This window comes from Mycobacterium sp. (genome assembly GCF_035314905.1).
GTDB lineage: Bacteria > Actinomycetota > Actinomycetes > Mycobacteriales > Mycobacteriaceae > Mycobacterium.
Map to the genome: position 1 here is coordinate 1 of NZ_DATFYW010000142.1, position 45,447 is coordinate 45,447.

Sequence of the window (45,447 nt, forward strand, 5' to 3'; positions counted from 1 at the left end):
TGCTGCCACAACCCGTGCAGACCCCGCTTCCGATCTGGATGGGCTATCAGGGGCCGAAGGGGGCGCGGCGTGCCGGGCTGCTTGGCGCGGGGCTGCTCTCCGCCGACGCCCGCAACTGGCCGTCCTACCGCGACGGGCTGCAGGCAGGTGGCCACTCCCTGGACCGGGCGCGGATGGCCGGCTGGATCAACACGTGGGTCACCGACGACCCCGGGGCTGACTGGCCAACGGTGTCGGTCCACATGTCGCACCAGTTCAACACCTATGCATCGCACGGCGTCGAAGGCACAGGCAATCCGGCGCCCCCACCCGTTGATCCCGAACAGATCCGTCGGGGCAGCCCAGACAGCCTGCTCGGCTACTTCTGGTGCGAGCGGCCCGACACCGTGGCACAGAAGATCACCGCATACACCCAGGGCGCACCAGTCGAGACGGTGCTGATCTTCGCCTCGCTTGCCGGAATGCCCGAACCGATGGTGATGCGCCACATCCGCACGATCTGCACCGAGTTGGCACCGCTGCTGGCCGACATATGGCATCCGTACCCGACGGGTGCCGGGTGAGCTGCGCGACCAGGACGTCGAGGCGTCGTTGGCCTGCGGGATTCTGCGCATCTACGTGCCGAAAGCGCATAACGCGGCCAGATCCAGCAGGATCGCGATCTCCGAGTCCCCGAACGGTTCCGACGCCGGCAAGGCCAGCAGCGAAGGTAAACCTCAACTACAGCTTGACCCCAACGTATCGGTCATTCTGCTAGGCAGCCGCAACGTTGAGGAGTAAGTTCACCCAACGATGCTGAACGGCAAACGACACAGGGGCGGATGCGGCATGACCGGTGCTAACCAAAAACGTCGGGGTCGCATGTGGCGACTGACGGTCGCCTCCATTGCGGCGGCGCTGCTGGCCGGGGCGGTGGCTCTGGTCGGTGGGCCGGCTCCGGCCGGGGCGTTCTCCCGGCCGGGCCTTCCGGTCGAGTACATCCAGGTGCCCTCGCCATCAATGGGCCGCAACATCAAGGTCCAGTTCCAGGGCGGCGGTCACCATGTGGTGTTTCTGCTCGACGGGCTGCGCGCGCAGGACGACTACAACGGCTGGGACATCAACACCCCGGCGTTCGAGTGGTACTACCAGTCCGGGTTGTCCATCGCGATGCCGGTCGGCGGCCAGTCGAGCTTCTACACCGACTGGTATCAGCCGGCCTGCGGCAGCAACGGCTGCCTCACCTACAAGTGGGAGACCTTCCTCACCCAGGAACTGCCGCAATGGTTGGCCTCCAACCGCAACACCAGCGCGGACGGCAATGCCGCGGTAGGCCTGTCGATGTCCGGGTCGTCGGCGATGATCCTGGCCGCCTACCATCCGCAGATGTACATCTATGCCGGCTCGCTGTCCGGATTTCTCAACCTGTCGGCAGGCTCGTCGCCAATGCTGGTGCATATCTCGATGGATGACGCCGGCGGATACAATTCCGACGCAATGTGGGGCCTTGCCAGCGACCCGGCGTCGGCGTGGGCGCGCAACGACCCGACAGTGCAGGTTCAGACACTGGTCAGCAACAACACCCGGCTCTGGGTCTACTGCGGCAACGGCACCCCGTCGGATCTGGGGGGCGCCAACGTCCCGGCCGAGTTCTTGGAGAATCTGATCCACGGCAGCAACATCACCTTCCAGAACGCTTACGTCGCGGCCGGCGGTCACAACGCGGTGTTCAACTTCCCCCCCAACGGCACGCACGACTGGGCATACTGGGGTGCGCAGTTGAACGCGATGAAGCCGGACCTGCAGCGCACACTGGGCACCTGAACACGCCGCCGCGGGTTTGATGACGGCGCATGGCGCCTCGCCATCCGTTCTCACCGCGTTCGCGTCATGATCGGACCTGACGCAACGCCAGAAAAGTGAGGAGCCAGACATGACCGACAATCCCCCACCCGAACAGCACCCGGTTCGACAGAGGGTAGCGGCCGGTGCGTCGTTCGGCGCCGGTGCGCTGCTGCTGACGGCCGCCCTGCTGACGCTTGTCCAGGGCATCTCGGCAATCGTGAACGACGAGTTGCTGGTCATCGGGCCCAACTACGTCTACAAGTTCAACACCACTACCTGGGGCTGCATCCACATCGTGATCGCAATCCTGTTGGGCGCGGTGGCCATTGGGCTCATCATGGGAACCACCTGGGCACGAGTGGCGGCCATCGTGCTGGCGTCGTTGTCGATCGTGGTGAACTTCCTGTGGCTGCCGTATTACCCGGTGTGGTCGATCGTCGTCATCGCGTTGGACATCATCGTCATCTGGGCCGTCGCCACCTGGGACACCTCGAGATCGCATACGCCGCGGTGATCCCGCTTCAGACCTGAAACGCCGCGAAGCCGCAGGGCCGTCGGCCACGCGTCGATTTCAGCGGGGCACGAATTCGCGGACCGCCGTGACGATCTCCTGGGGGGCGTCTTCCTCGATGAAATGACCGGCGCCGCGAAGCAGCACCGTGCGGTGATCGGGGAACAGCTCTTCCCAGTGCTTGCGCTCGGGTTCACGGAACGCGACATCGCTTGTCGGCCAACACAGCAGCGCGGGACGATCGGCCACGCGAGGCAGGCCCGCTGCGATGTCAGCCAGAAATGGCCTGCTGTTCAGGATTTCGCGCGGAAAGACCGAGACCGGCCGGCGTGACTCGGGCGTGGGAAACGGCCCGCGATACGCGTTCATCACCGCATCGGACAGGTGCGCGCGCCGGACGCCGGCGGGCAGAATCCTCTCGACGAAGAAGTTGCGGCGCTCGATCAGGTAGCGGCCGAGGGGGCTACCGAGCACCCGGGAGAAGGCCTGGGTGCCGAGATCGCTCTTCGGCCAGGCCCACGTGTTGCCGATGACAAATCGCGCGAACCGGTCGGGATGGCGGGTTGCGACCGCGAACCCGATCGGGCCGCCCCAGTCCTGCACCATCATCGTCACCGCGCCCAGATCGAGCTGCTTGACGAAGTCCTCCACGACATCGGCATGCTCGGCCGGCGTGAACCCATACCCTGCCGGCGCGACCGACAACCCGAAGCCGGGGTAATCCAAGGCGATGCAACGGAACTGGCTGCGGAGCTCCTTGATGATCTCCCGGTAGAGGAACGACCAGGTCGGGTTTCCGTGCAGCAGTAGCAGCGTCGGGCCGGCACCCTCGTCGACGTAGTGCACGCGCGCGTCGCCGATCCGGGCGTAGCGACTCTCGAACGGGTACAACTCCTCCGGCAGCCACGCCGGACGACTATCTGTCACAGACCACGACTCTACCGCCGGCTCGCCTATCTCGTCTGGATCACGGCGGCGTCACGAACCTTCATGAGTACGACATTGATCCGGCGTGCCTTTGCGGCTGAAAGTCATTATCCCCGGCAGGATAACGCGCATGCCAGACCTGACCCGTCGCACGCTGCTGCGTTTCGGAGCCGGCGTGGCCACCGGTGCGGCCGCCTACGCGTTGGGCACGTTGCTTAACGCCGAGCCGTCCAGGGCGGCCGGGCCGGGACTCATGACTCCGCCGCCGAGGGAGCCGGCCCCACCGGCCGGCGCGGTGCCCACTTATCTCACCGGATCCTTCGTCTCCGCGGCCCGCGGCGGTGTCCAGACGAACTGGATCATCGCGCGACCGGCCGGTCAAACCGGGACGCTGCGGCCGGTGATCGCGCTGCACGGCAGGGGCGGTAACGCTGGGGGCGTGATGGACCTCGGCGTCCAGGACGGACTGGCGGAGGTGGTCAAAGCCGGCGGGGCGCCGTTCGCTGTGGTGGCCGTCGACGGCGGCGACAACAGCTATTGGCACCGCCGCGCCTCCGGTGAGGATGCGGGCGCGATGGTGCTGTCGGAACTCCTGCCGATGCTCGAGACAAAAGGGCTGGACACCTCCCGGGTGGCCTTCATGGGCTGGTCGATGGGCGGATACGGTGCGCTGCTGCTCGGGGCACGGCTCGGCCCGGGGCGGACCGCGGGCATCTGCGCGGTGAGCCCGGCGCTGTGGTCGTCGTACTGGCTCGCCGACCAGGGCGCCTTCGACGGCCCGGAGGACTGGGCGAGCAACTCGGTGTTCGGTCAGCCGGCCCTCTCCTCGATCCCGATCCGCGTCGACTGCGGCACTAGCGACCGGTTCTACGCCGCCACCAGGCAATTCGTGGACCAATTGCGCAGACCGGTTGCCGGCAGCTTCTCTCCCGGCGGCCACGATGTCTCGTTTTGGCGCCGACAACTGCCCGACGAGCTGAAGTGGATGGCGTCCTGACCCGTCCGCGAAGGCGTGGCAGAAGTGTCGAGCCGGCAGTAATCGGTAACAATGACCAAACGACCAGAAACCACCTGACGAGCGGCTGACGTTGCCGCAGTCGACCACCGACAGCTCTCCGCACCGCGGCGCGCATCATGTGCCGCGGACGTTAGGGACCGGCTTTCGTTCCCAGCGAACCGGTTTTCGGACCGACATCGAGGGGTTGCGCGCGGTCGCGGTGCTCGCCGTGGTCCTCTTCCATGCCGGTGTGCCGGGCTTGTCCGGTGGGTTCGTCGGGGTCGATGTCTTCTTCGTCGTATCGGGGTTCCTGATCACCGGGATTCTGGTGCGGGAGGCGACGAACACCGGCACCGTCGCGCTGCCCCGGTTCTACGCCGCCCGCGCGCGGCGGCTGCTGCCCGCCGCGGGGACCGTGCTCGTCGCCACCGCGGTCGCCTCGACCATCTTGCTTGCGCCGCTGCAGGCCCGCAGCGTGCTCGGCGATGCCATCGCCAGCGCGCTGTACGTCGGCAACTACCGATTCGCCGTCCACGGCACCGACTACCTGGCTGCAGACGCACCTCCGTCGCCGTTCCAGCATTACTGGTCGCTCGGCGTCGAAGAGCAGTTCTACCTGCTGTGGCCGGCGCTGATCATCGGCACCGCCTGGCTGGTGCGCAGCCGGGGTCGATCCGGCCACAACGAGGCCTGCGGATCGTCTACCCCCTACCGCACCGTGCTGGCCCTCGTCGCGGCGACGTCGTTGGTCATCTCGCTCGACTGGACGCGCACGCTGCCCCCTTGGGCGTTCTTCTCGCTGCCGTCGCGGGCGTGGGAACTGGCGGTGGGTGGCCTCATCGCGCTGTCCACCCCGGCGTGGCGCCGGCTGCCGTCCGTCCCGGCCGCGATTGCGGGCTGGGGCGGACTGGTTCTGATCGTCGTGACCTGCACGCAGCTGGGCGCCAAGACGCCCTACCCGGGCACCGCCGCGCTGTTGCCCGTGCTCGGCACGGCGCTGGTCGTCGGCGCGGGCAGTGCCCAACCGGCCGCCGGCGTCGGCAAGGCGCTGTCGATGTCCTCGATGAGGGCGGTCGGCCGGCTGTCCTATTCGTGGTATCTGTGGCACTGGCCGGTGCTGCTGCTCGCTCCGCCGCTCCTCGGGCACCCCCTCGGACTCGTCGGCCGGCTGACGGCCGCCGCGGCCTCGGCCGGCCTCGCCGCGCTCACGCTCCGCTACGTCGAGAACCCCGGCCGTTTCGCCGCCGCCCTGCGGCGCTCGCCCGCGCGCAGCCTCGCCCTCGGCGGCGCCGTCACCGCGGCCGCCGTGTCCGTGGCGTTGGTGCTGATGATGGACGTACCTGCCCCGGTCGGCCACGGCGCACCCGCCTCCGCCCTGACGGTCAAGGCGTCGGGTCCGGCGCCGCCGGCGGTCACGGTCGACCCCCGGGATGCCGCCGTGCAGCAGCTCATCGCGCAGGTGCAGGCCGCCGTCGCCGCGTCCGTCGACGTGCGCGACATCCCGTCAAACCTCTCGCCGTCGATTTCTGAAGCGCCTTCCGACAAGCCGTTGGTGTTCTTCAACGGCTGCGTGCGCTCGTGGCTGGACGTCGGGCAGCCTGAATGTGTTTCCGGCGAGGCGAACTCGCCGACCACGGTTGCCCTGGTCGGCGACTCGCACGCGGCGATGTGGAACCCGGCGTTGAAGCCGCTCGCCGAGCAGCGGCATTGGCGCCTGGAGACGCTGGCCAAGGTGACCTGCCCGCTGCAGGACCTGCCGATCGCCAGCCCCTACCTGGGGCGTGAGTTCACCGAATGCGAGCAGTGGCGCGCTCAGATCCTGTCTCGGCTTCAGGCCGAGCATCCGCAGCTGGTCATTTTGAGCATGTCGCGTCGGTACGGGGCCGACTTCGGGTTCACCTCATACGACCCCGCATGGATCGGCAGCCTGACACGGCTTGTCGCCCAACTGCGCAGCACGGGCGCGGCCGTGCTGGTGCTCGGACCGGTCCCCGATCCCCATTCCACCGTGCCCATGTGCCTTTCGGCTCACCTCGACGACGCCACCGCATGCTCACCGCCGCGTCCCGCTGCCGTCGACGACGCCGGCATCGCGGCCGAGAAGGCGGCGACCGTGGCCGGCGGCGGCCGGTATGCCGACCTAACCGCCTTGTTCTGCACCGCCGACCGTTGCCCGATGATCGTCGGCAACAACCTACTGTTCCGCGATGACAACCATGTCACGATCGAATACGCACAAGCACTTGCGCCGGTACTCGGCGCACTGGCCGACCGGGCCCTGAATCCTTAGCCTGCCGGAGGCGTTCCGCCTGCGGATGTTGAAATCGATTGTGCGCTGTATCGATTCACGCCTGTGGCCGGTCATCGCAGTTGACTGGTGACGTCGGTCCACGCGGTGCTGTCATTGGCGTGATCGGTCGTATTGCGGCATTCGCCGTAGAGTTGCACGGTACCGAAATTCGCTTGATCGGCGTTCTGGTAGAAGATCGCGGTCACGCCGTTCTTCTTCAGAGTCTGACCGAACGCGTGCTCATTCGGAGGCGGGCCTTCGGTCCAGCCGTTGGCGACCAGTGCGTTGCCCATCTTCTCCAGATACGCGAGCGTGTCGGCCTTGCCGGCGACGGGGAACCGGAAGTTCAAGTAGACCGCGCCCTGATACGGCGGATCGTGCAGGTCTCGACACGACATCAAGATGTATCCGCCTGTCGGGGCCTGCAGTTGGGCGATCGCGACGATTTCCTTTGCCGGCTCCATCACCTGGGCCATGGTTTGGCTGTCTGTCAGCGGTTGCGCCGGGCGGTCGAGCGAACTTACCGGGGGGCGGAGATGCGCGATCAGCAGAAAACCGGTCCCCGATATCAACGACACCGCGAGGGCGGCAGCGATCAGCGCCACGGACGATGGTGAATCGACCCAACGGCGGGAACTACTGACATTCATCGCACTCGTGCATTCGTGGCCTGTTTCCGGACTGCCGGCCAGTCTAGTGATGACGCAGCACCAACTGACGACCCTGCAATCGGGGGAGCTGACAGCAGTTGACCTGCCGGTGTAGATTCGGTCGCTATTCTCAACCCGCGGTTAAGTTTTCGACCATACCTGGCCGCGCGGCGCGGCGCTGGGCATCTGGTCCGTGAGGTCACCGACATGCTGGCCAAGCATCGGCGGCCACCGCCGCGGTCCCGCATGACCAGCACCGGCCGGCGCCTGCACGTGGCATCCGATTACCGCGAACCACTCAGCAAGGAGGACCAGATGCGGGCAGTGGGTGTGGTGGCCTCGGTCGTCGTAGGCCTGATCGTCTTGGCCGGCGTGGTGGTCGGCGTCCGATCCCTTCCCGACCTCAACCGATACCGCCGCATGCGCCAGATGTAGACGCAGTGCCGCCGGCGCAAGGCTTCGTTGCCCTGTCGTCTATGCGGCTATCGGCGCGCGGCGATGCCGTACAGGATCCGGTCGCAGACCTCGTACATCTCCTCTTTGGCCCGGTCGGGATCGGCGGCACGTGAGACGTACAGTGCCGCCTCGTCGAGCGCCCCGAGCAGCACGTGTGCGCTGGCGCGCGGCGGCTGTTCGGGTATCGCCCCCTCCTCGATCGCCTGCGCGAGCATGCCCTCGATGACCCCGAGCCCGTACTTGGCTCCGACAGCGCGCCACTGATCCCAGCCGAGCACTGCGGGGGCATCGATCAGGACGATTCGTTGGACGTCGGGTGCCGCGCACCGGTCGAGGAACAGCCGGGCACCCAGCCGCATGGCCTCAACCGGGTCCGATGGTGATGCCGCCATGATGCGCTCGACGATTTCGGCGACGATTTCTCGTTCCACCTCCTCGTGCACCTCGGCGAACAGCGCGGCCTTGTCGCTGAACTGGTGATACAGCGCTCCTCTGGTCACGCCCGCCGCCTTGACGATTGCCTGCGTGGAGATGTCGGCAAACCCTTTGTCGGCGAACAACTTTCGGGCGTTCTTAAGCAGCGCGGCGCGGGTGGTCGCAGTTCGCTGCGCCTGCGTGCGGCGCGTCGCGGGCCGGGCCGACCCGGGCGCCGGGCTATTGACTTTCATACAGCTTGCACGTAACTTCCGTACCGGGTGTCTGTAAGTTGTGACGAAGGAAGGATAGCCGACATGCCGAGGCTGGTGCTGGAACAGGCAACGCTCGACTACCGCGTGTTGGGACCCGAGGATTCACCACACCCTCCGGTCCTGTTCGTCCACGGGATCTTGGTGGACAACAGGCTGTGGTCCGGCGTCGCAGAAGCAGTTGCGCGCCAGGGCTTTCGCTGCATCGTGCCCACGTGGCCACTGGGCTCTCACACGATCCCGGTCAATGAAGGCACCGAGCTGTCCCCCCGGGGAATCGCGACGATGATCCGCGACGTCATCACCGCACTTGACCTCACCTACGTGACACTTGTCGGCAACGACACCGGCGGTGGACTGTGCCAGTTGGTGATCGACGCATATCCCGAGCGGGTCGGCCGCTTGGTGCTGACGAACTGCGACGCCTTCGACAAGTTTCCGCCTTTCCCGTTCCCTGTCGTGTTTGCGTTGCTGCGCGGGCCACGATCGATCAAGACACTGTTCGCCCAGCTGAAGCTGACCGCGTTGCGTCATTCACCCCTGGGGTTCGGCCTGCTGATGAACGATCCCGACCCGGCGCTGACCGATGCGTGGCTGCAGCCATGCCGCGACGACGATCGGATCTGCCGTGACCTTGCCACCCTCCTCCGCCACGTCGCCACCACCGACTTGACCGACGTGGCGATGCGCTTTTCGCAGTTCACCAAGCCGGTCATCCTGGTGTGGGGTCAGCGTGACCGCTGCTTCACCCCGGCGTTGGGCAGGCAGCTGGCCGCGCAGTTCCCCGACTGCGCTTTGATCGAAGTGCCAACTCCAAAACCTTTGTGGCCCTTGATAACCCGTCGGCCGTTGTCGACGCGATCGCCACTGTCGGTGCCCACAAGCCCCCGAACTGAAACAAGGCGACGATGCAGAGGCGGTCAGCACCGCCCCGGCGGCCGCTTTAGCTCTTTGCGAGGGTGAACTGGCAGACGTCGGTGTAGCCGTCGCGGAACAACTCCGCGCAGCCAGTCAGGTACTTCATGTACCGGTCGTAGACCTCTTGCGATTGGATCGCGATGGCCTGGTCCTTGTGCGCCTCGAGCGACGCGGCCCACGTGTCCAACGTCCGCGCGTAGTGCAGCCGCAGCGGTTGGACGCGGTTGACCTGAAACCCCGCCTTGGTCGAGTGTTCTTCCACAACGGCGACCGACGGCAGCCGGCCGCCCGGAAAGATCTCGTCCATGATGAATTTGATGAACCGCAAATGCCGCATCGTGATCGGCATGTTGCGCGCTTTGAACTCTTCGGCGCTGGGCTGCACGATGGAGTGCAGCAGCATCACACCGTCGGTCGGCAGTGCCTCGTAGGCCATCTTGAAGAAGTCGTCGTAACGGTCGAAGCCGAAGTGCTCGAACGCGCCGATGCTGACGATCCGGTCCACCGGCTCGTGGAACTGCTCCCAGCCCTGCAGCAGGACCCGCTTCGACCGGGGGCTGTCCGATCGCGCGAAGACGTTCTCGACATGAGCCTGCTGGTTCTTGCTCAACGTCAGCCCGATCACGTTCACGTCGTATTTCTCGAGCGCACGCATCAGCGTGGCGCCCCAACCGCAGCCCACGTCGAGCAGTGTCATCCCGGGCTGCAACCCCAGCTTTCCCAGCGAAAGGTCGATCTTGGCGATCTGCGCCTCTTCCAGCGTCATGTCGTCGCGTTCGAAGTACGCGCAGCTGTAGGTCTGGGTCGGGTCCAAAAACAGCCGATAGAAGTCGTCGGAGAGGTCGTAGTGGTGCTGTACGTCCTCGAAGTGCGGGGTGAGGTCCTGCGATTCAGAGTGTGTTTCTGGCAAAGTGACGTCCTTGTTCAGTGCCCCCAACCCGGCCCACCGCCGGGGTCCGGTCAAGGCGTTGTCCTGTCGGGAAAGCTACCCGATCGGACGAGAATTGCGGGAATCCGCTCGGTGAGGCGACGTCTAGCTGCGTAGTTCCGCACGCATCTGGGTGAACAGAAACAAGCCGGGCCGGCCGGTCACCTGTTCGTAGGCGCGCACCTGCTCATCGACGAACCCCAGCCGATCCGCGGCCGCCAACCGGTCGGTCCACGCGCGCGAACCCACGGCGCACCAGCGCCCGAACAGCTCTCGTGACCCGAAGTCCCATTCGTGTTCGGCAACGGTCAGGTTCACCACGGTAAAACCGGCGGACGAAGCCAGCTGCCGGAATCGCTCGGGGCCGACATGCACGAACGGCGCCTCGAACTCCTGAAACCACGGCGCCCAGCGCGTCGACCGGGTCAGCTCCATCGCGACCGCCTCCAGGCTGGGGTATTTGCCGGCGCACACGACCTGAATCAGCACCCGGCCGCCGCGGCTCACAACGGCGGCGATCTGCGCCAGAGCCTGTTCCTGCTCCGGTACCCAGTGCAACGCGTTGAACGACACCGCCACGTCGAAGTAGTCGACGAACGGCAGGCACCGCACGTCGGCGCGAACGAACACGGGCCCGCACTCGGCGACCGCCGTCGCGGATTGGGCAGCCGAGAGCATCCCCGGGGCAGGGTCGAGGCCCACCACGTATCCGGCCGGCACGTTCGCCGCGATCGCCCGGGTCAGGTTGCCGTCGCCGCAGCCGATGTCGAGCACTTTGTCGGATCCCGCGAGGGCCAGGGCCGCCACAGCGTCCCGCGTCATCGCCCGCTGCAGTTCGCTGACCCGGGCATACTCGTTGCCGTCCCAGTCCGACACAGGGCTAGTTAACGCCACCCGCGCCGCTTGCCGCTACCGTCACGGCCGTACCACCGGCGTCGTCAGCGTTCCGTTCGCCAGATAATCCTCGAGGTTCCGCAGCGCCAGCGCCGTCATCGCCGACCGGGTTCGCGACGTAGCGCTTCCGACGTGCGGCAGCAGCACCACGTTGTCGAGTTCACGCAGTTCCGCGGGCACATTCGGTTCGTCGGCGTAGACATCGAGTCCCGCTCCTGCGAGCGCGCCTGCGCGCAGCAGTTCGACCAGGGCGTCCTGGTCGACGACGCTGCCACGGGCGATCGACGGGCAGGCCGGCCCTAGCTCTCAGACCCGCCGTCTGACCTGCTCTCGGCGTTCTCGGCTTCGTTGCCGTATTTGGGATTGCCCTGGTCGTCGAGCCAGTCGTTGACGGCGGTGCCGGTGATGGTCCGATCAGAACCGGGAAGCACAGCCGTCTTGATGTCGTCGTTGTAGGCCTTGGCCATTTCCCTGGCCTTCTCCCTGGCCGACTCGTCGGGCTCAGGCTTCTCGGCGAGCTGGCCCGCCCGTCCGGGGTTGTCGCCCGGATCCTGGTGCTGCTCGGCGTTCTTCTGGCCGGTGTCTTCGTCGCCCATGGTTTCCGTCCGTCCTCGATCGCTGTGCCCGTGGACACAGTGCTTCGTTCAGAAGCGGCACCCAAAGAACTGCCCGCATTCGCGACGCGCCAAACCGCGCGCCCTGACTGCAACACTGTGCGATGCGTGCCCGACGTTTCGCAGTGGTGGCCCTGGCGGCAATGCTTGCCGTGTGGGACCTGCTGTATTCGCCGGCGTGCGCCGCCGCACTGCAGGACGCTAAGAACGCCGCGACCGCGTGGCGCCGGCTTGACGCGCTCCACCAGCAGGCTCTTGCCTTCGCCACGCGCTCGTATTGCCCGTAGCGCGGTGCTCAGCCGAACAGCGGCAAGGCGCGTTTGCGTGCCAGCGCATCCATCCCCGACTGGATACGTTCCTGCACTTCGCGGTATTTGCGCTCGACGTACCCGTCGTCGTCGGCGCGTCCCGGATCGTGATCGAGCCTGACCGGGGGCATGAAGCGGGTGCGGATCTTCGCGGGAAGGGGGAACTGCGGCAGCGCCGCCGGAGCGACCCCCCACGGCAGCGATATCGCCAACGGGAACACCTTCAGGCGAAGAAGCCGGTCGAGGCGCAGTGCCTTCGACAATCGATCGCCCCGGATGAGCACCGGCATCGCGTCGGCTCCCCCGACGGTGGCGATCGGCACGATCGGCACGCCGGCGCGGATCGCCATCTTCACGAAGCCCGTACGGCCGGCCAGGTTGGCGCGGTCGCGCTCACTCCAGGGCCGCAACGAGTCCACCTCGCCGCCGGGCCACAACGCGACGTCGCGCCCCTCGGCGAGCGCGGTGGCAATGGAATCAGGGGCGGCCGGCAGCACGCCCATCGCGCGGAAGTACCGGCCGATGACCGGGATGGCCATCAACGCGTCGTGGGCGGTTCCGTGCAGGGGACGCTCCTGTCCGAACCGTCGCCACCACTGGACGCCGACCGTCCATGCGTCCCACACGAACGGCGCCCCGGAGTGGATGCCCACCAGCAGCACCGGGGGTTCAGGCAGGTTCTCCCAGCCGTCCATCTCCATCCGGAACCAATAGTCGACAAGCGTGTTCCAGAAGAACTTCTGGCGCTGCATCGTCGTCTCGTCTTGGCCACCCAAATCCCAGTCGCCGGCGCGTTCGGCCACCCAACCGGTGATGCCGCCTGATTGCTTGCCGCGCTTGCGCGCCATCTTCTCGCGCGCTTCATCAGCGTGTTCATGAGCTTGCTCTTTGAGGTCTGGCGACCTGTGATCTGTTGCACTCATGCGGGCTGGGTACCCGCACGAGCAGAAATTAGGCGTCGCCGGCGCGCGGCTGCCATTCATCGACACGGGGCGGCTTTTCGGGCCAATATTGAAAGAACCTCCGGGTTGGCCGAACTTGAGCGGGCGGTCTGCCCGGGGGGAATTCAGAAAGGACAGGGGTGGATGCGAGAACACAAGCATTGGTGGCCGGCCGCGTTGTTTGCGGTTGCCCTCGTAATCGGGGTCGGCGTCGCTCCGCCGGCACATGTGGGTGTAGCGCTTCGCCCGGTCGACCTCACCGGCCGGGAACTCGATCTGGTCAAGCAGGCGCCGGCCGACCCCATCGACACCGCGCCGGTCGAGGCCGCCGTGGTTCAGATCAACACCAACCTCGATTACCAGAACGCGATCGGCGTCGGAACGGGCATCGTGCTGAGTCCCGACGGAGAGGTGCTGACCAACAACCACGTGGTCGAGGGCGCGACAGGGATCTCGGGCACGAACCTCGGCACTGGGCGCACCTTCCCGATCGACGTGATCGGCTATGACCGCACCCACGACATCGCCCTCGTGCAGCTGCGCGGGGCCAGCGGACTTCCCACCGCTGCACTGGGCGATTCGAACACCCTGGCTGTCGGCGATCCAATTGTCGGGGTGGGCAATGCCGGCGGGCCGAGCGGCGGACTCACCCGCGAGCCCGGAACCGTCAGGGCGCTCAACCAGACCATCGTCGCGAGCGACGATCTCACCGGCGGTTCAGAACGGCTGACGGGTTTGATCCAGGTCGCCGCGAACCTGCGTCCAGGCGATTCCGGGGGCCCGCTGGTGAGCAGCGCAGGTCAGGTCGTAGGAATCGACACCGCCGCTTCCGAGAGCTACCACACCAGTGGCGGCGGCTTTGCCATCCCGATCAACCAGGCGCTGGGGATCGCCGATCAGATTCGTTTGCGCACATCGTCGCCGACGGTCCACCTCGGCGACACCGGGATGCTCGGCATTGGGGTCGCCGACACCCGCAACAGCGGCGGTGTCGCGGTGAAGCAGGTGTTGCGCAGCGGCCCCGCGGCCCAGGCCGGACTGGTGCCGGGCGATGTGATCACCGCGATCGACGGCAACGCGGTGAACAACGCCAATGCACTGACCGAATTCCTCGATCAGCACCATCCCGGCGATACCGTGTCGCTGGCATGGGTCGACCCGTCCGGCGTTCAGCGCACCGCGCCGGTCGCCCTGGCCGTCGGGCCGCCCGGATGAGCACCGGCGGTTAGCGGCCGCGCACCCAGGCGATCTTCGGCGGGATCGCCGATCGGGACCGCCGGGCCAGGGTATGTGCGAATAATATGCGTTCGATGACTGTGCGGGTGGTGCGTGACGGCCGTTGGCGGCACAAGATTGTAGCGGCGGCAGGCGCAGCGCTTCTGGTGATCGCGTCCGGATGCGCAAGTCATTCGGCCTCAACGGGATCGGGTGGGGTGACGTCCTCGCCGCCGAGCGCGGAATCGACCGCCGAGATCGACACCGGAACCGCCCAGCGGCTGGACGCGGTGATCAACCAGGCGATGAGCGCGGCATCGATCCCGGGCGCGATTATCGGAGTCTGGGGCCCGGATGGTCGCTACATCCGTACCTTCGGCCTCGCCGACAAGGCGACAGGCGCGCCGATGACGGTCGATATGTATAGCCGAATCGGCAGTGAGACAAAGACATTCACGGTCACCGGGGTGTTGCAGCTCGCCGATCAGGGCAAGCTCGGCCTCGACGACCCCATCGGCAAGTACATCGACGGCGTTCCGGAGGGCAACCAGATCACGCTGCGGGAGCTGGCGCGGATGCAGAGCGGCCTCTACAACTACTCGGCAACCACCGCGTTCCAGCAGGCCCTGTTCGCAGACCCCAGGCGCAGCTTCACCCCACAGGAACTTCTTGGTTACGCATTCGCCGAACCCCCGGTGTTTCCGCCCGGACAGGGGTTCCAATACTCCAACACCAACACGACCCTGCTGGGACTTGTGGTCGAGAAGGTGAGCGGCCAACCGCTGCCCGACTACATCCGCGACCACGTCCTCGCGCCGCTGAACATGAGCCGCACCAGCTTTCCGACGACGAACGCATTCCCGGACCCGCATCCGCAGGGCTACACCAACCAAACCGCCGATAGTGGCGTTGTCACGTCCACTGACTGGAATCCGTCGTGGGGATGGGCCGCCGGGGCGATGATCTCGACACTGGACGATCTGCATACCTGGGCGCCCGCGGTGGCCACCGGAAAGCTGCTCTCGCCGGCGATGCAGGCGCAGCGGCTGCAGACGGTGAACGCCCAGGGGCTGCCGCCGCAAGACGGATATGGGCTGGGCATCTTCAACCTCGCCGGGTGGATCGGTCACAACGGAAGCCTGCCCGGCTACCAGTCTGTGGTGGTTTACCTACCGGAACAGAAGCGCACGCTGGTCATCCTGATCAACACCGACATCGACTATCACGGCAGCGAGCCCAGCTCCACGCTGGCAACCGCGATCACTTCGGTCATCTCACCCGGCCACGTCTACAGTCTCAGCCCGGAGGTGCAGGAGCCCGACGTCACCCCGTCCTCGACGCCCACCAAGCCGCGATAACGCGGGTGGATCCAGCACGGGCCGAGCCCATGCGGCACCCCGGGCGCCGGCGGTTCGGCGTGCCGAATCGCGCCGAGCCGTGGATCGCGGGTGCGGCGGCAGCGCTCGCGAGCATGGCGCTCTCCTGGCGGCCGTCGTTCTGGTTCGACGAGGCCGCCACGATCGCTGCCGCCAACCGCTCCGAGTTCGACATCCTGCGGTTGCTGCTGAACTTCGACGCGGTTCACGGCCTGTATTACCTCGGCATGCACGCATGGTTTTCATGGGTTCCGATCAATGAGTTCACCGCGCGGCTTCCGAGTGCCGTGGCTGTGGGCATCGCCGCTGCGGGCCTCGTCGTGTTGGGCAAGCTGGTCGCCGACCGGCCCACCGCGTGGGCTGCCGCGGTGGCGTTCACGGTGCTGCCCCGCACGCTGTGGTCCGCGTTGGAAGCCAGGTCGTATGCGCTGACGGCGGCGATCGCGGTGTGGTTGACGGTGGTCCTCGTGATCGCCGCGGCCCGCCGCGGCGCCGCGCTGTGGGCTCTGTACTGTCTTGGGCTCGCGCTGGCGATCGTCTCGTTCGTGTATCTGGGCCTGTTGGTGTTGGCGCATGCGGTCACTCTCGCGGTCGGCCGGAACCGGGGGCAGCTCGCGCCGTTTACCGTTGCGGCTGCGGCAGGACTTGCTCTTGCGTCGCCGCTCATCGCGTTGACGGCGGGCCAACGTCAACAACTCGCGTGGATCGGTCCGGGTGGAAGCGGCTACGTGACAGGGGTGCTCGCCGAGCAGTGGTTCACCGGCTCGCGGCTTTTCATCTCCGTATGCGTGATCGTCCTGGCTTGGGGTTCGGTTGTTCTGGTCACGACGAAGGCCGACCGCGTCGCGGGTGCTCTCGCGGTGGCTGTGCCGTGGATCGTGGTTCCCACGGTGTTGCTGGTCGGCTATTCGGCATTGGTGCACGACGTATACCAGCCGAGATATCTGACCTACACGGCGCCGGCACTTGGAATCCTGCTGGGTGTTTGCGTCCGGGCCATTGCACGGGACCGATCACGAATCTATTTGGTGTTGCTGGCCGTTCTCGCACTCGGTTCGAGCACGGCGTTCGTGGCTCAGCGCGGCCGGTACTCAAAACCCGGCGGGGCGGACTATTCGGAAATCGCCGCCGTCATCGAAACCTATTCCGGGCCGCGCGACTGTGTCGCCTTCGGCTTCGCGGCCAACGAACCCCTGCGGGCGGCTGCCGCTGGCCGGCCCGCCGCGTTCGCTGACCTCAACGATGTCGCGGCCGGTGTGTCGGGCGCCGAAGCGGCCCAGCTGTGGTCGCAGGATCTGCCACTGGACAGCGACATGGTAAGACCGCGGCTGGCGACCTGCGCTGTGTTGTGGGTCGTCATCGACCGGGAAACTCCGTCGCCCATCGTCGACGCGGCGAAACGGCAGGGGTTCGCGATCGATCGGGAATGGACCTTGAATCGCAGCACGGTGATTCGCCTGAAGCGATCATGAGCCGGCCTGCCGCCGTTCGCTTCAGCCCCAGATGTCGCTGATCGGCGGAGCCATCGCCGCGTAGCCGCTCTTGGGTAGGCCATACATCTGCTGGATCGTCGAGAGCACGTTGTAGTGGCTGATGGGTTCGCCGTAAGCGCCGGGTTTCACATTCGCGCCGAAGATGACCGTCGGTATTTGATTGTTGCCGCCGTTGTCGTCCTCGTCCCAGGTCATCACCAGCAGACTGTTGTTGGCCGTTGCCCAGCTCGCATACGCCGACAGGCGGCTGTACAGCCACCCGTCGCCTTGCGCGATTGAGCCGTCGTGCATGTCGTTGTCCAGGTTCGGGATGACGAACGAGACCGTGGGCAGGCGGCCGTACTCCGACGGCGGAGGGAACACCGAGAAGGGGACGGAGCACGCGGCGGGCACATTGGTGAAGTTCGCCCACGGCACGTGTTTGCGGGCGTATTTGCCGGCGGCGCACGTTGTCGAGCCGACGCTGGGCAGGTCCTCCGCGAACCCCGTGAAGGTGTAGCCGGCGGCAAGCAGTTCCGACGCCAGATTAGGGGCGGCGCCCCCGTTGACCGGACACGCATCAGACGTCAGTCCGAAAGTGCTGCCGGCGAACAACGCGAGGTAGTTGGGTTCGCTGGGATGGGTTTCCGCATAGGACTGAGTCATCATCGCGCCGTTGCCGGCGAGTGAGTTGATGTACGGCGCCGACTTGTTGCCGATGATGTTGGCGTCAGACCGGTTCTCCTCCACCACCACCACGATGTGCGCCGGAGTCGGCAGGGCTGACGCGGTGAACCCGACGGGTGATTCGACGCCGCCGCGGTGAAGTTGTGCCGAGGTGACCACAATCGCCGGCACTGCAAGCGCGCCGACCAGTGCGCCAACGCGTGACCGGCGCCCCGTCCTCATGGCGGATGAGTCTAGGTCCGCCGCGGGCGGTCCCCGGTTGCTGGGCTGGCGCGTCGCCGAGTTCGTCAAGGCGATCACGTCCGGGCCACCCGTTTGATAGGACAGGGCTAGTCATTTCAACCGAGCCGGGCGAGGTCGCGATGGGTCACTGGTCACGCGCAGAGATCGAGTCGGCGTTCAACCACCACAAACAGGTGGTTGCCGGAATCGGGCAGAGCTGGGACTGGTCGCGCTTCGCCGACCAGTTCACCGAGGACGCCGTCTACGTCGAGCACTCCTTCGGAACCTTCCGCGGGCGCGAAAAGATCCGGGAGTGGATCGTCTCCACGATGAACACGTTTCCGGGCAATGAGATGCCGTTCTACCCGACGTCGTGGTACGCCATCGACGAGGGCAAGGGCTGGGTGTTTTGCGAATTCCTCAACCGCATGAGGGATCCCGGCGACGGAAGCATCCACGAGCGCGCCAACCTGTCGGTGCTGAAATACGCCGGCGACGGGCTTTGGAGCTACGAAGAAGACGCCTACAACCCGTTGAATTTCCTGCCGATGGTCCGCGGGTACATCCAGCGGTGCAAAGAACTCGGGACGATTTCCGATGTCGCCGCCAAGTTCGCCCAGGCGATGAACTGGGACCTGGCGTAGCCGAACCCGGCCAGTCAGGGTGTGCTCGGGGCCTGACCACGTTGGCCGTCGGCTGAGCCGACCTCGTCCTGTTCGGGCGGATCCGGCTCTTGGTCCTGAACACGGCTGCCTCCGGCACGCACGAAGGGGTCGATGTGGTCGGCGTGCACGAACTGCTCGCTCAGCTGATCGCGGGACGCCGCGGCCACGCTCTGGTGGGCGGCGGCCCGGTCCTGCAGTCGGGCCGCCTCGGCCGCCTTGGCTTCGGCCTCGGCCTGTGCGGCGCGAGCCTTGGCCGCGGTCTCCTCGGCGAGCGCTTCTCGCCGCTCCACCCGCGCGGTTTCCTGCGCGGCGCGCTCACGGATGCGCTCTGCCTCGAGGTGGCGCCGCCGGCGGCGGCCGCGGCCGGCGAGGACGGCGATCGCCGCGATCAGCAGCAGAGCCGCCACGGCCGCGACGATGATCCAGATGATAGCGCTGGTTGTCATATCGGCTCCTTCGGTGGATCGGTCTTCTGGTTTGCGCGCCTTACCTCGCCGGGTGCCCGCCGCCGACGGATTGTAAACCGACGCGTCAATTAGTCCGCGACGCCCAACACCGATGAGGAGAGGGAGGCTATCGGCGTCTCGGAGAGGTGTTCCATCAGATCTCGGGGGTCTTCGAACACCACGGCGGCACCGGCGCCGGTGAGTTCCTCCCGTGAAATGCCGCCACTGAGCAGCCCGACGATCGGGACGCCGGCGCGCACGCCTGCGCGCGCGTCCCAGACGGAGTCCCCCACGAGCACGGCGCGGGCGGCGGGCACACCGGCGCGCTGAAGCGCCACTTTGACGATGCCGGGATCAGGTTTGGCGGAATCGACATCCGCGGCCGAGGTCACCGCGGCGACGACACCGTCCCTGTCGAGCACCGCCCGCAGGATGGACAGCTCGTCTTCGGGGGCCGAAGTGGCGAGCACCACCTGCAGGCGCATCGACGCGACACGGTCCAAGATTTCGCGGCCGCCGGACAATACCCGCAGCAACGGACAAAGCTCACGGTAGTAGCGCGAATGCAGGTCCTTGAGCCGTTGCCTTGTCTCATCGTCGATATTCGGGGCCAGTGAGGCGACGAGCCTCGAGCCGTCCATCCCGATCAGCCGGTGGATACACCATGCGTCCGCCTCGACACCGGCCTCGTGGAAGGCGCGAGTCCAGGCGTGGACGTGCAGGTAGTTGGAATCGACCAGGGTGCCGTCGATGTCGAACAACACCGCGGCCGCATGGTCGGCAGTAGGAGTCATGACGAACGTATACCCGACTAGGGCTCTTTTCCCTCCCACTCGTCGATGATGAACAGCGCAAGCCTGAACGCGAGAAAACCCGCCGGGATCCAGATCTGTACGAGTCGAGAATCCGTTGGCACAGGTCAGCAGCAGCGCGAAGCGCAGCGTCGTGGCGGTCCTGATCACAGCGGCCCAGGATCCTGCCCGCTCAGCTGATACAACCGTACGGCGTTGCGCCGGGCGATCAGGTCAACAACGCGGATCGCGTCGGGCTCACCCCATTCGTCGGCATCGACGAAGCCTTGGAGCGCCTTGCGAATCCCGTTGCGCCACAATTGCGCTCCGAGATAGTGCAACTCCGCCGGACCAAAACCGTCCGAGGAATAGAGGATCTTGCGCAACGGTGCCAGTTCGACAAGCCGCCCGATGAAAGCGGCCGACCGGGCGCCGAGTTGGTTGATCGCCAAGCCGCCGTCCAAATACACGTTGTTGAACGCCTGGGCCAGGTATCCGGCTTCACGCTCGAACGGGTAACAGTGCAGCAACACGACCGGTGTGTCGGCGCAATTTCGCAGCAGGTCCAGTAGATACATCGGGTTGGTCTTGTGCAGATCGCAGTCGCGGTCGCCGAGGCCGACGTGGATTTGCAGCGGCTTGCCTAGCTTCAGGGCGCGGTGCAGCCCGAACCGCACCAGTATCCGGTCGGTCAACCGCACACCGCCGCGTTCTCGCCAGCGGTCGGCCGCGTCGGCGACCTGCGAAGGCGCGGGCTCTGACAGGTCGCCGCAAAAGCCGCCGCGGTAGGCCAGGATCGACTTCGTCGCGGCCGCGGTCTGGGCCCGCCGGTTCAGGATCTCGTCGAACGCGCTCGCATAGTCGCCGTCAGCCCGCGCCGCCAGTTCAGCGACCTGCTCGAGGCGAACTACCTCGTGGGCGCGACCACCCGAGTAGTCGGCGAGCTCGTCGACACCGGCGACACCGAAGAGCCCGGTGTCGACAAGCCAGTCCGACACTCCGGCCGCCCGTAGGAACAAACGTGCGACGTCTCCTTCGTCGTGCTCGCTTCGTCGATTCCAGTAGGCGTCCGGGTCGGCGTGGCGCGGCAGGCCGAGCAGTGGCGCGCAATGCGCGCGTACGGCCATGCCGATCTGCGTGTCGAACGCGGAGTCGAAGTCGGCGACGGGTTCGACATTCGCCTCGTTGAGGGCGTTCTCGAAGCGCAGCCGGTCCCTGCCGCTCAGCCAGCACCCGTGCACGTGGTGATCGACGAGTTGCACGCCGGCGATGTGTTCCGCCAACGCTGAGGTGGCCGGCGGCCCCGTCACAAGCTCCAGGCCATCCGGAACTTGTCGGCCAGCTCTGCGGGCTCGAGGTCGGCGTAGTTGTCGTGTTCGTAACGGCGCACCGCGACAACGACGTTGACCACCTCATCACCCAGAATGCGGCGCATGCGGCCGGATGCGTCCAACACCGCGATGACATCGTCCTGGTTGCTGGGAAGCAACACGGTGCCGGCTTGCGCACGCTCCTCGTCGGACATCCCTGCCGGGTCGACGGTGGTTTCCGGTGGCAACGGGGTGCCCTGCTCGATGCCCTCCAGCGCGAGCCCGAGTATCGCTGCCGTCGCGAAATACGGGTTCGCCGAGGGATCCACGATCTTGACCTCCACGTTGGCGCCGTGCGGATTGGCCGGACCCCCGACCAGGAACCGGACCGCGGCTTCGCGGTTCTCGGTCCCCCAGCACGCGTAGGCGCCGGCCCAGAACCCGGGCTGCAAGCGCAATCCCGACAGGATCGATCCGCACAGTATGCCTTGGGCATCGGGCAGCCCGGAGACCACGCCGGCCACTGCGTGCTGACCATCTTCGGTCATCCCGGCGGCGCCCGGCCCGTCCGAGAACAGCGACGAACCGCTCCTGCTCAGCGAGAAATGCTGGTGTGCGCCCGATCCCACGCTGCCGGCGAAGGGTACCGGCGAATAGCTCACGCGCATCCCGTATCGCCGCGCCACACGCGCGATGATGATGCGCATCAGGACCAACTGATCGGCGGCGGCCACCGGTGTCTGTGGTGACAGCGACAACTCGAACTGGTTCAGCCCGTATTCGGGGTGGAACTGCTCGATGCCCACACCGGACGTGGCCGCGGCGTTGGTGACGTCACGTACGAAACCTTCAAACTCGAGCACACCCGCCAGTCCGTACTGCGCCCACACGGTCGACGTGAGGCGGCTGCCGTCGGACCCGACGAGGATGAACTCGATCTCATGGCCGACTTGGGCGTCGACGCCGGCGTCGGCGAGGCGGGCTTCGATCCGGCCGAGAGTGCCACGGCTGCAGGCGGGCACCGGCGCGCCGTCCTGCTCGAAGAACGAGCCTGGTGCCCAAGCCAGGCCGTCGCCCAGCGTGCGCAACGCGGCGAGGTCGATTCGGATCCGCTCATCGCCGACCACGCCGATGCCCTCGGTGAACGCGATGCCGGTCTGGTCGATCGCGAATCCGTGCCAGACCGGGCTGGCGCCGAGGCCGGGGTTGGCGAATGCGCCCGACCGGCGCAACGGAACGGTCTTGGCGTGGGTGAGGCCCGCCGGGTTGACGACGGTGCCGATCACCGCTTCGACCCCGCCGGCCTCGAGGCGGGCGATGGCGGGCGCGGGCGCGGCTGTCTGTGTCATTCCAGCCATTCTGCAATGCGCGCACGACGCCCGCCGCGGATACCGTGCGAGCGCTGATTTGGATTCACGCCGCCGGGTAGTTGTCCGCCGGGCCGCCCAACGCCGCCAGCATCCCGGACGCGGCTTGCGACCAGGTGAATTGTTCTGCCCGCTTGCGGGCCCCGATGCGTCGCTTGCGGACGGGCCGGCCGATGATCTCGATCACGCTGGCCGCGACGGCTTCTGGGTCGTTGTCGGCCCATGCGCCACTTTCCGGGGAGACGATCTCGCGTAGCGCCGACGTCCGAGAGACCACGGCGGGTGTCCCACACGCCAGGGCCTCCAGCGCCGCCAGACCGAACGTTTCGTGAGGCCCCGGGGCCAACGCCACGTCCGCCGAAGCCAGCAGCGCCGCGACAGAGCGACGGCAGTCGATGAATCCGGTGAATGTGATCGGCAGACCCGCGGCCTGCCGTTCGAGGCGCCCGCGCATCGGCCCCTCCCCCACGACCACCAGTCGCGCGTCGATACCCGAATCGCGCAGTGCCACAACGGCGTCGATGCTGCGGTCGGCTCGCTTCTCCACCGACAACCGGCCGCAGTGCACGAGCAGGACCTGATGCGGGTCCGCCCATTCCCGTCGTAACCGGGCCGAGCGGCGGCGCGGATTAAACGTTTCCAGATCCACGCCCAACGGCACCGTGATGGTGTTCGTCGCCCCGATCCGGTCGAATTCCTCGCGGGCGAAACCGGTGGTGCACACCACGGTGTCGTAATTGGCGGCCGTGCGCCTGTTCGCGAAATCCGCAAGGCGGCGAGCCGATCTCGGCGGGAGCACCAGACCGGCCAGCCGATCGAGCCGCTCATGGGAGATCATCACAGCGGTGACGTCATGTCGGCGTCCCCAACGGCCCAGCGATCGCAACGTCAGTCGGTCCGATACCTCGATGGCGTCCGGACTCAGCGACTCCACGAGGGCGGTCACGGGCCACGGCAGCACCGCGCGGTAACCGCCGGTGAACGGGATGCGTCGAGCCGGCACGGAGATCCGCAACACCCCGGTCGGCAGCGTAGTGCGTGTCGCCGTTGGCCCCGGCACGATCAGAAAGACGTCATGGCCCGCGGCGCAGTATTCGGCGCCGAGCCGGTCCACGGCGGTACGCAGGCCGCCCGACCGCGGCCCGTAGAAGTTCGCGACCTGAACCACCCGCATCATGTCCCATCACAAACGGCGAGCATGTGCGGTCAACGACGCCCCGTCGACAGGTTGCTGAATGACCCGTGAACACCACAGCGACGTTGTGTGGTGGGCGATGACCGACGAGGGCGGGCGACGAGCTCGGCGGATGTCTGGTCGGGTTCGCCAGCCAGGTCAGCATCGATCCGTCCCGGTTTCTGGTCGGACTGTCGAAGCGCAACCACACCTACCGTGTCGCGCGGGCGGCAACACACCTCGCGATACATGTTCTCCCGCGCCGGCATCGCGCTCTTGCCAGGTTGTTCGGCGGTGAGACCGGCGACCGGATCAACAAGTTCGATAGTTGCGCGTGGGAGACCGGGCCGCACGGACTGCCCATCCTCACCGACGCGATCGGGTGGTTCACCGGCCGCATCCTGCACCAGTCCGACGTCGGCGATCATGTCGGGTTTCTGCTTGAGCCGGCCGCAGGGCGCGCGCCGCAGCGGTTCGATGAGCTGGTGACGTTCTCCGACGTCCGCGACCTGGAGCCCGGGCACCAGGCCTGACGGAACTCACGGATTGATGACGTGGCTCGGGTCGGGCTTGTTCTCCGGCGGCGCTTGGCTGTAGTCACCGAACCCGCTGTCGCGGGCCGCGACGGCCGATGCGACACCGTGTTTGGCGGCATCCTCGGTGAACGCGCGGGCTTCGGGGATGTTGCGCATGATTCCGTCCAGCACGGCACCCAATGTCTGGGTAGAAGCCAGGCCCATGTTCTCGTACACCTGGTTGACCATCAGGCGCACAAGATCGCATCAGTGCAGCTCGGATATGGTTTTTGAGGGGGTGTGCCGATCGCGTGCCAGATACGTGCCAGTTCTCCCCCAATTTGGCCACCTGCGGCGGTCGGCGGATAGGCTGCGTTCCTGCCCTTGTCCCCCGCCCATGAGGTGATCGGGCTGGCCGTCTACCACAGAGCCGGGAACCTCCGATCACCATGGATCTGGTGTGCCGGGTGCTCAGTGATCTGGCCACCCATCCCGCCGGCAGCGGATGCGGCTGCTCCTGGGTGCACAAGGCCGACCCGGTGAAGGTGTTCCGCTGCGCGGGCTACCGGCAGCAGCGCACTGCAGGCCGGGCCGCGCGGCGGGTTCACTCCTAGGGCAAGCGCCCGGCCGCGGACCGATCGGCTATCCGCAGGGGCGGAACATTCGTCGGCACTCGCGCACGCAGCGCGGCATTCTTTTCCACCTGCTCGGCCGCAATCTCCTCGACCCTCGCGCTTGGCGGCCAGCACCCCGGGCAGCACACCTCGCACTGGTCGCACCCGCCCGTCGAGCGCCAGTTCCCCGAGCAGCACCGTCTTCTCGAGCCGCGTAGAAGGTATCTTCCGGTCGGCCGACAGCACGGCAGCCGCCAGCGCCACGTCGAAGGATCGAGGCAGACTGTTCTAAACCGCTGACGGCGTACTGCCCCTGGGGAAGGGACTGTCGGGCACTGAGGGTGCGTCCCATGGGACGAAATGCCCTATCCGGTGGATTGCGCGGGAGTGGAGCCTGGATTCGTTACCGGACTTCCTAAGTCGTCAAGGGGAATGCGGAACGTGTCGGCTTTCCACAGGGGAACGGGGAAAGGCCATGGCTGAGGCTGCTTTATTTGTAGGTTGGGGAAGCATGACGGACGGGCGCGAGAAGCGCGCCCTCGAACTCTTCAACAAGTCGATGCACTACTGGAGGCGTCTCCAGGAAGAAGGTCGGATCGAGGGCTTTGACGTGGCCGTTCTTCCGCCAAACGACAGAGACCTGCGCGGCTTCGTTCTCATGCGGGGCACGGTGCAGCAGATCGACTCGCTTGGCGATGACGAGGAGTTTCAGCGGCTATTCAGCGATGTGCAGGGTGTTGTTGATCGGGTCGGGGTCATCGACGCCTTCGTTGATGAGGCACTCGCGCGAACGATGCGTCAATACCGGGATGTGGGTCGGATCGGAGAACTGGACTGACCCGATGCCGCGACCCCGGAAGAATGCCTCCTGTCACCGGACATCATCACGATGCACGTTAAGCCCGCTCGCTGACCGCTCACCGGGCTGACGTAACCGCTGTCGCTGTGCGGCGCGGCTTGGACGCAACAACTCCTGCCGGTCGATTAGCGCAAGCCGGTGTGACGCGCATCGAGCGCTACAAGCTGGCCACAGTGCTCGCCGAGCTGGCCGACCGCACGGCGCCGTCCACGGTGGCGCGCCGTGTGGGCGTGGGCTGCGCGACGGTGGCGCGGATCGCTGAGACGACGAAACGGCCTCCGCTGAGCGGGCAGCGGGTAAACCGATGACCGCGGCCGAGGCTCAGGCGTTGGCGGAAGCGCTGGTCGCCACCGCAGCGGTCACCGAGGGCGCCGACCGATACGGACTTGTCGGTGACCGTGCATAAGGTCCCCGCCATGTCGCAACCACGCATCCTCTCGCCCCAAGCCCCTCTTTGCCACGAAAGGACCGCAGCCATGATCAGAACCTGTTCCTCGCAGCGTTTCTCGCCGTGCTCATCCCCTGCGGCACCCTGTTCGGCGCCGCACCGGCCCACGGCGACACCGGCGAAAGCCAATACATCACGGGCGCGTCTATCACATCCGCGACGGGCGACGCTGGGCCGTACAGCAACCGGTACAGCAACGCGCCCAATTCCTGGGGTGCTAACGGGCGGCCACGGATGTTCACGAAAACGCCCTGGCCTGCGGGTACTTGTCACCCACGGGCACCCGTTTACACACTTGACCTACCCCGGGGGTCAAGTGGTCGCAGGTTCAAATCCTGTCAGCCCGACGGTTGTGCCCGTTACTCTGTCAGCCCGACCAAATAAATAGTCATTGATTCGATTGGTAGACCGACGGCGGCCCGAAGCCCGGGCCATTGAAGCAGCTGGGGCCGAATTGCACCGCGCAGTTCGCTATCTGGTCCGGAGGTGGTGGCGGCGGCGGCGTTGTCGGTTCGGTCCCCTGGAACGTGAACTTCAAAGGATTCGGGCTTGTGGCACCGCCGCTAGGCCCGTAGTAAGGGTAGGCCCGTATTGTGTAGTTCTGCCACGGTGGGTCGGTGGGCACATCAGCTTGCCATTGCTGGTCCAAGACATTCGCGTAACCGACCCAGTACCCACCCGACGGCTTTGGGCCTATCAGAACAAACATGCCCTTGACGTCTTGCTGCGCGGAGCCTGACACGGTGACGTCACCTGTCCCGCTGATCACAAATTGGTCAGCTGAACCGCGGTCGGATACCTGGCTGGCCGTCGGTGTGATGGTCGTCGCCGCCGGTGTGATGATCGTCGGCGGCCGTCCCTTAGAAACGGTGTTGTTCATCACCCCAACGATGATGCCCGCGGCCGCGCCGATTAACGCCGTGCCGATCGAGCCGTACAGTGTTAGCTTGGCCGCCGACATAGAGTCGCCCGGGCCGTGTGCGTGTGATGCCATGGCTCTACCTCCAATACGCAGAGCTTGTAGTTAGTCGTGTTGCCGCATGGCGTTTTCGATCGCACTGATCGCAAGGCCGCCGCTCACACATCGACATTCGGGCACCGCCGCCCGATTTGACGTGCACATGATGGTCCCGCTCTCAGTGCCGCAACCGTTAATTACCGGTGTCATCATTGTTGCGCAAAATCACGCGGAGCACCTAAGTAGTCCACTACTCGACTTCCGCGCTGGCATCCTGCGGGAGTCCGGTGAATACCCGCGTAAGCCGCTTGGGCGGGCTTTAGGAAGGTGCTATTTGAACCTTTGACACCTCGCTGGCGGAGAAGAACATACGCGTCAACACGGTGCACCCGACCGGTGTCGCCACGCCGATGCTGCTCAACGAACCTTTCGAGCAATTGATCGCCGAACATGCCGAAGGCAATTCCGCGTTGGAGGCCCCGCCGTTCGTCATCTTCTGCACCGCCCGCAGACGTCCGCGCGGTGCCACATGCCCAGCGCGGAGCGATCGACTAGCTGTTCTGCTCGTTAGGGAAGACGACGTACCGCTTGATCGTTGCCAGCACATCATCGAGCGGCTGGGCCGCGTTTCGGCCCTTCTGGGAGTTCCCGTGAACGGGACCGAAACGACCCGTGCCGCGCCAACCGCAGAGCTACGCTTCCGTGCCATGCGGGGGAAGAAAATCATCATCGCTGCCGGCGCGGTCGTTCTGGCTGGATGCGGCGTGCCGAGCCAGACAGCATCCCCATCGACGGTCACGGTGACGTACACCATGCAGCCGACGATCACCGAAACACAGACGGTGACCTATACGCCGCCGTGGCCGAAAACGACTATCGAGACTGAAGGCATTTACGTCGTCGGCACCGACATTGCGCCGGGCACTTGGCGGGAGCCCGGCGGGAGTGCCTGCTACTGGGCAAGACTCAGGAGTCTGGACACAAGCGACATTATTGATAACAGCAACAGCGATGGACCACAGGTGGTAGAAATCCAGCCGAGCGACAAAGCCTTCCAGACGCGCGGGTGTGCAACGTGGACCAAGACCGATCGAGCACCGATGAGCGCGTTGAGGCGATCGACCGGCTGGACCCATTCAGCGACACCCGAGACAAGAAAAGAACTAGCCTTCGATGCATCGAATAGCACCGCCAACGGGAATGATTTTGCAGTGATTGAATATCGCCCAGGCGTCGCCGGTAACGGCGCCAGGCCGATAGCCACGGTCGAGGTCGGAAAGGTGCGGCGCATGTGAATGACTGGTTTGAGCGCAGCCCGGTCGTCGGCTTTGCCCCGTGGATCATCTACTGGATAGTCGCCGACGGCCGAGATAGCACATGGTTGTACGGAGCGCTCTGCGCGGTGCTCTCCGCGACCATCCTCGGGGCCTCGCTGGGGTTTGGTGGGCTCAGGATGCTCGACGTGGTGACTATCGTGTTCTTCGCGGGCGTAACCATCGCGGCGCTGACCGTCGGCGCCACGGAACGAGACTGGATGGACACCTACGCCACCACGATATCCAGCGGGGTGTTAGCCGCGATGGCATTGGGCTCCCTGGCGTTCACTCCGTTCACCGAGCAATACGCCCGTGAGTCGGCGCCGCAGCACGAGTGGGAGCGCGCCGCATTTCGACGCACCAACCGGGTGCTGACACTGATGTGGGGGCTGGTGTTCGTGCTTACCGCGGTTCTGGGCGTCGTCGCGGCCGAGGCGCCGTCGACCTACGACTGGACGAACTGGGTGATCCCAATCGTGGTGATCGTGGGCGCGGCCGGAGTTACCCAGGCGTACCCCGAAAGGGCCCGGGAACACGCTCGGCGAGGCTCCTAGGCTTCGCGTGATAATGACAGGCGTCCGATCCACCGAGACAACACCAAATAGTCGAACGACTGAATCGAACGCCTACTGCACTGCGTTCAGCGGCCCGGAGAGGATCCGCAACGTCTAACCGCCGGCGCTCTCGACCGGCAGCGCCGCCCCGGCGCTGCCCCCAGTCGCCGCACCTACCAGCGCAGCACCCGCGGCGACGCAGGTGATTACCGCAGCGGCAGTTGTCAACGGCCAACCGGCCAACGGTTACTTTGAAGTGCCTTCAGTGCCTTCATCGAGCAATGTCACTGACGTGTTCCTTTGCGACGCGTCGCCAGCAGCGGTCGACTCCGGCATTTACCGTTGCGCGCCGTCCGCAGCTGGCGCCGACGTGTGTTGGCCGTCCACACCGGGAACCCTGTTGTGTGGCGATGACCCCTGGGACAAGGAGCTTCATCGCGTGACCTACACCGATCCGCTCCCGCCTGTGCAGCCGCCGGCGACGCCGATGCCTTTTGCACTGCTTCTCGATGACGGCACTTAATGCCGCCTGCGCAACGGCGGCGCCTGGGGCAGCCGCGACGACGGCTTGGCCGGCGCCTACGGTTGCCCCGGTGAGACGGCCGTCGTCGTGGCCCTGCAGGGACGGGGTCGCGCCGGCCATCGACCGTTCTCACCCGCTGCGGACGGTCAAAGTTGGTCCACTCGGTCCAGACGATGTCCACTTCCCACCACCCCACACACACGGTGACCACAGTGTGGTTCGCAGGGAACTGAGTATCCTCCCGCGCGCAGGCGCGGGAAGCCACTACTGCGCTCACCAGTCCGCCGCCCAGCTTGGCGACTCGCACCCGGGAAACTCGGAGACGGCGTCCAGATGCCCAGGCGCCGAGACCACGATGCGCTTCTTGATGCCGTTGCGCGTTGTGACAGTGCGGATCTCGCGGGGCTGGTCCTGTACCGGGTCAGGATGCCAAGCCTGCAGATACTGCCTACCGTCGCACATCCGCAGACGCCCCAAGACTGGCCGCCCATCGGCAAAGTGCGCCATATCGTGATCGGCATAGAACAGGGCGACAATGCCGCGCAGCATTTCCCTCACCTGTTCGAGGCGGGCACATGCGGTTTCGAGATCCAACCTCGCGATCGCAACCACGTCGGACGGCAAGCCGGGATGCGCACTGGGGGCCCCGGGTTCGTCACTAACCTGCTCGACGGTGGCTGCGGTGAACTTGATCCAATCCGCGGCGCTGATCGTCGTGTTGCCCATAGTCCGAGGCTAAAGGTCAAGGTGCACAACAGCGTTTGCGTCGCGTGGGCGAGACGGGCCGACATGCGGACCCTAATCGACGACGCGCCCCTTATGGCTTGCTGCGAGTTTTACCGTTGCCGACGACGGTGACGCGGTTGTTGCTGTTGGCGGCGGTGGTGGCGCCGGTCAGCCCGGCGGTTGCGCTGCTGCCGTTGCCGAGCACGGTGGCTGTGTCGCGGTTGCCGGGTATGAAGGGACTCGGGCCCCCTGCGGATGCCAGGGTTTCGCCGGTGCCGGTGTTGTTGCCGATCGCGGTGGCGTTGTCGTTGTTACCACCCGTTGCGTTTGCAATGTCGTTGCTGCCGATATCGGTGGCATGATCGTTGGTGCCGTCGGCGGTGGCGGTGTCGTCTGCGCCGATGGCGATCGCGGTGGAGCCCGGCCCGGTGGCCGAGCAGTGCGCCGACCCAGACGAGAAGTCGATCGGGCCCGCGTCCACGCAGGCGTTCGGGGCGGCGTGCGCCAGCGCGGGGGAACCGATCGCCAACGCGCCGGAGGCCAGCGCGCCCAACAGCAAGCTGCCCGCAAGCCGCGAGCGGTTGTGGGCTGCCGTTGGCACTGCCCTGTGCTTACCCGCCCGGACTAGCCCGCTCAGGTGTGCGCTGTGGGGTTGCCGTGCCACCACTGGGTGGGCTTGGCGTTGACCTGAGGTCAAGGTCTGTGCCGGAACCGCTCGGAAGGGACGCCGCGGTGCTGGCGGCCAATTGGTCGGCTCTGTCATTCACAGCTGCGGGCGGTGGTTGAGGGGTCGTCGATGACACGGCATCGTCTTCGGCTTGGCGTTCGGCATTGGTCCTTGGCTCTGTCGGACGAACGGCGTTAAGACCATGATCACCGCCTGGTGCTGCAATTTCAGTTCCGTACTCGCCGCAATATCGGTAGTGGCCACGATCGTGTTGAGTTGTTCTGGCCGGTTCAGCGTGATCGTCGCGATCGGCGCGTGGGACGAGTACAGGATCGTCTCGTAGCTCATCTGCGGCTCCTTGTCAGGAAGTGCAACTGTATTGTCGGATAGGCTTGGTGACGTGAATTTCGGTCGACTGGTGATGCGCGTTGCGCCGGTGTTCAACGCCCCGGTGGTCGCGCTGACCCGTTCGCCGCGCTGGAGTCGGCTCGTCGGCGGAAACATCGCGATGCTGAGCTATACGGGTCGCCGATCGGGGCGGACGGTGTCGCTGCCGGTCGGATATCGGCGCCGGGGCGACGAGGTGGCGATCGGCGTGAACATGCCGGACGCCAAGACGTGGTGGCGAAACTTCCTCGGTGACGGCGCCCCGTTGACGCTCGAGCTGAACGGGCGCATCGTTCCCGGGCACGGGGTCGCGCGGGTCGACGACAACGGCCGGGTCACCGTCGATGTTCTGCTGAAGGCCCAGGCGGCCGACTAGACAGTGAGTTTGCAGGCCTGGCCGATGTCCAGGGTCCGCAGCACCCGTCCCATCCCGAGCCACAGCGCGCACGATAACGCGAGGTCGGCCGTGATCTCGTCCGAGAACTGCTCGCGGCAGCGCGCCCAGAACTCTTCGTCGTCGCGAAGCCCGGTGTGGTCACCGGCGAACCGGTGGGCGAACTCCGCGGCGAGCCGTTCCTGTGCGCTGTAGCCGGGCCAGGTGCGCCACTCCGGGACGTGTGCGTAGAACTCGTCGTCGATACCGGCCGCGGGCCCCTCGCCGAAGCGGGTGTTCTGGCACACCGCGCATTCGTTGTCCAAAGCGATGGCCATCCTGGCGATTTCGCGGACCCGCAGCGGAAGCCGGTTGCGGTGGTAGACCGCGTCACTGAAGTTGGCCAGTGCGCCGCCCAACTGCGGTGACGACGCGAACCAGCTGGTCAGATCGTCGTCGGCGTAGTTTCCGATTCGGCTCATGCCCGGGATCGTACGCCGCGCCTACGCAATCTGTAACACGTTCTAATTTGTCGCGCTCACGCCGCACCCGTGGCCGGCTCAGGCTCCTCGCGTTTGACGAACGGAATCAACCCGCCGAGGCGATCGCGGGGCGGGAGCGCCAGCTTGACGATCTTGCGCACCACGGTGCCGAACTGACGCGGCAGTGGCCCGGTGTTGTACGGGATGCCATAGCGTTCGCAAATCTTGCTTACCTCCACCGCGATCTCCGCGTGGCGGTGGGCCGGGATGTCGGGGAAGAGGTGGTGCTCGATCTGGAACGACAGGTTGCCGGACAGGATGTGAAACAGCTTTCCGCCGGTGAGGTTCGCCGAGCCGAGGATCTGACGGAAGTACCACTCGCCGCGGGTCTCGTCGGCGGTGTCGTCGATCGAGAACTCCCGGGTGTCCGCGGGGAAATGGCCGCAGAAGATGATCGTGAACGCCCAGACGTTGCGGATGAGGTTGGCGGTCAGGTTGCCTGCGGCCACGAACGGCGCGAACGGCCCGGCCAGCAGCGGGAAGGCCACGTAGTCCTTGAGCAGCTGGCGCTTGGTCTTTGTCCAGATGCCGTCTAGCACGGCCCGTTTGTCGGCCAGGGTGATCTCGCCGGCCCGGATGCGCTCGGTCTCCATTTCGTGCAGCGCGACGCCGTACTGGAACAGCACCATCAGCAAGAAGGCGTAGACCGGGTTACCCAGGAAGTAGGGGTGCCAGCGCTGATCCTTGCTCATCCGCAGGATGCCGTAGCCGATGTCGCGGTCCATGCCGACGACGTTGGTGTGGGTGTGGTGCATGTAATTGTGCGAGTGGCGCCACTGGTCGCCGGGACAGGAGGTGTCCCACTCGAAGCCTCTGCTCGAGATGGACGGATCGCCCATCCAGTCGTACTGGCCGTGCATGACGTTGTGGCCGATCTCCATGTTGTCGAGGATCTTCGACAGCCCGAGCATCGCGGTGCCGGCGATCCACGCCGGCGGCACGATGCCGGCCATCAGCAGACCGCGGCCGCCCACCTCGAGGGCGCGCTGCGCCTTGATGACGCGGCGAATGTAGGTCGCATCCCGCTCACCGAGGTCGGCGAGAACGCGTTCCTTGAGTGCGTCGACTTCGCGCCCGAACGCCTCGCTCTGCTTGGATGTCAGGGTGATGTCCGTGGTCGACATCGGCAACGCTCCTTTCGGTTCAGGTGAGGGCCCTACAGCGCCAGGTCGACGTCGCCTAGCGGGACTGACACGCAGATCTGCACGTCCTCCTCGTCGGCTCCCGAGACCGTGCCGGTGCTCAGGTTCTTCACCGCGCCGCGGGTCTTGCGGCGCGTGCAGGTGTGACAGATGCCCATCCGGCATCCGCTTTCGGGTGTGAGCCCGGCGGCTTCGGCCTGCTGCAGCAGTGGGCGGCCGTCGTCGTCGCGGGTCACGCCGCTTTCGGTGAACGCGACGCGTCCCCCGGACAGGTGGGCCGGCATGACGAACACCGGCGGGACGAAGCTTTCCGAGGTGACTTTGTCGCAGTGCTCCCGCACCGACTCCGCCAGCGCCGGCGGCCCGCAGACATACACCGCGTCGGGCCACGGCATCGCCGCGGCGAGGTGATCCGTGCTGAAATGGCCCTGCAGGTCGGCCATCTCAGAAGACCGGGTGTAGCCATGCAGCACACGCACGCCGGCCATGCTGGCGAGTTCGTCGCGGTAGCAGGCCTCCGCCGCCGAGCGCGCGTAGTGGATGAACGCGACGTCGCCGTCGAACCGTTCGGCCCGCAACGTCCGAAGCATCGACATCACCGGCGTGATGCCGCTGCCGCCCGACACGAACAAGATCCGTCGCGGGCGCCGGGCCGGCAGGACGAAGTCGCCGGCGACGCCGTCTAGGCCGACGACCATGCCGGGTCGCGCGTGCCGGCACAGGAACGTCGACACCAGCCCACCGTCGTGCAGGCCGACCGTCAGCTCGATCAGCGGGGCGCCCTCGGCGCTGGCGGGCGAATAGCAGCGGGTCCGCCGGCGGCCGTCGATGTCCACGGTCAGGTTCACGTGCTGCCCGGCCCGAAAGCCCGTGAAGGCCCGGTTCGGCTGCAGCGTCAGCGTGACGCTGCGTGGTGTGAGCCGCCGCACCGCAACGACCTTGGCGCGGGCATCGGTGCGTGTCCACGTCGGGGCGAGCAACTCGGTGTACCGGTCGACCCCGTGCGGTCCGGTGAGTACGTCGACCAAGCTCGAGCTCAGCACTCGCTTGGCAAGTGTTTGAGTGAACATATGTATACCGTGCGCGATGAAGGCGCAGGGTGTCAACCGGTTCGTCGAGGTTGTGGTACGTTTCACACAGTGAACAGTCGTGCGCCCACTTCCCGGCGCCGTCGCTCGGGCTCCGCCTCGCGGGGCGAGAGGATCTCCCGCGAGGAGCGCAAAGAAGCGACACGCCAGGCAATCGTCGCCGCGGCTCTCAAGCTGCTCGCTGACCGCAGTTTTTCCGCGCTGAGCCTGCGGGAGGTCACCCGGGAGGCCGGGATTGTGCCCGCGGCGTTCTACCGGCATTTCGAGTCGATGGACGCACTGGGCCTGGTGCTCATCGACGAATCGTTCCGCGCGCTGCGCGACATGCTTCGCTTCGCGCGCGCGGGCAAGCTCGACCCCAACCGGGTCATCGACTCATCCGTTGAAATCCTGGTCGCCAGCGTCGCCGAGCAGCGTGAGCATTGGCGCTTCATCGGCCGGGAGCGTTCCAGCGGCGTGACTGTCCTTCGATATGCGATCCGCACCGAGATCCGGCTGATCACCTCCGAGCTGGCGACCGACCTGGCGCGGTTTCCGGAACTGCACAACTGGAGCACCGAGGACCTCAACATCCTCGCAAGCCTGTTCGTCAACTCGATGATCGTCATCGCCGAGGCGATCGAGGACGCACAGGACGCCGCGGCGCTCGAAGAGATCAAGCGGATCGCGATCAAGCAGCTGCGGATGATCGCGATCGGTGTCGCGGGCTGGCGGAGCAGCTGACGGTGGGTGCGCCGAAACGGGATTCCCGGAAGTGATTTCGACCCGGTCATTACCGGGAATTCCGATTCGGTGAGGACCCCTAGGCTCAGCCCCATGGTCACCATGCCTGCCGAGCCGCGGCAGGAGATGTCCGACCCCGAGTCGGGCAGCGCCATGATCGGCCTTCAACGGCGCAACCTGATCTTGCGGCATGCTGCTGGCCGCGCTCGACCAGACGATCGTGGCTACGGCGCTGCCCACAGTGGTGGCCGACCTCGGCATTGCGGGTCACCAGTCGTGGGTGGTGACGAGCTACCTCCTGGCATCGACGATCACGACGGCGATCGTCGGAAAGCTGGGCGACCTGTTCGGCCGCAAGACCGTATTCCAGGCGGCGGTGGTGTTCTTCCTCGCCGGCTCGGTGCTGTGCGGGTTGGCGCAGTCGATGGCGATGCTTGTCGGGTCGCGGGCCCTGCAGGGGGTGGGCGGCGGTGCCCTCATGGTCACTGCCACGGCGCTGATCGGAGAGGTCATACCGCTTCGCGAGCGCGGTCGCTACCAGGGTGCGCTGGGCGCGGTGTTCGGCGTGACGACCGTGGTCGGTCCGCTCCTGGGCGGCTTCTTCACCGACCACCCCACCTGGCGATGGGTGTTCTGGATCAACGTGCCGGCGGCCGTGGTGGTGTTCATGGTCGCCGCGGGGGCGATCCCGCAGCTGGCCAAGCACGCCAGGCCCGTCATCGACTACTGGGGCATCGTCTTCGTGGGCCGGTGCTGCCGATCCGGCTCTGCGCCAACCCCGGGTTCGCAGTGTGCTGCGTGCTGTCTTTCGTCGTGGGCTTCGCGATGCTGGGCGGGTTGACGTTCCTGCCGGCGTTCATGCAGTTCGTCGACGGGGTCTCGGCGACCACGTCCGGACTTCGGACCTTGCTGATGGTCGTCGGCCTGCTGATCAACCTCGATGGGAAGCGGCGTGATCGTCGGGCGCACCGGCCGCTACAAGATCTTTCCGGTTCTCGGCACGGCGATCATGTGCGTCGGCTTTGTGCTGCTGTCGCGCATGGACTCGTCCACCCCGACACTGATGCAGTCGCTGTACCTGTTCGTTCTCGGAACCGGCATCGGGATGTGCATGCAAGTGCTGGTCCTGATCGTGCAGAACACCACCGATTTCGCCGATCTCGGCGTCGCGACGTCCGGCGTCACCTTCTTCCGCACTATCGGAAGTTCTTTCGGCGCAGCGGTATTCGGTTCGCTCTTCACCAACTTTCTCGGTCGCCGCATCGGCCCGGCACTCGCGGACAGCGGCGCTCCGCCGGCGGCAGCCCGGTCGCCCCAGGTCCTTCACCATCTGCCGCACCGCGTGGCCGAACCCATCGTCCACGCGTACGCGCAATCCCTCGACCTGGTTTTCCTCTGTGCGGCACCGGTGGCCGCCGTCGGCTTCATCGTCGCGATCATGCTCAGGGAGGTTCCGCTTCGCGATGCCCGGGCCACTGCGGCGACCGACCTCGGGGAAGGGTTCGCGATGCTGGCCAGCGAATCTTCCGACAAGCTCCTGGAGATGGCGATCGTCGCCTCCTTCGCCCCGGGCCGCCGGCTGTCCGGTTGCGCGCGCTGTGCGCCGGGGTGGGCTGCGAGCTCGACGTCGCCGCGATGTGGGCGCGCCTGCAGATCTACCGGTACGCCCAGGTGTTCGGATCAGCCCGGCTCACCGACATCGCCGAACGACTACGGATCCCCCACGAAGTGCTCGAGCCGACGTTTGATCGCCTCGTCGGCACCGGCTATGCACTTCACGCCGGCGACACCTTGTGGCTCACCCAGGCGGGGCGCCGCCAGGTCGACTTCATCTCCAACGAGCTGGCGGGCTGGATCGCCGACAAGCTCGCCGAATCGCCCACATTCGACGGCAGGCCGGACCGCGTCGAGGTCTCCGACGCGCTGGAACGGATCGCGCATCGGGTACTGGTGCAACGGGATTGGGACGAAGATCGCGAGCTCGTGCCCGCGGGCGGCGCCCACGGATGACTGCTGGCGCCGAGACGAGGTTTGGCCGAAGTAGCGGCGGGGGATCCGGCATTGAGCGGCGAGCGAAAGATTGGTTGCATCTGCTCGCCGCGAGGCGATGGATGGGCGCAACCCGACGTTGAGAAGCAAAGCGCCCGGGCCCGGCATCGCCGACCTGCGGGTCAAACGGTGGGCGGGTCACCCGGGGGGACGGGACACACACTGCGCCGCATACAGCGCCTCCCCGAGCTTGTCCATCAGCTCCAACTGCGTCTGTAGGTAGTCGATGTGCTTCTCCTCGTCCGCCATGATGCGTTCCAGCAGCGTCGCGCTGGTCGAATCCTGCTTGTCCCGGCACATCACGATGCCGGGTTTCAGACGTGCCGCCACGTCGAACTCGACCGCAAGGTCGCTTTCGAATTGTTCGCGCAGGGTCTGGCCCACCCGAACCGAAAAAAGCCGCTGATAGTTCGGCAGGCCGTCCAGAAGCAGGATCCGGTCGGTGATCCACTCCGCGTGCGTCATCTCTTCGAAGGACTCGGCTCGGGTGCGACTGGCCAACTCGGTGAAGCCCCAGTTCTGTTGCATCTTCGAGTGCAGGAAGTATTGATTGATCGCGGTGAGTTCGCTGGTCAATTGCTCGTTGAGCAGTCGCAGAACGTCGGCATTTCCCTGCATCGTCGGCTCCTCGCTGTGCGGCAGGCCCGGTTCGCACAATGTAGTGCACGCCTGGCCGTCGGAAGGCGAAAGCCGCTGATCAGACCGCGCCGCTCGGCGTCCCTATTCGACACCGATGACGACGTCGGTCGACTTGATCAGCGCGGTGGCCGGCTGGCCCACGGCAAGGCCCAGCTCCTCCGCAGCGTCCTTGGTGATCGACGCGGTGACGACTTGACCGCCACCGTCGAGCTGCACCTGGACAGTTGCCATGACCGCGCCCAGATCCACGGCGACAACCTTCCCGCTCAATTGGTTACGGATTGACAGACGCATACCTGCTCCTAACCGCTGCCATAAACCCGGGTGGGTCTCACCAGGACGACCGTACGTCGCTGCTCGGCCATCACCCGGTCGTACTCGTCCCAGTTGTCATGGGTGCCGCCTGCGGCGGTGAACACCTCCCGTAACAGCAGGCGCCGTTGCTCGGCGTCGCGCAGCCACGACACGGGGTCGTCCGGGCCGGCGAGTTCGGCCTTGCCCTCCACGGTCGCGTACCGCCAGCCGTTGCGGAACGTCGCGGCGAGCTGCGGTCGGGCGCGCAGGTTGGCCAGCTTCACCTTGCCGTACGTGACGAATGCCAATGCCGGCTCGCCGGTGGCCGGATGCGGCATCGCGCCGGCATTGACCAATGACGCTTGAATCGTCCCGTCGGCGCGGGCGGTGGCGACCACGGTCAACCCGTGCTCGTCTCTGGCCAGCGCGACGGCTTCGTGCAGAGTTGTCATGCTTCGAGGATGCCTGTTGTCATGCGAAGCTGACGCGCTGCAGCCAGAAGTCGAGCAGCGCCTTGTCGCCCAGAATCTCGACGGCGCCATTGTCCGGTGCTTGCCGCCTGTAGATCACCAGCAGCAGGTCGGCCACCGGGCCTCGCACCGCCACGGCCGCCTTCTCGTGCGCGCGCCGCCAGGCCAGCGCATCGCCGGTCAGGTCCACGACCCACTCCGCACCCGCGTCGGGTGGGGTGTCGGTCGCGTGGAAGTGCAGCGTGCGCCCGGGGCCGAGCAACTCACGCATCCACGGGTGAACGTCGAAGTGCATCGGCAGGGCGCCCAGCTCCATCCACTCGTCGATGCCGTCGACCGCGATGGCCTGGTCAATCGTGAACGGCAGGCCGAGCGCGAGCACCGCGTCGGCGCGGTGGATGGCGGTCTCGTGCGTGAACCGGCGAGCGTAGAACATCGCCGTTCCATCCGGGATCGGCGCCGTGTCGACCGGCCCGTCGGGTCCGGCGATGCGCAGCGTGTCCGCGAGTTCCTTCGCGCCGGCCGCGAGCCAGGGAACAACAACCGCCGGATCTTCATGGGCAAAGCCCGACAGGTCGCGGAACTGGTCCTCGGGCAGGCGCCCGGTCGCTCGTGTCCGTACCATTTCAGCGGCCCAACGTTGCGCCCCACCGAGGTGGCGCAGCAGCTGGCCGACGTTCCAGCCGGGACATGACGGCACCGCACGGGTCAGGTCGGCGCCGTCAACAGCCGCGCACAGCACGTCGGTCTCAGCGATGATCGCGCAACGGTGATCGTCGAAATCCAATTGGGGCACGGGCCTACCGTGCCATCGGGGGTCGGGCGTCTGCGCTGCGGTCGTGGTGGTGTCTTTCAGCGTCACCTTGAACTGCATAGCTCGGTATGGCGTGCCTGTCGCGGTGTTCCATTGGGAGACGACAAGACCTGCGCCGCCGACGACATCCGGGCGCGACCCCGGTAGCACGTAGCCGCCGTACAGCTGGGCAACCCGGCATTCGGCATGGTCTTCGGTCTCCCATGAGCTGCCGGTCACCGGCGTCTGAAGCGGCGCCTCGTGGAGATTGGCGGCGGGAGAGCCGATCGTGCGGTATCCCAGCGCGTAGCGCGATGAGAGGAATCCACCCAGAATCCATTTGCCCCGCCCCAGCCGGCGCAGGCAGAGCTCGCCCCACGTTTCCCCGCCCGGGCTGATCGGCGTCGGCTCGGTGCCCCATGCCCACCGGCCGTGGGTGCAGCCCCAGCCCGAGTACTGCCACCTGTCGCCGATGTCCTCCGGACGAACACGCCTGAGGATGATGCCCTTGTCCCGCTGGAATCCCGTCGACACGACGTACACCCAACCGTCGTCGGGGTCGTAGTCCCACGACCAGCACTGCGCGTAGCCGTTGTGCAGCGCTCCCGGAAATTTGGCCCGCTCCCCCATGTGTCGCCAGGAGATGCCGCTGTCGGCAGACGTCCATACCTCGGTCCAGATGACGGTCCCGAAGCCACGGTTGACGATCGCGTGCAGGTACAGCGAATCCTCGACCCGCAGCAGGTCCGACGGAATCACGGTGCTGATCCCGCCGCGGGTCCACCCGGTACTCACGTCGTCGTGGATGTAGTCCCACAGCCGGGCCGCGTAATTGGGATCGGCGCCACCGGCCCGCTCGAAATGGATCTTGTGATCGGCGTCGCCGGTGCCGATCAGCACGACCGGTGAACGCCAGTTGCCCTCGCCCACCCTCCTGCCCGAGAAGGTGTCGCCGAAAACCAGGACCAGCTTTCCGTTCGGGGCCACCACACATGCGCCGAGATCGGCGCATGTCACACCGAACGCTCCGGTGGTGTCGGGCCCGGTGATGTCGGCGACCTTTCCGCGCGCCGTCACCGCGATCGAGGCGGAATCCATTTCGGCAGCCGCACGCCGCGACCGGTACCGCCGGCTGAGTCCGTGTTTTCTTCGCTTCGCCATGGCCGTTCTGCCGTGTCGCGACCCGCGCAACAATCGCTAACGCGCCCACTTGGGCACGACGAAGACACCCTCGGCTTCCACGGTCACGCCCTCCGCGTCGGCCAGGTGGCCGACCGCGTACGTCTTGACGCCCTCGGCCCCGTCCACCCATGCTTCGGCGTGCAGCGGGCCGAGCGGGGTGGCGCGCAGGTAGCGACAGCTGATCGTCCCCGTGAAGGAGGGCTTGGTGAGCCCGCCGCTCGCGGCCTCACCCAACACATGGTCGAGGATCAGCGCGCACACTCCTCCGTGCGCGTGCCCCGGCGGCCCTTCGTAGGCGGCGCCGAGGACGAAGTCCGCCCACACCTTGCCCGACTCGTCGTGCTCCACCACCAGCGGCGGCGCGACCGGGTTGCGCAGGCCGATCACCGCGTTGCCCGACGCCGTGCCCTGGCCGTCGGCGTTGTACCGCACGCCGTACGGGCCGTCCATCTGCCTGCTGCGTAAACGCGCAGTGGCAGCGTCGATCTCGGCCGTTACGGCGGCTACCGCCTCGGCTTCGACCTCAGTTCTGATGGTGGCGTCGATCAACGCGCGCACCGACCGGGCCAACGGCTCATAGATCGCTCGGCGCCGTTCGAGTTCGTCGGAGCTGATGTCGTGGATCCTGAACTCGATCATCACTGGATTAGAACACGTTCTACCCCGGCGGTCGGTCCGTGGGTGGCATCCGCCGGCGTCGACGACGTTCAGGTTTTGCGAGCGCCACGTCGTCGAGGGCGGAGCGGTCGGCCACGGCGAACGCGGGGTGGTGCCTGACCAGCCGGGCGGCAACATCGGCGATGCGTAGACTGCGGACGCGTGGTGGTGATGACCGGGCCGGCATGGGTCGAGCATGCGATCTGGTGGCAGACCTACCCGTTGGGTTTCGTCGGTGCCTATCCCGCCGACCCGCCACCAGGGCCTGGTGAGCAGCGCTTGCGCCGGATCGTCGACTGGTTCGACCACGCGATCGCGCTCGGCACGTCCGGCGTCGCCCTCGGGCCGATCTTCGCCTCGCGGACACACGGATACGACACCACCGATCACTTCCGCATCGACCCGCGGCTCGGCGACGACGCCGACTTCGACTACGTCGTCGAGGAGGCGCACCGGCGTGGGTTGCGGATCCTTCTCGACGGTGTCTTCAACCATGTGGGCACCGACTTTCCGCGCTACCGCGAGGTTATCGACAATCCGACCGGGCCCGCGGCCGACTGGTTTCGCAAGCAGGCGAATGGTTTTCACACTTTCGAGGGTCACGGGGATCTGATCGCACTGAACCACTCCAGCGCGGGGGTCATCGCCTACGTCATCGACGTGATGCGGCACTGGCTTCGGCGGGGCGCTGACGGCTGGCGCCTCGACGCGGCGTATTCCATGCCCGACTCGTTCTGGGCCGGCGTCCTTCCGGCTGTGCGAGACCCTCATCCCGAGGCATGGTTCGTCGGCGAGGTGATTCACGGCGACTACGCCGCCCGGGTCCGTGCCGCGCGTTTCGACTCCGTCACCCAGTACGAGCTGTGGAAGGCGATCTGGAGCGCCCTCAACGACGGCAATTTCCATGAACTCGACTGGGCGCTGCGGCGCCACAACGACTTCCTCGAAACCTTCACACCGATGACCTTCATCGGGAATCACGACGTCACCCGCATCGCGAGTCGACTCGACGAACCGCGCCATCTGCCCCATGCGCTGGCGATCCTGATGACCACCGGCGGCATCCCGAGCATCTATGCCGGCGACGAATTCGGCTATCTCGGCGTCAAAGAAGAACGGTTCGGCGGCGACGACGCGGTTCGGCCCGAATTCCCTGTTGTTCCGGGCGAAGTCGGTGCAGCAGCCGCAAACGTGTTCCATCTGCACCAGTACCTCATCGGGCTGCGTCGTCGGCATGGGTGGCTGCACCGCGCCACGACGACGTCGCTGCACCTGGACAATCGGCAGTACGTGTATCTGAGCCGCCACGGCGACGACGCGTTGATCGTCGCCCTGAACATCGGGGACTCGACGCTGTCATTGACGACGGCCGAATTGGGCCTCGGCGCCGCGCAGGTTCTCGGCGGGGCGGGCATGCCGCCGGAGGCCACGGTGCGCGACGTGGTCGTCGAGCCACAGGGGTGGCTAATCCTGCGTCCCGCCTGACAGCCGTTGCAGCGTGGCGGAATCCTGCTCACCGCCGTAGAACTTGTCGAGCAGCGCGAGGAACTCACCGTTGTCGGTCGTCGCCCGGGAGAACAGCGTCATCGACGAGCGCACCTTCAAGTTGTCCGGCCAGCCGAAGATCTCGTCGACGGACCTGCCCTCGAGCCGGTTCACCAGGCGGGTGCATTCCCGCAGCCTCGGGCCGAGCAGATCGTGGCGCAGGTACGCCTGGGCTTCGGCGAGCGAGGCGATGGCGTACTTCGCCGCGGTTGGGCTGCTGCCCAGGCCGGCGAGCTGCGGGAAAATGAACCAGATCCAGTGGCTGCGCTTGCGGCCGTCGCGCAGTTGGGCGACGACGGCGTCGTAGACGCGTGACTGGGCGTCGACGAAGCGCTGGAGATCGAACGTATCGGTCACGCCTAGCCCATCAGCGACGGGATCACGGCATCGATCAGATGCGGTCCGGGTTCTGAAACTGCCTCGGCCAGTGCGGTATTGAAATCGTCGGCGGTGGTCACCCGCCGCGCGGGAACACCCATGCCGCCGGCGAGTGCGACGAAGTCGAGCCGTGGCGGGCTGATGTCCAGCAGCGCTTGTGCCCGCGGGCCGGGGACGCCGGCGCCGCCGGATGTCTCCGCCCCCACCCGCTGCAGCTCCAGGCGCAGGATGTCGTAGGCGCCGTTGTTGTAGACCACGGTGGTGACGTCGAGGTTCTCTCGCGCCTGCGTCCAGAGCGCGGACAGCGTGTACATCGCCGAGCCGTCGGCCTGTAGGCACAGCACCCGGCGCTGGGGTGCGGCGATCGCCGCACCCACCGCTGCCGGTAACCCGTAACCGATCGCTCCGCCCGTCAGCGTCAGCCAATCGTGCCGCGGAGCGCCCGCGGTGGCGGCCGGCAACGCCAGCCCGGCGGTGTTGGACTCGTCGATGACGATGGCGCCTTCGGGCAGCAGCGCGCCAACGGCCGCCGCGATGCTGTCGGCGGTCAGCGCCCCGGTGGGCGGTGGGGGTCGGCGCGCCGGCACCGTGACGGCGTCGGTGCCCGCGGCGACAAGGTCGGCCAGCGCGGTCAACGCGGCCGCCGCCCCGCCCGGCTCGGCGAGGATGTGGACGTCGCAGCCGTCGGGCACCAGGTCGCTGGGCTTGCCCGGATACGCGAAGAACGACACCGGCGCGCAGGCGCCGGCCAGGATCAGGTGTTTCACGCCCGCCAGCTGCATCGCTGCGGCCTCCGCGAAGTAGCCGAGCCGTTCGACCCCCGGCAGGCCCGCGCCGCGCTCGAGTCGGGCCGGGAACGTCTCGCACAGCAGCCGGGCGCCCGTCGCCGCGGCGATGCGCGCCGCCGCGACCAGGCCCTGCTCCCGGGTGGCGTCGCCGCCGATGAAGACCATCGCCGGCGCGTCGCTGCCAAGGATCTCGGCGGCGATCTCGATTGCCTGCTCGGTTCCGGGCGAGGGGCGGCCGCTCGACGCGTGCGACGTGCGGGCCGGCGCCGCGCCGTCGTTCCACGACATATCGGCGGGAACGATCAGCGTCGCGATCCGACCCGGCGGCGCCGCCGCCGCCTGGATCGCCGCCAGGGTGTCGTCGGCCACGTCCTCCACCCGCGCGATCCGCCGTACCCAGCCCGAGACGGTGTGGGCGAGTGCGTCGATGTCGGACTCGAGCGGCGCGTCGTACTTCTTGTGGTACGTCGCGTGGTCGCCGACCACCACGACCATCGGCACCCGCGCTCGTTTGGCGTTGTGCAGGTTGGCCAGGCCGTTGCCCAGTCCGGGTCCCAGATGCAGAAGCACCGCCGCGGGACGCCCCGCCATCCGCGCGTAGCCGTCGGCGGCGCCGCTGGCGACGCCCTCGAACAGGGTCAGCACGCCGCGCATGTCGGGCACGGAGTCCAGCGCGGCGACGAAATGCATCTCCGATGTTCCGGGATTGGCGAAGCAGACATCCACACCGCCGCCGACGAGAGTGTCCAGCAGTGCCCGGGCTCCGTTCACGTGCCCAACATAGCTCCGCACGTCTGGGGCCTGCGAGCGCCGACCGCCGCGTGGTGCGCACGCTCCGCCCGGGGCAGGGCCGCGAGCCCACGAAACGGCGGGCCGGTTGTTTCGTGGGTTTTTGCTCACCGGCTCCGCAGGCTAGTCTGCTGCGTGTCCTGCGCTTCCGCGGCGCGACCAGCCGAAAGGGGATCTATGCCGCGATCGTCTCCGGGTGCTGCCGTGGTGAGCCGATGACTTCGTCCACCCAAGCCCCGCCGGACGCGGCCCCAGCGGACGTGGCAGCGGCAAGCGACGGACACTTCGCGCCGAAGGCCGGACGCTGGGGTAGACGGCGGCTGCTGTCGCGGGTCAGCATCCAGTCCAAGCTCATCGTGATGCTGCTGATCTCGAGCGTTCTTTCCGCCGCCGTCGTGGGGCTCATTGGCTACCAATCCGGGCGCAGTTCGCTCAGGGCGTCCGTGTTCGACCGCCTGACGGAGGTGCGCGAGTCCCAGACCCGCCTGATGGTGGACAAGGTCAACGACCTGACGAACTCGGCGATCGTATACACCCGGGGCTCGATGACGATCGAGGCCCTCGCCGCGTTCTCCGCCGCCTTCGGCGAGCTGGCAACCGCGACGATCACCCCGGCCCAGCAGCGGGCGCTCGTCGACTACTACACCAACGACTTCGTCAAGTCGACGGAGCGAGCCACCGGCGTGCAGCTCGACGTGGATGCGCTGCTGCCGGCGTCGAACGCGCAAAAGTATCTACAGGCCTACTACACCGCGCCGT

Annotated in this window: 46 protein-coding genes and 9 pseudogenes; 24 read left to right on the forward strand and 31 right to left on the reverse strand. The window is 66.6% G+C overall.

The features are described from left to right. The 4 genes and pseudogenes from VKG81_RS12240 to VKG81_RS12255 form a co-directional block, all read left to right on the forward strand. Positions 1-563 (forward strand): annotated as a pseudogene (locus VKG81_RS12240) (LLM class flavin-dependent oxidoreductase); the annotation flags it as partial. Further along, complete coding sequence (locus VKG81_RS12245) at positions 553-780, forward strand: hypothetical protein (protein WP_324396262.1); 228 nt, start codon at positions 553-555, stop codon at positions 778-780. The pseudogene VKG81_RS12240 and the gene VKG81_RS12245, both read left to right, overlap by 11 nt. Positions 781-828: 48 nt before the next feature. Further along, positions 829-1,803 carry an alpha/beta hydrolase family protein gene (locus tag VKG81_RS12250; RefSeq protein WP_324396264.1) on the forward strand — a complete coding sequence of 325 codons (975 nt, stop codon included), beginning with the start codon at positions 829-831 and terminating at the stop codon, positions 1,801-1,803. Positions 1,804-1,912: 109 nt separating this feature from the next. Beyond that, complete coding sequence (locus tag VKG81_RS12255; protein ID WP_324396266.1) at positions 1,913-2,338, forward strand: DUF7144 family membrane protein; 426 nt, start codon at positions 1,913-1,915, stop codon at positions 2,336-2,338. Positions 2,339-2,395: 57 nt separating this feature from the next. On the opposite strand, the gene VKG81_RS12260 is transcribed toward VKG81_RS12255, so the two are convergent. Beyond that, a complete protein-coding gene (locus VKG81_RS12260) occupies positions 2,396-3,262 on the reverse strand; it encodes an alpha/beta fold hydrolase (protein WP_324396268.1) in 867 nt (288 codons plus the stop codon). Between the two features lie 130 nt (positions 3,263-3,392). Here VKG81_RS12260 and VKG81_RS12265 point away from each other — a divergent pair, with 130 nt between their 5' ends. Beyond that, positions 3,393-4,259 carry an alpha/beta hydrolase gene (locus tag VKG81_RS12265; RefSeq protein WP_324396270.1) on the forward strand — a complete coding sequence of 289 codons (867 nt, stop codon included), beginning with the start codon at positions 3,393-3,395 and terminating at the stop codon, positions 4,257-4,259. 139 nt (positions 4,260-4,398) lie between these two features. Further along, on the forward strand, positions 4,399-6,549 hold the full coding sequence (locus VKG81_RS12270) for an acyltransferase family protein (RefSeq protein ID WP_324396272.1): 2,151 nt from the start codon (positions 4,399-4,401) through the stop codon (positions 6,547-6,549). A 71-nt stretch (positions 6,550-6,620) separates the two neighbouring features. On the opposite strand, the gene VKG81_RS12275 is transcribed toward VKG81_RS12270, so the two are convergent. Continuing rightward, positions 6,621-7,154 (reverse strand): hypothetical protein, encoded by a 534-nt coding sequence (locus VKG81_RS12275; RefSeq protein ID WP_324396274.1) that lies wholly within the window; start codon positions 7,152-7,154, stop codon positions 6,621-6,623. Between the two features lie 252 nt (positions 7,155-7,406). On the opposite strand from VKG81_RS12275, the gene VKG81_RS12280 reads away from it, so the two are divergent. Beyond that, entirely contained in the window at positions 7,407-7,634 is a 228-nt protein-coding gene (locus VKG81_RS12280; protein WP_324396276.1) for a DUF6893 family small protein, read from the forward strand. A gap of 47 nt (positions 7,635-7,681) precedes the next feature. Here the strand turns inward: VKG81_RS12280 and VKG81_RS12285 are convergent, their stop codons facing one another. Beyond that, positions 7,682-8,323: a TetR/AcrR family transcriptional regulator gene (locus VKG81_RS12285; RefSeq protein ID WP_324396278.1), complete on the reverse strand. Its 642-nt coding sequence runs from the start codon at positions 8,321-8,323 to the stop codon at positions 7,682-7,684. 63 nt (positions 8,324-8,386) lie between these two features. Between VKG81_RS12285 and VKG81_RS12290 the strand changes: the two are divergent. Next, positions 8,387-9,237: pseudogene (locus VKG81_RS12290) on the forward strand (alpha/beta fold hydrolase). 47 nt (positions 9,238-9,284) lie between these two features. On the opposite strand, the gene VKG81_RS12295 reads toward VKG81_RS12290, so the two are convergent. The 4 genes and pseudogenes from VKG81_RS12295 to VKG81_RS12310 form a co-directional block, all read right to left on the reverse strand. After that, entirely contained in the window at positions 9,285-10,169 is an 885-nt protein-coding gene (locus VKG81_RS12295; RefSeq protein ID WP_324396280.1) for a cyclopropane mycolic acid synthase family methyltransferase, read from the reverse strand. A gap of 123 nt (positions 10,170-10,292) precedes the next feature. Further along, positions 10,293-11,063, reverse strand: coding sequence for a class I SAM-dependent methyltransferase (locus VKG81_RS12300; protein ID WP_324396282.1), 771 nt, complete (start codon positions 11,061-11,063; stop codon positions 10,293-10,295). 39 nt (positions 11,064-11,102) lie between these two features. Continuing rightward, positions 11,103-11,366 (reverse strand): annotated as a pseudogene (locus VKG81_RS12305) (NAD(P)-dependent oxidoreductase); the annotation flags it as partial. Between the two features lie 14 nt (positions 11,367-11,380). After that, positions 11,381-11,677, reverse strand: a complete 297-nt coding sequence (locus VKG81_RS12310; protein ID WP_324396283.1) for a hypothetical protein — start codon at positions 11,675-11,677, stop codon at positions 11,381-11,383. A gap of 122 nt (positions 11,678-11,799) precedes the next feature. On the opposite strand from VKG81_RS12310, the gene VKG81_RS12315 reads away from it, so the two are divergent. Beyond that, the gene (locus tag VKG81_RS12315) at positions 11,800-11,982 is read left to right on the forward strand and encodes a hypothetical protein (protein WP_324396285.1); all 183 of its coding nucleotides are present in this window, start codon (positions 11,800-11,802) and stop codon (positions 11,980-11,982) included. A gap of 8 nt (positions 11,983-11,990) precedes the next feature. Here the strand turns inward: VKG81_RS12315 and VKG81_RS12320 are convergent, their stop codons facing one another. Next, the gene (locus tag VKG81_RS12320; protein ID WP_324396287.1) at positions 11,991-12,926 is read right to left on the reverse strand and encodes a lysophospholipid acyltransferase family protein; all 936 of its coding nucleotides are present in this window, start codon (positions 12,924-12,926) and stop codon (positions 11,991-11,993) included. 162 nt (positions 12,927-13,088) lie between these two features. Between VKG81_RS12320 and VKG81_RS12325 the strand changes: the two genes are divergently transcribed. The 3 genes from VKG81_RS12325 to VKG81_RS12335 all read left to right on the forward strand — a co-directional run bounded on the left by VKG81_RS12325 (position 13,089) and on the right by VKG81_RS12335 (position 17,007). Continuing rightward, the gene (locus VKG81_RS12325; protein WP_324396289.1) at positions 13,089-14,159 is read left to right on the forward strand and encodes a S1C family serine protease; all 1,071 of its coding nucleotides are present in this window, start codon (positions 13,089-13,091) and stop codon (positions 14,157-14,159) included. Between the two features lie 95 nt (positions 14,160-14,254). Beyond that, positions 14,255-15,517 carry a serine hydrolase domain-containing protein gene (locus VKG81_RS12330; protein WP_324396291.1) on the forward strand — a complete coding sequence of 421 codons (1,263 nt, stop codon included), beginning with the start codon at positions 14,255-14,257 and terminating at the stop codon, positions 15,515-15,517. Between the two features lie 5 nt (positions 15,518-15,522). Continuing rightward, complete coding sequence (locus VKG81_RS12335; protein ID WP_324396293.1) at positions 15,523-17,007, forward strand: hypothetical protein; 1,485 nt, start codon at positions 15,523-15,525, stop codon at positions 17,005-17,007. A gap of 21 nt (positions 17,008-17,028) precedes the next feature. Here VKG81_RS12335 and VKG81_RS12340 read toward each other — a convergent pair whose 3' ends face one another. Further along, on the reverse strand, positions 17,029-17,916 hold the full coding sequence (locus VKG81_RS12340; RefSeq protein ID WP_324396295.1) for an alkaline phosphatase family protein: 888 nt from the start codon (positions 17,914-17,916) through the stop codon (positions 17,029-17,031). A gap of 140 nt (positions 17,917-18,056) precedes the next feature. Here VKG81_RS12340 and VKG81_RS12345 point away from each other — a divergent pair, with 140 nt between their 5' ends. Beyond that, the gene (locus VKG81_RS12345) at positions 18,057-18,560 is read left to right on the forward strand and encodes a nuclear transport factor 2 family protein (RefSeq protein ID WP_324396297.1); all 504 of its coding nucleotides are present in this window, start codon (positions 18,057-18,059) and stop codon (positions 18,558-18,560) included. A gap of 14 nt (positions 18,561-18,574) precedes the next feature. On the opposite strand, the gene VKG81_RS12350 is transcribed toward VKG81_RS12345, so the two are convergent. From VKG81_RS12350 to VKG81_RS12370, 5 genes are all read right to left on the reverse strand, one after another. After that, positions 18,575-19,027: a hypothetical protein gene (locus tag VKG81_RS12350; RefSeq protein ID WP_324396299.1), complete on the reverse strand. Its 453-nt coding sequence runs from the start codon at positions 19,025-19,027 to the stop codon at positions 18,575-18,577. Between the two features lie 89 nt (positions 19,028-19,116). Then, positions 19,117-19,821 carry an HAD family hydrolase gene (locus VKG81_RS12355; RefSeq protein WP_324396301.1) on the reverse strand — a complete coding sequence of 235 codons (705 nt, stop codon included), beginning with the start codon at positions 19,819-19,821 and terminating at the stop codon, positions 19,117-19,119. Positions 19,822-19,985: 164 nt separating this feature from the next. Then, entirely contained in the window at positions 19,986-21,128 is a 1,143-nt protein-coding gene (locus VKG81_RS12360; protein WP_324396303.1) for an amidohydrolase family protein, read from the reverse strand. After that, positions 21,125-22,477, reverse strand: a complete 1,353-nt coding sequence (locus VKG81_RS12365; RefSeq protein ID WP_324396305.1) for a glutamine synthetase family protein — start codon at positions 22,475-22,477, stop codon at positions 21,125-21,127. Before VKG81_RS12365 ends, VKG81_RS12360 begins: the two co-directional genes overlap by 4 nt. Positions 22,478-22,541: 64 nt before the next feature. Continuing rightward, complete coding sequence (locus VKG81_RS12370; RefSeq protein WP_324396307.1) at positions 22,542-23,669, reverse strand: glycosyltransferase; 1,128 nt, start codon at positions 23,667-23,669, stop codon at positions 22,542-22,544. Positions 23,670-23,776: 107 nt separating this feature from the next. Here VKG81_RS12370 and VKG81_RS12375 point away from each other — a divergent pair. Next, positions 23,777-24,202: pseudogene (locus tag VKG81_RS12375) on the forward strand (flavin reductase family protein); the annotation flags it as partial. 6 nt (positions 24,203-24,208) lie between these two features. Here the strand turns inward: VKG81_RS12375 and VKG81_RS12380 are convergent. Next, positions 24,209-24,439, reverse strand: a pseudogene (locus tag VKG81_RS12380) (enoyl-CoA hydratase); the annotation flags it as partial. 194 nt (positions 24,440-24,633) lie between these two features. Between VKG81_RS12380 and VKG81_RS12385 the strand changes: the two are divergent. Further along, positions 24,634-24,798: a hypothetical protein gene (locus VKG81_RS12385; protein WP_324396309.1), complete on the forward strand. Its 165-nt coding sequence runs from the start codon at positions 24,634-24,636 to the stop codon at positions 24,796-24,798. 111 nt (positions 24,799-24,909) lie between these two features. On the opposite strand, the pseudogene VKG81_RS12390 reads toward VKG81_RS12385, so the two are convergent. Next, positions 24,910-25,068, reverse strand: a pseudogene (locus VKG81_RS12390) (magnesium chelatase domain-containing protein); the annotation flags it as partial. Positions 25,069-25,309: 241 nt separating this feature from the next. Between VKG81_RS12390 and VKG81_RS12395 the strand changes: the two are divergent. Both VKG81_RS12395 and VKG81_RS12400 read left to right on the forward strand, forming a co-directional pair. Continuing rightward, the gene (locus VKG81_RS12395; RefSeq protein ID WP_324396311.1) at positions 25,310-25,636 is read left to right on the forward strand and encodes a hypothetical protein; all 327 of its coding nucleotides are present in this window, start codon (positions 25,310-25,312) and stop codon (positions 25,634-25,636) included. A 161-nt stretch (positions 25,637-25,797) separates the two neighbouring features. Continuing rightward, positions 25,798-25,965, forward strand: a complete 168-nt coding sequence (locus tag VKG81_RS12400) for a hypothetical protein (protein ID WP_324396312.1) — start codon at positions 25,798-25,800, stop codon at positions 25,963-25,965. A gap of 528 nt (positions 25,966-26,493) precedes the next feature. Here VKG81_RS12400 and VKG81_RS12405 read toward each other — a convergent pair. Next, complete coding sequence (locus tag VKG81_RS12405; RefSeq protein ID WP_324396314.1) at positions 26,494-27,066, reverse strand: hypothetical protein; 573 nt, start codon at positions 27,064-27,066, stop codon at positions 26,494-26,496. A 380-nt stretch (positions 27,067-27,446) separates the two neighbouring features. Between VKG81_RS12405 and VKG81_RS12410 the strand changes: the two genes are divergently transcribed. Beyond that, the gene (locus tag VKG81_RS12410) at positions 27,447-28,358 is read left to right on the forward strand and encodes a hypothetical protein (RefSeq protein ID WP_324396316.1); all 912 of its coding nucleotides are present in this window, start codon (positions 27,447-27,449) and stop codon (positions 28,356-28,358) included. Beyond that, positions 28,355-28,933: a hypothetical protein gene (locus VKG81_RS12415; RefSeq protein WP_324396318.1), complete on the forward strand. Its 579-nt coding sequence runs from the start codon at positions 28,355-28,357 to the stop codon at positions 28,931-28,933. Before VKG81_RS12410 ends, VKG81_RS12415 begins: the two co-directional genes overlap by 4 nt. Positions 28,934-29,729: 796 nt before the next feature. Here VKG81_RS12415 and VKG81_RS12420 read toward each other — a convergent pair. From VKG81_RS12420 to VKG81_RS12430, 3 genes are all read right to left on the reverse strand, one after another. Continuing rightward, positions 29,730-30,182 carry a hypothetical protein gene (locus VKG81_RS12420; RefSeq protein WP_324396320.1) on the reverse strand — a complete coding sequence of 151 codons (453 nt, stop codon included), beginning with the start codon at positions 30,180-30,182 and terminating at the stop codon, positions 29,730-29,732. 91 nt (positions 30,183-30,273) lie between these two features. Beyond that, positions 30,274-30,783, reverse strand: a complete 510-nt coding sequence (locus tag VKG81_RS12425) for a hypothetical protein (RefSeq protein WP_324396322.1) — start codon at positions 30,781-30,783, stop codon at positions 30,274-30,276. Positions 30,784-30,945: 162 nt separating this feature from the next. Beyond that, positions 30,946-31,197 carry a hypothetical protein gene (locus tag VKG81_RS12430; RefSeq protein WP_324396323.1) on the reverse strand — a complete coding sequence of 84 codons (252 nt, stop codon included), beginning with the start codon at positions 31,195-31,197 and terminating at the stop codon, positions 30,946-30,948. Positions 31,198-31,270: 73 nt separating this feature from the next. Between VKG81_RS12430 and VKG81_RS12435 the strand changes: the two genes are divergently transcribed. Continuing rightward, positions 31,271-31,612, forward strand: coding sequence for a nitroreductase/quinone reductase family protein (locus tag VKG81_RS12435; protein ID WP_324396344.1), 342 nt, complete (start codon positions 31,271-31,273; stop codon positions 31,610-31,612). On the opposite strand, the gene VKG81_RS12440 is transcribed toward VKG81_RS12435, so the two are convergent. The 3 genes from VKG81_RS12440 to VKG81_RS12450 are packed head-to-tail and all read right to left on the reverse strand — an operon-like array spanning position 31,609 to position 34,363. Next, positions 31,609-32,091: a carboxymuconolactone decarboxylase family protein gene (locus VKG81_RS12440; protein WP_324396325.1), complete on the reverse strand. Its 483-nt coding sequence runs from the start codon at positions 32,089-32,091 to the stop codon at positions 31,609-31,611. The two genes, VKG81_RS12435 and VKG81_RS12440, sit on opposite strands and share 4 nt — an antisense overlap. Before the next feature lie 56 nt (positions 32,092-32,147). After that, positions 32,148-33,275, reverse strand: a complete 1,128-nt coding sequence (locus tag VKG81_RS12445) for an acyl-CoA desaturase (protein ID WP_324396327.1) — start codon at positions 33,273-33,275, stop codon at positions 32,148-32,150. 32 nt (positions 33,276-33,307) lie between these two features. Continuing rightward, positions 33,308-34,363: a ferredoxin reductase gene (locus tag VKG81_RS12450; protein WP_324396329.1), complete on the reverse strand. Its 1,056-nt coding sequence runs from the start codon at positions 34,361-34,363 to the stop codon at positions 33,308-33,310. Positions 34,364-34,432: 69 nt separating this feature from the next. Here VKG81_RS12450 and VKG81_RS12455 point away from each other — a divergent pair, with 69 nt between their 5' ends. Both VKG81_RS12455 and VKG81_RS12460 read left to right on the forward strand, forming a co-directional pair. Further along, positions 34,433-35,104, forward strand: a complete 672-nt coding sequence (locus VKG81_RS12455) for a TetR family transcriptional regulator (protein ID WP_324396331.1) — start codon at positions 34,433-34,435, stop codon at positions 35,102-35,104. A gap of 102 nt (positions 35,105-35,206) precedes the next feature. Then, positions 35,207-37,114, forward strand: a pseudogene (locus VKG81_RS12460) (MDR family MFS transporter). A gap of 177 nt (positions 37,115-37,291) precedes the next feature. Here the strand turns inward: VKG81_RS12460 and bfr are convergent. From bfr to VKG81_RS12490, 6 genes and pseudogenes are all read right to left on the reverse strand, one after another. Beyond that, positions 37,292-37,771, reverse strand: a complete 480-nt coding sequence (gene bfr / locus VKG81_RS12465; RefSeq protein ID WP_324396333.1) for a bacterioferritin — start codon at positions 37,769-37,771, stop codon at positions 37,292-37,294. A 102-nt stretch (positions 37,772-37,873) separates the two neighbouring features. Further along, positions 37,874-38,086 carry a TOBE domain-containing protein gene (locus tag VKG81_RS12470; RefSeq protein ID WP_324396335.1) on the reverse strand — a complete coding sequence of 71 codons (213 nt, stop codon included), beginning with the start codon at positions 38,084-38,086 and terminating at the stop codon, positions 37,874-37,876. Between the two features lie 8 nt (positions 38,087-38,094). Beyond that, the gene (locus VKG81_RS12475) at positions 38,095-38,538 is read right to left on the reverse strand and encodes a TIGR03618 family F420-dependent PPOX class oxidoreductase (RefSeq protein ID WP_324396337.1); all 444 of its coding nucleotides are present in this window, start codon (positions 38,536-38,538) and stop codon (positions 38,095-38,097) included. A gap of 19 nt (positions 38,539-38,557) precedes the next feature. Then, positions 38,558-39,352 (reverse strand): maleylpyruvate isomerase family mycothiol-dependent enzyme, encoded by a 795-nt coding sequence (locus VKG81_RS12480; RefSeq protein ID WP_414685255.1) that lies wholly within the window; start codon positions 39,350-39,352, stop codon positions 38,558-38,560. 27 nt (positions 39,353-39,379) lie between these two features. After that, positions 39,380-40,447: pseudogene (locus VKG81_RS12485) on the reverse strand (DUF4185 domain-containing protein); the annotation flags it as partial. Between the two features lie 99 nt (positions 40,448-40,546). Then, complete coding sequence (locus tag VKG81_RS12490) at positions 40,547-41,170, reverse strand: PaaI family thioesterase (protein ID WP_324396339.1); 624 nt, start codon at positions 41,168-41,170, stop codon at positions 40,547-40,549. Positions 41,171-41,359: 189 nt separating this feature from the next. Between VKG81_RS12490 and VKG81_RS12495 the strand changes: the two genes are divergently transcribed. After that, complete coding sequence (locus VKG81_RS12495) at positions 41,360-42,673, forward strand: alpha-amylase family protein (RefSeq protein WP_324396348.1); 1,314 nt, start codon at positions 41,360-41,362, stop codon at positions 42,671-42,673. Here the strand turns inward: VKG81_RS12495 and VKG81_RS12500 are convergent. Continuing rightward, positions 42,653-43,090 carry a DUF1810 domain-containing protein gene (locus VKG81_RS12500; RefSeq protein WP_324396341.1) on the reverse strand — a complete coding sequence of 146 codons (438 nt, stop codon included), beginning with the start codon at positions 43,088-43,090 and terminating at the stop codon, positions 42,653-42,655. The two genes, VKG81_RS12495 and VKG81_RS12500, sit on opposite strands and share 21 nt — an antisense overlap. 2 nt (positions 43,091-43,092) lie before the next feature. Further along, complete coding sequence (locus tag VKG81_RS12505) at positions 43,093-44,670, reverse strand: acetolactate synthase large subunit (protein WP_324396342.1); 1,578 nt, start codon at positions 44,668-44,670, stop codon at positions 43,093-43,095. Between the two features lie 233 nt (positions 44,671-44,903). Between VKG81_RS12505 and VKG81_RS12510 the strand changes: the two are divergent. After that, positions 44,904-45,447: pseudogene (locus tag VKG81_RS12510) on the forward strand (adenylate/guanylate cyclase domain-containing protein); the annotation flags it as partial.

Bases quoted from the DNA above. Each gene is read 5' to 3' on its own strand.
- VKG81_RS12250 (WP_324396264.1), top strand. From the start codon at position 829: ATGACCGGTGCTAACCAAAAACGTCGGGGTCGCATGTGGCGACTGACG.
- VKG81_RS12255 (WP_324396266.1), top strand. From the start codon at position 1,913: ATGACCGACAATCCCCCACCCGAACAGCACCCGGTTCGACAGAGGGTA.
- VKG81_RS12265 (WP_324396270.1), top strand. From the start codon at position 3,393: ATGCCAGACCTGACCCGTCGCACGCTGCTGCGTTTCGGAGCCGGCGTG.
- VKG81_RS12280 (WP_324396276.1), top strand. From the start codon at position 7,407: ATGCTGGCCAAGCATCGGCGGCCACCGCCGCGGTCCCGCATGACCAGC.
- VKG81_RS12285 (WP_324396278.1), bottom strand. From the start codon at position 8,323: ATGAAAGTCAATAGCCCGGCGCCCGGGTCGGCCCGGCCCGCGACGCGC.
- VKG81_RS12310 (WP_324396283.1), bottom strand. From the start codon at position 11,677: ATGGGCGACGAAGACACCGGCCAGAAGAACGCCGAGCAGCACCAGGAT.
- VKG81_RS12315 (WP_324396285.1), top strand. From the start codon at position 11,800: ATGCGTGCCCGACGTTTCGCAGTGGTGGCCCTGGCGGCAATGCTTGCC.
- VKG81_RS12320 (WP_324396287.1), bottom strand. From the start codon at position 12,926: ATGAGTGCAACAGATCACAGGTCGCCAGACCTCAAAGAGCAAGCTCAT.
- VKG81_RS12325 (WP_324396289.1), top strand. From the start codon at position 13,089: ATGCGAGAACACAAGCATTGGTGGCCGGCCGCGTTGTTTGCGGTTGCC.
- VKG81_RS12330 (WP_324396291.1), top strand. From the start codon at position 14,255: ATGACTGTGCGGGTGGTGCGTGACGGCCGTTGGCGGCACAAGATTGTA.
- VKG81_RS12340 (WP_324396295.1), bottom strand. From the start codon at position 17,916: ATGAGGACGGGGCGCCGGTCACGCGTTGGCGCACTGGTCGGCGCGCTT.
- VKG81_RS12345 (WP_324396297.1), top strand. From the start codon at position 18,057: ATGGGTCACTGGTCACGCGCAGAGATCGAGTCGGCGTTCAACCACCAC.
- VKG81_RS12350 (WP_324396299.1), bottom strand. From the start codon at position 19,027: ATGACAACCAGCGCTATCATCTGGATCATCGTCGCGGCCGTGGCGGCT.
- VKG81_RS12355 (WP_324396301.1), bottom strand. From the start codon at position 19,821: ATGACTCCTACTGCCGACCATGCGGCCGCGGTGTTGTTCGACATCGAC.
- VKG81_RS12365 (WP_324396305.1), bottom strand. From the start codon at position 22,477: ATGACACAGACAGCCGCGCCCGCGCCCGCCATCGCCCGCCTCGAGGCC.
- VKG81_RS12370 (WP_324396307.1), bottom strand. From the start codon at position 23,669: ATGCGGGTGGTTCAGGTCGCGAACTTCTACGGGCCGCGGTCGGGCGGC.
- VKG81_RS12385 (WP_324396309.1), top strand. From the start codon at position 24,634: ATGGATCTGGTGTGCCGGGTGCTCAGTGATCTGGCCACCCATCCCGCC.
- VKG81_RS12395 (WP_324396311.1), top strand. From the start codon at position 25,310: ATGACGGACGGGCGCGAGAAGCGCGCCCTCGAACTCTTCAACAAGTCG.
- VKG81_RS12405 (WP_324396314.1), bottom strand. From the start codon at position 27,066: ATGTCGGCGGCCAAGCTAACACTGTACGGCTCGATCGGCACGGCGTTA.
- VKG81_RS12420 (WP_324396320.1), bottom strand. From the start codon at position 30,182: ATGGGCAACACGACGATCAGCGCCGCGGATTGGATCAAGTTCACCGCA.
- VKG81_RS12430 (WP_324396323.1), bottom strand. From the start codon at position 31,197: ATGAGCTACGAGACGATCCTGTACTCGTCCCACGCGCCGATCGCGACG.
- VKG81_RS12435 (WP_324396344.1), top strand. From the start codon at position 31,271: ATGCGCGTTGCGCCGGTGTTCAACGCCCCGGTGGTCGCGCTGACCCGT.
- VKG81_RS12440 (WP_324396325.1), bottom strand. From the start codon at position 32,091: ATGAGCCGAATCGGAAACTACGCCGACGACGATCTGACCAGCTGGTTC.
- VKG81_RS12445 (WP_324396327.1), bottom strand. From the start codon at position 33,275: ATGTCGACCACGGACATCACCCTGACATCCAAGCAGAGCGAGGCGTTC.
- VKG81_RS12450 (WP_324396329.1), bottom strand. From the start codon at position 34,363: ATGTTCACTCAAACACTTGCCAAGCGAGTGCTGAGCTCGAGCTTGGTC.
- bfr (WP_324396333.1), bottom strand. From the start codon at position 37,771: ATGCAGGGAAATGCCGACGTTCTGCGACTGCTCAACGAGCAATTGACC.
- VKG81_RS12470 (WP_324396335.1), bottom strand. From the start codon at position 38,086: ATGCGTCTGTCAATCCGTAACCAATTGAGCGGGAAGGTTGTCGCCGTG.
- VKG81_RS12475 (WP_324396337.1), bottom strand. From the start codon at position 38,538: ATGACAACTCTGCACGAAGCCGTCGCGCTGGCCAGAGACGAGCACGGG.
- VKG81_RS12490 (WP_324396339.1), bottom strand. From the start codon at position 41,170: ATGATCGAGTTCAGGATCCACGACATCAGCTCCGACGAACTCGAACGG.
- VKG81_RS12495 (WP_324396348.1), top strand. From the start codon at position 41,360: ATGACCGGGCCGGCATGGGTCGAGCATGCGATCTGGTGGCAGACCTAC.